Annotated in this window: 54 protein-coding genes and 1 tRNA gene (1 of these 55 cut by a window edge); 29 read left to right on the plus strand and 26 right to left on the minus strand. The window is 54.5% G+C overall.

Annotation, left to right across the window (positions count from 1 at the left end; translation table 11 throughout):
* Positions 1-54 precede the first annotated feature (54 nt).
* From ACEW72_RS04780 to ACEW72_RS04800, 5 genes are all read left to right on the plus strand, one after another.
* Positions 55-744, plus strand: a complete 690-nt coding sequence (locus ACEW72_RS04780) for a TPM domain-containing protein (protein WP_373475234.1) — start codon at positions 55-57, stop codon at positions 742-744.
* Positions 741-1,259 carry an NUDIX hydrolase gene (locus ACEW72_RS04785; protein WP_373475235.1) on the plus strand — a complete coding sequence of 173 codons (519 nt, stop codon included), beginning with the start codon at positions 741-743 and terminating at the stop codon, positions 1,257-1,259. The genes ACEW72_RS04780 and ACEW72_RS04785 overlap by 4 nt, the downstream gene beginning before the upstream one ends.
* Before the next feature lie 427 nt (positions 1,260-1,686).
* Positions 1,687-2,367: a YdcF family protein gene (locus ACEW72_RS04790; RefSeq protein WP_373475236.1), complete on the plus strand. Its 681-nt coding sequence runs from the start codon at positions 1,687-1,689 to the stop codon at positions 2,365-2,367.
* Entirely contained in the window at positions 2,364-2,918 is a 555-nt protein-coding gene (locus ACEW72_RS04795; protein ID WP_373475320.1) for a YdcF family protein, read from the plus strand. The genes ACEW72_RS04790 and ACEW72_RS04795 overlap by 4 nt, the downstream gene beginning before the upstream one ends.
* Positions 2,919-3,024: 106 nt before the next feature.
* A complete protein-coding gene (locus ACEW72_RS04800; RefSeq protein ID WP_373475237.1) occupies positions 3,025-3,498 on the plus strand; it encodes a hypothetical protein in 474 nt (157 codons plus the stop codon).
* 142 nt (positions 3,499-3,640) lie between these two features.
* Here ACEW72_RS04800 and ACEW72_RS04805 read toward each other — a convergent pair whose 3' ends face one another.
* Positions 3,641-4,237, minus strand: coding sequence for a hypothetical protein (locus tag ACEW72_RS04805; protein ID WP_373475238.1), 597 nt, complete (start codon positions 4,235-4,237; stop codon positions 3,641-3,643).
* A gap of 90 nt (positions 4,238-4,327) precedes the next feature.
* Between ACEW72_RS04805 and ACEW72_RS04810 the strand changes: the two genes are divergently transcribed.
* The 6 genes from ACEW72_RS04810 (at position 4,328) to ACEW72_RS04835 (ending at position 9,273) form a co-directional block, all read left to right on the plus strand.
* Complete coding sequence (locus ACEW72_RS04810) at positions 4,328-5,431, plus strand: transcriptional regulator (protein WP_373475239.1); 1,104 nt, start codon at positions 4,328-4,330, stop codon at positions 5,429-5,431.
* A 171-nt stretch (positions 5,432-5,602) separates the two neighbouring features.
* Positions 5,603-6,289, plus strand: a complete 687-nt coding sequence (locus tag ACEW72_RS04815; RefSeq protein WP_373475240.1) for a GH25 family lysozyme — start codon at positions 5,603-5,605, stop codon at positions 6,287-6,289.
* The gene (locus ACEW72_RS04820) at positions 6,286-6,708 is read left to right on the plus strand and encodes a cytidine deaminase (protein ID WP_373475241.1); all 423 of its coding nucleotides are present in this window, start codon (positions 6,286-6,288) and stop codon (positions 6,706-6,708) included. Before ACEW72_RS04815 ends, ACEW72_RS04820 begins: the two co-directional genes overlap by 4 nt.
* A 9-nt stretch (positions 6,709-6,717) precedes the next feature.
* Entirely contained in the window at positions 6,718-7,272 is a 555-nt protein-coding gene (dcd, locus tag ACEW72_RS04825; RefSeq protein WP_373475242.1) for a dCTP deaminase, read from the plus strand.
* Between the two features lie 33 nt (positions 7,273-7,305).
* Positions 7,306-8,466, plus strand: coding sequence for a trans-acting enoyl reductase family protein (locus ACEW72_RS04830; RefSeq protein ID WP_373475243.1), 1,161 nt, complete (start codon positions 7,306-7,308; stop codon positions 8,464-8,466).
* A 42-nt stretch (positions 8,467-8,508) separates the two neighbouring features.
* On the plus strand, positions 8,509-9,273 hold the full coding sequence (locus tag ACEW72_RS04835) for a metallophosphoesterase family protein (protein ID WP_373475244.1): 765 nt from the start codon (positions 8,509-8,511) through the stop codon (positions 9,271-9,273).
* A gap of 63 nt (positions 9,274-9,336) precedes the next feature.
* On the opposite strand, the gene ctrA is transcribed toward ACEW72_RS04835, so the two are convergent.
* Entirely contained in the window at positions 9,337-10,038 is a 702-nt protein-coding gene (ctrA, locus tag ACEW72_RS04840) for a response regulator transcription factor CtrA (RefSeq protein WP_373475245.1), read from the minus strand.
* Between the two features lie 460 nt (positions 10,039-10,498).
* Here ctrA and ACEW72_RS04845 point away from each other — a divergent pair, with 460 nt between their 5' ends.
* From ACEW72_RS04845 to ACEW72_RS04865, 5 genes are all read left to right on the plus strand, one after another.
* A complete protein-coding gene (locus tag ACEW72_RS04845; protein WP_373475321.1) occupies positions 10,499-11,287 on the plus strand; it encodes a pirin family protein in 789 nt (262 codons plus the stop codon).
* A 131-nt stretch (positions 11,288-11,418) separates the two neighbouring features.
* Entirely contained in the window at positions 11,419-13,320 is a 1,902-nt protein-coding gene (locus ACEW72_RS04850) for an alpha/beta hydrolase family protein (protein WP_373475246.1), read from the plus strand.
* Positions 13,321-13,335: 15 nt separating this feature from the next.
* Positions 13,336-13,737: an alternative ribosome rescue aminoacyl-tRNA hydrolase ArfB gene (gene arfB / locus ACEW72_RS04855; protein ID WP_373475247.1), complete on the plus strand. Its 402-nt coding sequence runs from the start codon at positions 13,336-13,338 to the stop codon at positions 13,735-13,737.
* A gap of 35 nt (positions 13,738-13,772) precedes the next feature.
* Complete coding sequence (locus ACEW72_RS04860; RefSeq protein ID WP_373475248.1) at positions 13,773-14,234, plus strand: GAF domain-containing protein; 462 nt, start codon at positions 13,773-13,775, stop codon at positions 14,232-14,234.
* A gap of 149 nt (positions 14,235-14,383) precedes the next feature.
* Positions 14,384-15,268, plus strand: a complete 885-nt coding sequence (locus ACEW72_RS04865) for a glycine zipper 2TM domain-containing protein (protein ID WP_373475249.1) — start codon at positions 14,384-14,386, stop codon at positions 15,266-15,268.
* Positions 15,269-15,552: 284 nt separating this feature from the next.
* On the opposite strand, the gene ACEW72_RS04870 is transcribed toward ACEW72_RS04865, so the two are convergent.
* Entirely contained in the window at positions 15,553-16,308 is a 756-nt protein-coding gene (locus ACEW72_RS04870) for an arginyltransferase (RefSeq protein WP_373475250.1), read from the minus strand.
* A gap of 106 nt (positions 16,309-16,414) precedes the next feature.
* Complete coding sequence (locus ACEW72_RS04875; protein WP_373475251.1) at positions 16,415-17,635, minus strand: threonine ammonia-lyase; 1,221 nt, start codon at positions 17,633-17,635, stop codon at positions 16,415-16,417.
* A gap of 56 nt (positions 17,636-17,691) precedes the next feature.
* Here ACEW72_RS04875 and ACEW72_RS04880 point away from each other — a divergent pair, with 56 nt between their 5' ends.
* The 4 genes from ACEW72_RS04880 (at position 17,692) to ACEW72_RS04895 (ending at position 24,237) form a co-directional block, all read left to right on the plus strand.
* Positions 17,692-18,561 carry an NAD(P)-dependent oxidoreductase gene (locus ACEW72_RS04880; protein WP_373475252.1) on the plus strand — a complete coding sequence of 290 codons (870 nt, stop codon included), beginning with the start codon at positions 17,692-17,694 and terminating at the stop codon, positions 18,559-18,561.
* The gene (locus tag ACEW72_RS04885; protein WP_373475253.1) at positions 18,558-20,270 is read left to right on the plus strand and encodes an amidohydrolase; all 1,713 of its coding nucleotides are present in this window, start codon (positions 18,558-18,560) and stop codon (positions 20,268-20,270) included. Before ACEW72_RS04880 ends, ACEW72_RS04885 begins: the two co-directional genes overlap by 4 nt.
* Positions 20,270-21,289 (plus strand): NADP-dependent oxidoreductase, encoded by a 1,020-nt coding sequence (locus ACEW72_RS04890; protein ID WP_373475254.1) that lies wholly within the window; start codon positions 20,270-20,272, stop codon positions 21,287-21,289. The genes ACEW72_RS04885 and ACEW72_RS04890 overlap by 1 nt, the downstream gene beginning before the upstream one ends.
* A 161-nt stretch (positions 21,290-21,450) precedes the next feature.
* A complete protein-coding gene (locus ACEW72_RS04895; RefSeq protein ID WP_373475322.1) occupies positions 21,451-24,237 on the plus strand; it encodes a TonB-dependent receptor in 2,787 nt (928 codons plus the stop codon).
* A gap of 220 nt (positions 24,238-24,457) precedes the next feature.
* Here ACEW72_RS04895 and ACEW72_RS04900 read toward each other — a convergent pair whose 3' ends face one another.
* Positions 24,458-25,801 (minus strand): DEAD/DEAH box helicase, encoded by a 1,344-nt coding sequence (locus ACEW72_RS04900; protein WP_373475323.1) that lies wholly within the window; start codon positions 25,799-25,801, stop codon positions 24,458-24,460.
* Between the two features lie 121 nt (positions 25,802-25,922).
* Positions 25,923-26,417: a hypothetical protein gene (locus ACEW72_RS04905; protein WP_373475255.1), complete on the minus strand. Its 495-nt coding sequence runs from the start codon at positions 26,415-26,417 to the stop codon at positions 25,923-25,925.
* Positions 26,418-26,535: 118 nt separating this feature from the next.
* Between ACEW72_RS04905 and ACEW72_RS04910 the strand changes: the two genes are divergently transcribed.
* Together ACEW72_RS04910 and ACEW72_RS04915 are read left to right on the plus strand one after the other, a co-directional pair.
* Positions 26,536-27,981: an FAD-binding oxidoreductase gene (locus ACEW72_RS04910; protein ID WP_373475256.1), complete on the plus strand. Its 1,446-nt coding sequence runs from the start codon at positions 26,536-26,538 to the stop codon at positions 27,979-27,981.
* 46 nt (positions 27,982-28,027) lie between these two features.
* Complete coding sequence (locus ACEW72_RS04915; RefSeq protein ID WP_373475257.1) at positions 28,028-28,807, plus strand: SapC family protein; 780 nt, start codon at positions 28,028-28,030, stop codon at positions 28,805-28,807.
* A gap of 60 nt (positions 28,808-28,867) precedes the next feature.
* Here ACEW72_RS04915 and ACEW72_RS04920 read toward each other — a convergent pair whose 3' ends face one another.
* Positions 28,868-29,275 (minus strand): hypothetical protein, encoded by a 408-nt coding sequence (locus ACEW72_RS04920; protein ID WP_373475258.1) that lies wholly within the window; start codon positions 29,273-29,275, stop codon positions 28,868-28,870.
* A 265-nt stretch (positions 29,276-29,540) separates the two neighbouring features.
* A complete protein-coding gene (locus tag ACEW72_RS04925; RefSeq protein WP_373475259.1) occupies positions 29,541-30,410 on the minus strand; it encodes an N-formylglutamate amidohydrolase in 870 nt (289 codons plus the stop codon).
* Between the two features lie 132 nt (positions 30,411-30,542).
* Here ACEW72_RS04925 and cpdR point away from each other — a divergent pair, with 132 nt between their 5' ends.
* Positions 30,543-30,920: a cell cycle two-component system response regulator CpdR gene (gene cpdR / locus ACEW72_RS04930; protein WP_373475260.1), complete on the plus strand. Its 378-nt coding sequence runs from the start codon at positions 30,543-30,545 to the stop codon at positions 30,918-30,920.
* A gap of 43 nt (positions 30,921-30,963) precedes the next feature.
* Positions 30,964-31,038: transfer RNA gene (locus tag ACEW72_RS04935), tRNA-Val, on the plus strand.
* 494 nt (positions 31,039-31,532) lie between these two features.
* Here the strand turns inward: ACEW72_RS04935 and ACEW72_RS04940 are convergent.
* Genes ACEW72_RS04940 through ACEW72_RS04960 form a run of 5 tightly spaced genes read right to left on the minus strand, consistent with a single transcriptional unit; the run spans position 31,533 to position 35,782 of the window.
* Positions 31,533-32,186, minus strand: a complete 654-nt coding sequence (locus ACEW72_RS04940) for a TetR/AcrR family transcriptional regulator (RefSeq protein ID WP_373475261.1) — start codon at positions 32,184-32,186, stop codon at positions 31,533-31,535.
* Positions 32,187-32,207: 21 nt separating this feature from the next.
* A complete protein-coding gene (locus ACEW72_RS04945; RefSeq protein ID WP_373475262.1) occupies positions 32,208-32,498 on the minus strand; it encodes a putative quinol monooxygenase in 291 nt (96 codons plus the stop codon).
* Positions 32,499-32,502: 4 nt separating this feature from the next.
* Complete coding sequence (locus ACEW72_RS04950) at positions 32,503-34,140, minus strand: class I adenylate-forming enzyme family protein (protein WP_373475263.1); 1,638 nt, start codon at positions 34,138-34,140, stop codon at positions 32,503-32,505.
* The gene (locus tag ACEW72_RS04955; protein WP_373475264.1) at positions 34,137-34,427 is read right to left on the minus strand and encodes a putative quinol monooxygenase; all 291 of its coding nucleotides are present in this window, start codon (positions 34,425-34,427) and stop codon (positions 34,137-34,139) included. The genes ACEW72_RS04950 and ACEW72_RS04955 overlap by 4 nt, the downstream gene beginning before the upstream one ends.
* A gap of 2 nt (positions 34,428-34,429) precedes the next feature.
* Entirely contained in the window at positions 34,430-35,782 is a 1,353-nt protein-coding gene (locus ACEW72_RS04960; RefSeq protein ID WP_373475265.1) for an SRPBCC family protein, read from the minus strand.
* A gap of 158 nt (positions 35,783-35,940) precedes the next feature.
* Here ACEW72_RS04960 and ACEW72_RS04965 point away from each other — a divergent pair, with 158 nt between their 5' ends.
* Positions 35,941-38,409, plus strand: coding sequence for a TonB-dependent receptor (locus tag ACEW72_RS04965; protein ID WP_373475266.1), 2,469 nt, complete (start codon positions 35,941-35,943; stop codon positions 38,407-38,409).
* Between the two features lie 20 nt (positions 38,410-38,429).
* Positions 38,430-40,325: a PQQ-binding-like beta-propeller repeat protein gene (locus ACEW72_RS04970; protein ID WP_373475267.1), complete on the plus strand. Its 1,896-nt coding sequence runs from the start codon at positions 38,430-38,432 to the stop codon at positions 40,323-40,325.
* Between the two features lie 28 nt (positions 40,326-40,353).
* On the opposite strand, the gene ACEW72_RS04975 is transcribed toward ACEW72_RS04970, so the two are convergent.
* The gene (locus tag ACEW72_RS04975; RefSeq protein WP_373475268.1) at positions 40,354-41,568 is read right to left on the minus strand and encodes an aromatic ring-hydroxylating dioxygenase subunit alpha; all 1,215 of its coding nucleotides are present in this window, start codon (positions 41,566-41,568) and stop codon (positions 40,354-40,356) included.
* A 180-nt stretch (positions 41,569-41,748) separates the two neighbouring features.
* On the opposite strand from ACEW72_RS04975, the gene ACEW72_RS04980 reads away from it, so the two are divergent.
* Complete coding sequence (locus tag ACEW72_RS04980) at positions 41,749-42,060, plus strand: Rieske (2Fe-2S) protein (RefSeq protein ID WP_373475269.1); 312 nt, start codon at positions 41,749-41,751, stop codon at positions 42,058-42,060.
* On the plus strand, positions 42,057-42,686 hold the full coding sequence (locus ACEW72_RS04985) for an FMN-dependent NADH-azoreductase (protein WP_373475270.1): 630 nt from the start codon (positions 42,057-42,059) through the stop codon (positions 42,684-42,686). The genes ACEW72_RS04980 and ACEW72_RS04985 overlap by 4 nt, the downstream gene beginning before the upstream one ends.
* 57 nt (positions 42,687-42,743) lie before the next feature.
* Here the strand turns inward: ACEW72_RS04985 and ACEW72_RS04990 are convergent, their stop codons facing one another.
* The 12 genes from ACEW72_RS04990 to ACEW72_RS05045 all read right to left on the minus strand — a co-directional run bounded on the left by ACEW72_RS04990 (position 42,744) and on the right by ACEW72_RS05045 (position 56,025).
* Positions 42,744-43,172 (minus strand): Zn-ribbon domain-containing OB-fold protein, encoded by a 429-nt coding sequence (locus tag ACEW72_RS04990; protein WP_373475271.1) that lies wholly within the window; start codon positions 43,170-43,172, stop codon positions 42,744-42,746.
* Entirely contained in the window at positions 43,172-44,341 is a 1,170-nt protein-coding gene (locus ACEW72_RS04995; RefSeq protein WP_373475272.1) for a hypothetical protein, read from the minus strand. Before ACEW72_RS04995 ends, ACEW72_RS04990 begins: the two co-directional genes overlap by 1 nt.
* An 11-nt stretch (positions 44,342-44,352) precedes the next feature.
* Positions 44,353-44,769, minus strand: coding sequence for a hypothetical protein (locus ACEW72_RS05000; protein WP_373475273.1), 417 nt, complete (start codon positions 44,767-44,769; stop codon positions 44,353-44,355).
* A gap of 5 nt (positions 44,770-44,774) precedes the next feature.
* Positions 44,775-45,281 carry a MaoC family dehydratase N-terminal domain-containing protein gene (locus tag ACEW72_RS05005; protein WP_373475274.1) on the minus strand — a complete coding sequence of 169 codons (507 nt, stop codon included), beginning with the start codon at positions 45,279-45,281 and terminating at the stop codon, positions 44,775-44,777.
* 326 nt (positions 45,282-45,607) lie between these two features.
* Positions 45,608-46,438 carry an SDR family oxidoreductase gene (locus ACEW72_RS05010; protein ID WP_373475275.1) on the minus strand — a complete coding sequence of 277 codons (831 nt, stop codon included), beginning with the start codon at positions 46,436-46,438 and terminating at the stop codon, positions 45,608-45,610.
* 91 nt (positions 46,439-46,529) lie between these two features.
* On the minus strand, positions 46,530-48,197 hold the full coding sequence (locus ACEW72_RS05015; protein WP_373475276.1) for a flavin-containing monooxygenase: 1,668 nt from the start codon (positions 48,195-48,197) through the stop codon (positions 46,530-46,532).
* Between the two features lie 60 nt (positions 48,198-48,257).
* Positions 48,258-49,415: a CaiB/BaiF CoA transferase family protein gene (locus ACEW72_RS05020; protein ID WP_373475277.1), complete on the minus strand. Its 1,158-nt coding sequence runs from the start codon at positions 49,413-49,415 to the stop codon at positions 48,258-48,260.
* A gap of 251 nt (positions 49,416-49,666) precedes the next feature.
* A complete protein-coding gene (locus ACEW72_RS05025; RefSeq protein WP_373475278.1) occupies positions 49,667-50,374 on the minus strand; it encodes a TetR/AcrR family transcriptional regulator in 708 nt (235 codons plus the stop codon).
* Positions 50,371-52,002, minus strand: coding sequence for a long-chain-fatty-acid--CoA ligase (locus tag ACEW72_RS05030; protein ID WP_373475279.1), 1,632 nt, complete (start codon positions 52,000-52,002; stop codon positions 50,371-50,373). The genes ACEW72_RS05025 and ACEW72_RS05030 overlap by 4 nt, the downstream gene beginning before the upstream one ends.
* Positions 52,002-53,033, minus strand: coding sequence for a phosphotransferase family protein (locus ACEW72_RS05035; protein WP_373475280.1), 1,032 nt, complete (start codon positions 53,031-53,033; stop codon positions 52,002-52,004). Before ACEW72_RS05035 ends, ACEW72_RS05030 begins: the two co-directional genes overlap by 1 nt.
* Entirely contained in the window at positions 53,021-53,755 is a 735-nt protein-coding gene (locus tag ACEW72_RS05040; protein ID WP_373475281.1) for an SDR family NAD(P)-dependent oxidoreductase, read from the minus strand. The genes ACEW72_RS05035 and ACEW72_RS05040 overlap by 13 nt, the downstream gene beginning before the upstream one ends.
* A gap of 11 nt (positions 53,756-53,766) precedes the next feature.
* Positions 53,767-56,025, minus strand: coding sequence for a TonB-dependent receptor (locus tag ACEW72_RS05045; protein WP_373475282.1), 2,259 nt, complete (start codon positions 56,023-56,025; stop codon positions 53,767-53,769).
* A 275-nt stretch (positions 56,026-56,300) separates the two neighbouring features.
* On the opposite strand from ACEW72_RS05045, the gene ACEW72_RS05050 reads away from it, so the two are divergent.
* Positions 56,301-56,503 carry the 5' portion of an SDR family NAD(P)-dependent oxidoreductase gene (locus tag ACEW72_RS05050; protein WP_373475283.1) on the plus strand. 550 nt of this gene lie beyond the right edge of the window, so the window shows 203 of its 753 coding nt (coding positions 1-203); the start codon lies at positions 56,301-56,303; the stop codon falls past the right edge of the window.

The raw sequence follows: 56,503 nt of genomic DNA on the forward strand, positions 1-56,503 counted from the left end.
GGCGGCGGCTTCGGCGGCGGCGGCGCATCGGGCGGCTGGTAAGGAACGGATAACATGGCCTTACACAAAATAAACCGGATAACTCAAGCCGACCATATTCGCGTGACCGAGGCGGTTGCCGCCGCGGAAGAGCATACGAGCGGCGAAATCGTCACGATCGTAACCGACCTGTCGGACCATTATGAAGATATCGGCCTGTTCTGGGCCAGTGTTGCCGCGTTCCTCGCGCTTGCCTGTTACGGGCTGTTCCCCGATTTCTATCTGGGTCTGGTCAACGGAATGTCCGGCGGCTGGGCGCATGACTATAGCACCGGCGAGATTATGGCGATGATCTTCGTCGCCATGGTCCTCAAATGGGTGGGAACCTGGTTGATCCTGAAATGGATACCGCTGCGCCTCGCCCTCACCCCCAAAGCAATCAAAATGACCCGTGTGCGCGCCCGGGCGATCAACCTGTTCAAAGTCGGCACCGAAGCTAAAACTGTGGGGCGCACAGGCGTATTGCTCTATCTGTCGATGAAGGAGCATCGGGCGGAAATCGTCGCCGATGAAGAAATCGCCAAGCTGGTCACGCCCGAAATATGGGGCGATGCCATGGTCGCGCTGATTGAGCGGGTCAAAGCGGGGCAACCAGGCGAGGGCATGGCCGAAGCCGTGCGCCAGATGGGCATTGTTCTTGCCGAACATTTCCCCAAGGGCCACGAAAACCCCAACGAACTGCCCGACAGGCTGATTGAATTATGACGATCGATGCCGAGCCTGAGGAAATCATGTGGCAGGGGCGTTTCATAACCGCCAAAACACGCGGAAAATGGGAATATGTATCGCGTGCGCGTGGCATCAAGGCGGCAGTCATATTGGCGGTCGAGGATGACCATGTGCTGCTCGTCGAGCAATATCGGGTGCCCTTGGGTGCATCTTGTATCGAATTGCCCGCTGGCCTGATCGGCGACGAGGACGCCGGCGAAGACACGCTCACCTCCGCCGCGCGCGAGTTGGAAGAAGAGACCGGCTATCGCGCCGCGAGACTGGACATCGTCGGAGAGTTTTTCTCGTCCCCCGGCATGGTCAGCGAAAGCTTCACCCTCGTCCGCGCGACCGGCCTGAATAAGGTCGGCGATGGCGGCGGTGTAGATGGTGAAAACATCCTCGTCCACCGCGTGGCGCTTGGGCAACTTCCGGCCTTTGTGGCGGACAAAAGGGCCGAGGGATGTGTGGTGGATGTTAAGTTGCTGATGCTGCCGGGGATGGTTTTTTAGGCGGGGGCTTGGGCTGAGAGGCTGTGCCCGTTTTTTTTCGCTAAAAGGAAAAAGGCAAAAAGGAAGAAGGCGTCGCGCCTCCCTCGCCCCTTTAGGGGAGATTATACGTAGCCTTGGCCGTCAGGCCTAGGCGAAGTTGGAGAGGGGGAAGTTGGCGGACAAACCTCACGGATCTCTCAAAGAAGCCCGAATAAGGTTCGCACAAAGTTGCGAAGACACGAAGAGTATTTGTCTCTCACATTACAGTCACCCTGAACGAATGGCTGGTTTTAGAGTATCCGAAAACAACCGGAAATGACCGGAATGTTGTGGAAAAGCGAATGGCTGCAAGCAAGTCAAACAAGCTAGCCTGATTAACGTTTCGAGGTTGCCAGTCGCGATAAAAAGCGGGAACAAAGGGCTAGCTTAAACTTCGAGTCCTGCTCACATGGTTCAACTTCGCGAGATACCCAAGAGGCCAAGGTGCCCCGCCCTCGATCCGGAAGATGAAGAGCAGCTTACGGAACTATGCTTTTACCTAAAATTAGTAGACGATGCCGACGTGATTTTCGTGTTTGGAAACAACATCCAGCACAATGAACAGTCCAGGTTGGTCGCCGCTATTTGTCAGAACCATCCCCGCGCGTCACTTGTGTTGACTGGTGGGAAACCGAATTACTCGGAAAACTTGGGCGACAATCGCGTTTCGTTGGCGGAGAGTGAGGCCTTGTATCAAAGCCTGGCGCAATCAGCTGACGTCGGAGATCGCAATATCTTTCTCGAGCGGAGATCGCAAAACACATTGGAGAACGTGGCCTTCGCTGCGAACCACATTCGCTCGCTTGTTCCGAAAACAATGGTTTATCTCAGCCAGTCATTCGCTCAAGGACGATCGGCGATGACGCTCAGGGCACAGTTACCGGAGATTGTCAGTGTCGGATCAATGGGAATGGACCGTACCGTTGAAGGTGAATTGCTGACCAGCTCGACGTGGACCCAAAGCGCTATTCTGCGGGACGTTATATGGGGCGAATTCCTTCGCATGGTCACCTATTCCGTGCGAGGCGACATCGATCCCGGTCCTCACTCGCTGACCATCTCACAGCTCGCATGGAAATATCTAAAATGAGTGGTCACGGGCCCCCGAGGCCTACGCTCGCATTCATTCTGGGTGCGCCAAATGACCGTGAGGGAGAGCTATCTCCTGTCTCGCTGCGGAGGATTGCGTCCGCCCTTGAGCGACAGCGAGGAGATAGAAGCCTCGTTCTTTTGGCGACGGGCGGCTTCGGGCGCCATTTCAATTCTACAGAAACTCCCCACCGCGAGCTAGTCTATCGGCACCTTGAAGCAATGGGAGCTACAATCGACCGGGCGGACGCAAGCGATCTTCTGAGCTCAAATACCGTAGAAGATATTGCCCTCATCGTGGGTATGACAAAGACGCGCGGTATTGATGCCTATTGTATCATTACGTCGCGGTTCCATGTCGCCAGATGTCGCTTTATCGTTGATTGCCTTGCTGACAAGCAGTCCGTGAACATTATTGCAGCTGACGATCCAGTAGAATTGGCAGCTGAGGCGAGTGCCCACGAAATTCGAGCGCTTCGGCAACTATCTGACCAAGGCGGCGTTATGGTCGGAGATTTTCTTTACTTGCACCCGAGATATTCAAAGGCTTAGGTCATAAGAGGCTGGTTGAAACGACCGGTTTGTTGTCGTTTCCTGACAGTCCGCTCTGGCAGAATTGTTGTGGTTAGCAGACGTCGCAACGTGTAGGTTGAACAGAATGAAAAAGGCGGTCGCATTCACATTAATTTGGTTCTGTATGGTGGCTACGCCAGCAGCCGCGTCAGTGCTTGAGGGACGAGCCACGTTTTGCGGTTATTCCCCGATTATTGATTTGCAACCCGGTGAAACAGTTACGACGCTTCAAGGTGGCATACACGGCGGTAGTTTCCGATGGGATGGTGCTTTTGGTTCGCTGGTTGTCCATGGGGTTGGCTGGGCTAGTCGTCCGAATGGCCGACTTGTGGTCGCGCCATCTGAAGTGAACCCCGGCCGTTTTGCTCAACGAAAACGAGAAGGGAAATATACCATAGCGATATGGAACGGTCGACAAGGGGCCGCCTATTTCGAATCTCCTACTCGCTTTACCGAGCAGCAACGGGGGGCAATCGAACGGGTGCGCCTATTTCAAGAGGGGGAGGATCCTTTGAATTGTGATTTGCGCACCGTGTTTGCTTGGACGATTGAGGAGTGAACGTTAGCTTAAGTTAATGTCCGCAATGTTGTCGCGTCCCGATAGTCCGCTTTCAACAAACTTTCCGGATTACCAGACATAAAAAAGCCGCCCCCCGCCCCAAAGGACGCGCAACGCCTTCTTCCTTTTTGCCTTATTCCTTCTAGCGAAAAAGACGCCCTAGGGGCTGTCCCAGCAAAGTGAAGCGGCCCCCTAATCGGCAGGCCCCCGATGCTTCGCCTCGATTGCGAACAACAGGCCGGCGATCCACCACAACGTCCTCCCCGCCCTGGACATCGCCGCCCCAAATTCCGGCAAGCAGACCGATGGCGCATTGTACGGTTCCGGCGGCGAGCATCGCGGCGGGGAGGACGTTGCGGTGGAGGATGGAGAGCCAGGCGCCGACAATCGCGATCAACAGGACAAGGCCAAACAGCACGTTAACGCTATTGCCTCTATTGCCGATCATGCCGATTCCAAGGTTTGACCAAAAGACCAGAGAGCCGGCGAGGATAGCAACAAATCCTCCTGCGCGGGAAAACAGATTAGTAGTGAGGAGGATGTTCAATTCCGCCAGGGCGCCGATGATCCCGAATATGGCAAAGGCAATGATGAAATCCGTTTCGGTCCACTGCACTTCGTGGGTAAACTGCATCGCCACCAGCGGCGTCAGAAGCAATACGACCGCGCTGCCCCAGCCCAATACCCGCCAGACAGGAATGCGTCGCGGTCCGGGTCCCCCAACGCCAATGTTGTTCATCAAATATTTGCCCCGTTTGGTGATTGTCCTAAAAGCATTGGCAGACTAGGGGCTGGGCGGCATGATGTGGGCATGAGCAATTGGTGAAAAATGGACTGGGCAATCCTATATTTCGATGATTTCCGGCTTGATCCGGAAAATCGGCTACTAACGCGTGACGGGGTGCCGGTGGAGCTGAGCGGGCGTTATCTCGACGCCTTGGCCTTGCTGGTCGGTGCGCCGGGGAAGCTGGTGTCCAAGGAGCGCTTTCTGGACGAGGTCTGGCACGGTGTGCCGGTGACCGATGAAGCACTGACCCAATGTATCATGGCACTGCGGCGGACGTTGGGGGACGATGCCAGCCGGCCACGGTTCATCGAGACTGTACCCAAATATGGATATCGCTTTATTGCCGACGTGTCGGCGGTGGAGCCGGAGGTGGCTGCGCCCGTGATAGCGCCCTTGGCCCTCACCGGGTCCGCATTTCTTGCAGCGCCGCCTTTGTATGCGTTTGACTGGGCGCGCTATTGGCTACTGGCTGGGGCGGGCGTTGTCGGCGGCGCTTTGGCGGGTGTCGTGGGCGGACTCTTCTACGGATTTATCGCTGCGGGTCAAAGCACGCAGGCCGGCAGTTCGGTGGTGATGGTGTTGACGGCGCTGACTGTTCTTTTCTCCATAATCGGATCGGCGGGGGTAAGTCTCTGCCTTGCCGCGGTCGCGCAGCACCGTACCGGTTGGGGCGGCTTTATGGCCGGTGGCGCCCTCGGCGGGATGGTCATCGGCGGATCTGTCAAGCTGCTCGGGCTGGATGCGTTCAGCCTGTTGTACGGAAGTGCGCCTGCAACCTTGACCGGCGGAATGGAAGGTGTCGTGATCGGCGCCGGAGTGGGGCTTGGCCTGTGGTTCTCGCGAGAATCGGGGCCGGTGCGGCTTTGGCCCGCGGCGCTGATCGGCGTGGTGATCGGGGCAGCGATCCCGGCGTTTGGGGGGAGGTTGCTGGGGGGCAGTCTTTTTGCGGTGGCACAGATGTTGCCACAATCGCAATTTCGACCCGACGATATTGGCGTGCTGTTTGGCGAGGATGGTTTCGGCCCGGTCAGCGCGATGGTTTCGGGCGCCCTTGAAAGCCTGCTGTTTGTCGGGGGTGTGGTCTGGGCCATGGCACTCGCGCGGCGGCAAATGGACAGGAGGGACAGGCCCCGTCCTACTTCGTAAAGAAACGAGGATAAGGTCCGCCCCCTCGCCGTTTCAATTAGGCGGCAAGTTGCCAAGTTTAGCTCCTCTCGTCTAAAGGGCGCTGCCCCCGACCTTCACGTTAAACATCGCTCGACTCCCGGCGGTGTCAGGGGCAATAGATTTATTGATTCGGGAAGGACCATTGATTGCATGGCTAGTGTTGTAGGCCGCCATTTTCGTTGGATAGTGGTTGCGGTCGTCGTGTTTTTGGGGGCCTTTGCTGTGTGGAGCCTCGTGACCGGATGGACCCCGGCGCGCGATGAATATCCGGTGCAAGGTGTCGTTGTTGCGGAGGCTAACGGCGCACCGCAATGGGCAAAGCTCGGGGCGACCGGCGTCGATTTTGCCTATATCACCGCCGTCGAAGGGGCGCGTGGCCGTGACCCGCAATTTGAAACAAATCTGGAAGGCGTAAAGCAAGCGGGCATCCGGTTCGGTGCGCTGCATCATTTCGATATATGCCGCCTGGCCTCCGATCAGGCGATGCTGTTTATCACGACCGTGCCTCGCAACCCCGCCGCTTTGCCGCCTGCAGTACAGCTCGACTTTAGCGAAAATTGCACCAGCCGCCCCAACCGCGCCCTCATATTATCCGAACTAGCGACGTTTCTGAACCTGATCGAAGCGCACAGTGGTTCGCCCGCGGTCCTTTTGCTCACCGCAGATTTCGAAAAGGAATATCAGGTGAGCAGTGCAATCGACCGCACCATATGGCTGGAGCGCGATTGGTTGTTGCCCGATTATTCGGCGCGGCCCTGGGTGATGTGGACAGCCAATAGCAGGCTGCGTATTGAAGGCATAGAAGGCCCCGTTCGTTGGGCCGTGGTGAGGAAATGACGCAAAACCTTGTAAATGCTGCAATTGCGGCTGCGGCCAATGCCTATGCGCCCTATTCCAACTTTCATGTCGGTGCGGCGCTGTTGCTGGATAATGGCGACATTGTCACAGGATCGAATTTTGAAAATGCCAGCTATGGCATGACATTATGTGCCGAAACCGTGGCGATCGCCACCGCGAACAGCGATGGTTTGCTGAAAAATATCGTCGCCATTGCGGTTGCCGGTGGGCCTGCCGATAAGGTCGCCGCTAACGCCAAAGCCATCACCCCTTGCGGACGGTGCCGTCAGATTATCAAAGAGGTTGCGGACCTGACGCAGCGCGATATTCCTGTGCATTGTGCCCATGCCAATGGTTACGACACTTATCTGCTTTCCGAACTGTTGCCGCACGGTTTCGGTCCGGCAAATCTGAAATAAAGGAAATATATGTCCATTCTTTCCGACATCTGGATACGCGAACAGGCACAAGCGACCGGCATGATCGAACCGTTTGTTGAGGCGCAACGGCGCGACGGGTGTATCAGCTATGGCCTTTCTTCTTATGGTTATGACGCCCGCGTTGCCGATGAATTCAAGATTTTCACCAATGTCGACAGCTCGATTGTCGATCCCAAGGAATTCGATCCCAGAAGCTTCGTCGACCGCAAGACCGATGTCTGCATCATTCCGCCGAACAGCTTTGCCTTGGCGCGCACGGTCGAATATTTCCGCGTTCCGCGTGATGTGTTGGTGATCTGTCTGGGCAAAAGCACCTATGCTCGGTGCGGGATTATCGTGAACGTGACCCCGCTGGAACCCGGCTGGGAAGGCCATGTCACACTGGAATTTTCCAACACCACACCGTTGCCTGCAAAAATTTACGCCAATGAAGGCGCGTGCCAGTTCCTGTTTCTAAAGGGTGAACAGCCCTGCGAGACAAGCTATGCCGATCGCGCGGGCAAATATATGGGCCAACGCGGCGTGACCTTGCCGAAATTATAACAAGACTTTGAACTGTTTGAGAGGATAAGCGAGATGAGCAAAGGCAGAGAGTTCGACATCATTGTCTATGGCGCGACCGGATATACAGGCCGGTTGGTAGCGGAGTATCTAAAGGATAAATCCGGCCTTAAATGGGCGATGGCGGGGCGCAGCGCGGACAAGCTTGCCGAAGTGCGCGACCTGATCGGTGCGCCGGCCGATACGCCACTGGTGGTGGCAGATGCGTCGGACCCCGCCTCTTTGGATACCATGGCGAAACGGACTTCGGTTATTTTGACCACCGTCGGGCCGTATCAATTGTACGGCAACGAACTGGTTACCGCGTGCGTCGCCAATGGCACCGACTATACCGATTTGTGCGGCGAACCGGCGTGGATGCGGCAGAAGATTGACGAACATGACGCGGCCGCCAAGGCGTCGGGTGCGCGTATCTGCTTTTCTGCCGGTTTCGATTCCATCCCCTTCGATCTGGGCGTCCTGATGCTGCAAAAGCATTGCATCGAAAAATTCGGCGCTCCAGCGCCTCGTATCAAAGGCCGTGTGCGCGCAATGGCGGGCAAGTTTTCCGGTGGCACGGCGGCCAGCTTGAAGGCTACCATGGCGGCGGCGGCAAAGGACCCTGCAGTTATCGGCTATCTTACCAATCCGTTCAGCCTGGCCGGCGGCTTTGAAGGACCGGCGCAGCCTGCGGGTAACAAGCCCGAATATGACGAAGCCTTGGGCAGCTGGGCGACCAGCTTTGTGATGGCGCCGATCAACACCAAGAATGTCCACCGCACCAACGCCTTGCTGGGTCACCTTTTCGGCACCGATTTTGTCTATGACGAAATGATGCTCACCGGTCCCGGCGATGCAGGACAGCAAGCGGCGGAATATGTGGCGAAGACGCCGATGATCGGTACGCCCGACGACCCTAAGCCCGGCGAAGGCCCGACCAAGGAAGAACGGGATAACGGCTTTTATGACGTGCTGTTCATCGCGGAATATCCCGATGGCCGCACCGCACGGCTGAGCGTTAAAGGCGACCGTGACCCGGGCTATGGTTCCACCTCCAAGATGATTTCGGAAACCGCGATTGGCTTGTGCAATAGCAACGGGCCGGGCGGCGTGACCACACCGGGCGCGGCCTTGGGTGAAGCGCTGGTTACGCGGTTGCAGGATCATGCAGGATTAACTTTTGCTGTCGAGGGCTAAACCCTTTCAAAGCATGGCCCGTGCGCTTATATCGCACAGGCCATGTTAGGTCGCCTCTTCAAAAAAACCGTTACATTGCGTCCGCTCGATACCGCGCGGGTGCCTGATGATATGCGCGTTTACGCCATTGGCGATGTGCATGGCCGGAACGATCTGCTGCATCAACTGCTCAAAAAGATCGAAGCGGATGACCTCGCGCGGGGGCGTAAAGAGACGCTCATCATCTTTTTGGGTGACCTTATGGATCGCGGTCCGGACAGTGCCGGTGTCATCGAAACCGCGATGGCGTTGCATAAGGCGGGGCGGAATGTCCGTTTCCTAATGGGCAATCATGAAGAAGTGTTCGTGCGCGCCTGTCGCAAGAATGATCCCAAGGTGACTCGCTTTTTCATCCGTATCGGGGGGGAGGCGACGGTGCTTTCCTATCCGATCACCCGAAGCGAATATATCGCGTTGGATATGCATCAATTGTCCGAACGGTTGGGCACGCTGGTCCCCGAAAGCCATCTGGATTTTATCGACAGCTTTGAGGACCAGATCGTCATCGGCGACTATGTTTTTGTCCACGCAGGCATTCGCCCCGGCGTCCCTTTAGCGAACCAAAAGCCAAGCGATTTACGCTGGATCCGCGAAGATTTCGTGGAGCAACGCGGCAATTTGGAGAAGGTCGTCGTTTATGGCCACACGATTTACGACGACGTGGAAGAACGCGGATCGCGTATCGGCATCGATACCGGGGCTTATGCCTCCGACAAATTAACCGCCATAGCGTTGGAAGGCGGCGAACGCTGGTATTTGCACACCTAAAAACAAAGGGCGCAGCCTTTTCAGACTACGCCCTTTTAGTTTCTTTCGGGTGAAAGCGGGTAATCAGGCAACCATGGGTTGTTCCATTTCGTCAAGGTCACGCAGCACATAGCCACGGCCCCAGACAGTTTCGATGTAATTCTCGCCACCGCAAGCCAGCGCCAGTTTCTTACGCAGCTTGCAGATGAAAACGTCGATAATCTTGAGTTCGGGTTCGTCCATGCCACCATAAAGATGGTTGAGGAACATTTCCTTGGTAAGCGTAGTCCCCTTGCGAAGCGAGAGAAGCTCCAGCATGGCATATTCTTTGCCGGTCAGATGGACGCGGCTACCGTCGACTTCGACTGTCTTGGCATCCAGATTGACAGCCAGTTTGCCAGTGCGGATGACCGATTGCGAATGCCCCTTTGAACGGCGCACAACGGCGTGAATACGGGCAACCAGCTCTTCGCGGTGGAAAGGCTTGGTCACGTAATCGTCGGCACCAAAACCGAACGAACGCACCTTTGAATCCATTTCGGAGATGCCGGATAGAATGAGAACCGGCGTCTGCACCTTGGCGACGCGCAATTTCTTGAGCACATCATAGCCGTGCATGTCGGGCAAGTTCAAATCGAGCAATATGATGTCATAATCATAGAGCTTACCCAGATCGAGGCCTTCTTCGCCCAAATCAGTGGTGTAGACATTGAAACCTTCGGTCGCGAGCATCATTTCGATGGCCTTCGCCGTGGTTGGTTCGTCTTCAATCAAAAGCACACGCATTGGGCAAACCCCTCTTTGCTTATTGCAACCCCGCAACACCACCAGACCCATCCAGCGGTGCGTTGGTCTTTATTAACCATAAGGGAAATGAACTGAAAAGGTTAATTTCATCTTAACGTAGGAAATCCGGCGAGTCGCATAGGTTTACAACCACAAAAAATGACTCGTTTACGGGGACTTGGCCGTCAGCATGGGTATCAAAATTATTTTTGCCTTCCTCATCATCTGAAGCAGTAGAAGCAAGCTAAAGCCGTGGTCAAGGGGAGACGACCGACACTGCTGGAGTTTTGAGTGATCCGGGTGGCTTTGTAAAAATAAAGTCCGAAACGATAAAGTATCAGGGCGCGGAGCAATTCGGGCCCTTTCTCTTCCCTCCGCTTGCCCCCTTGCATCTTGCCCACTTGAACACCATTTGGCTAATATTCCGGCGGTCAACTTCCCCGTCGATGCGGACATACTCATGACGCCTGCACTCCCCTTACCCCTTTCCATTGAACCACGGCCATTTGCTTCGCTTGGCAAGCGTGACCATGGGTGGCTGAAACCAAATTTCCATTTCAGCTTTGCAGATTACCACAACCCGGACCGGATGGGCTGGGGCAATATCCGCGTCTGGAATGACGACGAAATCGCCGCGCAGTCCGGCTTTCCGCCACATTCCCATGATAATATGGAAATCATCACTTATGTCCGCGAAGGCGCGATTACGCACAAGGACAGCATGGGCAATGTGGGCCGAACAGAGGCTGGCGACGTGCAGGTGATGAGCGCCGGCACCGGCGTGACGCACAGCGAATATAATCTGGAAGACGGGCTATGCCGTTTGTTCCAGATTTGGATTTTACCGCGCGAACGCAATGTCGCACCGGCATGGGACCAGCGCCAGTTTCCCAAAGGGGACCGGTCTGGAACCTTTAACGTGCTGGCCAGCGGCTTTGGCGATGAAGGCGCGCTCTCGATCAACGCCGACGCCCGCGTGCTCGGCGCGACGATTGCGGCGGGTGCGACGGTGGATTATAATCTGGGCAGCAGGTACTGCAAAGTTGCAGACCAACCTATGCAGATGTACGGCGAAGAAATTTTAATGCCGGCCCCCAGGAACTACGCCTATCTTGTCATTGCAGGCGGCCGTGTGCGGATAAACGGCACCGAATATGGCGCACGCGATGGTATCGCGATCCATGGCCAAAACATTCTGCGGATCGAAGCCATCGAAGACGCCGAATTGGTAATGGTCGACAGCGCGTAATTTTTCGGCAAACAATTCTGTCGCAATCCCGGTCTAATTGCCTTTCATCCGTTTCGTCTTGCTGGGGCCGTTCTAACCCCATATGCAGGGCCAATTGAAAAATGGTGCAGTTTATTGGGGATGACTGTTATATGCGTGTGCTGACCTTTGCTTTGTTATTAACTTCATCTGCATTCAGTCTTCCGGCAATCTGTGCCGAACGTCCGATTGAAGAATTCGCCAGCCTGCCGGTCATCGAAAACCCGTCATTGTCACCAAATGGTGAAAAGCTGGTCGCCGAGATTTTGATTGGCGGCAAACAAAGGCTGCTGATTTTGCCAGCAGGCGGAAAAGGCGAACAGACCCAGGCCGGGCTTGGTGATGTCAAACTCAATTGGGTGAGATGGGTTAACGACGAATGGCTTATTGCCAACGTTACATCAATGGAGCTGGTCGAAAGCCAGGAATGGCCAATAACACGGTTGGTGGCGTTCAAATCCGACGGGACAGGTGCAAATACGATAGCCGCGCGGAAAGCCGCGCAAAATGGCGGCGATGTGCTGTGGATCGCCAAAGATGGCAGCACAGACATACTTCTTTCCTATCAACGCTCCATTTTTCCCGACAAACTTGAATTTTACCCACAGGTCGACCGGGTTGATGTATCCACCGGAAAAATGAAAATGCACGTCGGCTCGCGGCTCGGTGTATTTGATTGGTTTGCCGATGAAAACGGCGTTGTACGGGTGGGCTTTGGCCGGGAAAAAGAGGGCTTACGCAAAAGGTTGCTTTACCGAAGTGGAGAGGGCGAAGCCTTTCGTGAAGTTGCCAATGTCGACAGCGACACAGAAGTGCTTGTCCCACTGGTGTTCACGTCGGAACCGGACACAGCGATTACGTTCAGCTCTGATGACGGGTTCGCGGCCGTTTACAAATTGGATCTAAACAAGATGCAATTGGGGGAAAAGATTTTCGGTGTAAAAGGGTATGATGTCGACAATATTTATACAGATGCCACGGGCAAAACACTTGCGGGCGTCAGTTATGAAGACAAAAAATTTCGGATAAACTGGTTCGATAAATCGAAACGAGACATCCAGAACCAACTGGATGCTTCATTACCAGGGCAGTCGCCGCAGGTCGTATCAAGTGACAGGGCGCAAAAAAAGCATATTGTCTATGCAGGCAGCGCCAGCAATCCAGGGACATATTATCTCTATTCATCCGATACCGGTGCGGCAACGATTCTTGCCTCGCGCCATTCGGTTATCAAAGGCTCCAGCCTTGGACCTGTGAAAACCATAGAATATACAGCGCGCGACGGGTTAAAAATCAGCGCAGTGCTTACCCTTCCCAAAGACAAGCCTGCAAATAACCTTCCCTTGATTGTGTTGCCCCACGGCGGACCGTCAGCCCGCGATTCCGAGAGCTGGGATTGGTGGACTCAGTTTCTCGCAGACCGTGGATATGCAGTAATCCAGCCAAATTATCGGGGGTCCACCGGCTTCGGCAGTGATTTCTATGACAAAGGCCAAGGCGAATGGGGTCTTGCCATGCAAGACGATGTCGACGACGCACGCGCATGGGCTATCGAACAGGGGATCGCCGATGCATCCCGCATCTGCGTCGTGGGCGCCTCCTATGGCGGCTATGTCGCGATGCGCGCGGCGGAAAGGAACCCTGAACTTTACAAATGCGCGATATCCTACGCCGGGGTCTCCGATCTCGCCGAGATGATGCGTAAAGACAGCTTGTTTCTCTACGGTAAAGTGCGCCGCAAATGGATGAATAATCAGGCCCCAGATTTTGCAACGGTATCGCCGATCAAGCGACCAGATAAATTTGGTATTCCAATCTTGTTAATGCACGGAAAAAAGGATCGTAGGGTCGATGTTGGCCAATCCCGCGAAATGGCAGAAAAGTTGAAGGCATCTGGGAAAAATTATGAGTATATAGAACAGCCAGAAGCCGATCATTTCTTTTCCCGCAGCGAGGATCGGCTACAGTTCTTGCAGGAAATGGAAGAATTTCTGGACAAATATAATCCGTCGTAAATTTGAATGAGTATCATGGCTTTCGACCTTCCTGAAGATCTGCTCGAAGAAACGTTCCTCGCGTCCACCGGGCCGGGTGGGCAGAATGTGAACAAGGTTGCCACTGCCTGCCAATTGCGGGTGGATGTATTTGCGTTGGGGTTGCAACCTTATGCTTTCCGGCAATTGAAAATATTGGCGGGGTCCAAAATGACGGTTGCGGGCGAACTCATCGTGACCGCCCGCAACCACCGCACCCGTGAAGCGAACCGCACAGAGGCTCGGGCGCGCGTCATCGAGCTGATTGACCGCGCGCATATCCGCAAAGCCCACCGCGTCGCGACCAAGCCAAGCAAGGCCGCCAAAGCGCGGCGCGTTGACACCAAAAAGGGCCGATCCACGGTAAAGAAAAACCGTGGCAAGGTTAGCGTCGACTGATACAGAGCCGCCTTATGTACGAATTTGCAATCAATATGTCAGCGCCCAAATCCGAACTGTACCGCGAAATTTTGCGTTCGGCGGACGCGCTGACCGCGGGCGAAACCGATGGCGTTGCCAATATGGCGAATGTCGCCGCCTTGCTGTGGGAATATCTTGCCGATGTAAACTGGACCGGATTTTACCGGATCGTCGATGGCGAACTGGTGTTGGGTCCGTTTCAAGGCAAAGCAGCCTGCATCCGCATCGCATTGGGTGATGGCGTATGCGGCACCGCGGCGGCAAGCGGCCAGACGCAATTGGTCGACGATGTCCACGCTTTCCCCGGCCACATTGCGTGCGATGCAAAAAGCGTTTCCGAATTGGTCGTGCCGGTCATTCGCAATGGTGAGGTGATTGCCGTCATCGATCTCGATAGCCCGACACTGGCCCGCTTCGATTCCTATGACACCGCCGGAATAGAAGCGCTTGCAGCGTTGCTTGCTAACCGTATCTGACAAAGATGCGTCATTTTGAAACAAGGCGTTGTTTGAACGCGTAATTTACATCCGCGTGCATCGCCATTGCCATCAAAAACTGTTAACACCCTCTTAACCAAATGCGCCGGGTCTTTTCGGCGCAGACGATGAATGGGGAGTCGTTAACTATGAAATCCGTTTTGTTATCAGGGGCTGCGGCCGCCGCTTTGCTATTGACGACGACCCCTTCTTTCGCCGGCGAATCGGCACAGGCGGTCACCAAGACGGTCGAGAAAAGCTCGACCGTTATCGTGAAGCATGAAGGCCCGGACCGCACCGGAGACTTTCGCGAGCCCGAAATCGGTCCGGAAATGCACGCCAATGCCCAAATTTATAACTGGAACGACGACGCTGTATTTGCGACGCCCGACGGGTCCAGCTACAAATATGATGGCGAATGGGAAGGCAAATATGTCGATCCGCAACGCCGCGTATTTGAAGGCGACTGGAGCGGAAAAGTGATCCGGCAAGAAGGTGTTTCAGCGCCGGGTTTCCCGATGCCCCCAGTCCAAAATGACGCGCCGGAATATGACGAAACCTATGACGAAGCCTATGACGAGGAACAATATGATGTCCCTTATGGCTATGAAAACTACGAACGTTGCCTGAAAAGCAACGGCCTGAAAGGGGCCGCTATCGGTGCCTTGCTCGGCGGCTTTTTGGGTAATCGCATTGCGGGCCGTGGCAATCGCACCGGCGGTACATTGGCCGGGGCCGGTATTGGCGGGCTGCTTGGCGTTGCCGCAGAAAAAGCGAACGACAAGTGCAAAAACGAACGTCCACGCCGCCCGCGCGGTCCGGGATATTACCCTCCGCAATATCAAAACTGGTCGCACGGATATTATTATTATCCCCAGGCACCGGTGGTAACGGTTACTGTTCAGCCCGCTGTGACGACCACGACCGTCACCGAAGAAACCTATTATGAAACAGTGTACGTCGCACCGCGCAGAAAAGCAGTGCGTAAATGGAAGGCAAAGGCAAAGGCAAAGCCACGTTGCGTTTGCGGTTGATTAGGACTTAGGGTCAGGACCAAGGGTCAGGACCTATTAAAAGCACTTGCGAGGTTTGAGGCCATTTTGCTCAGGGCAAGGAAGGAAGCCGCAGGGATATGAATATATCTCAAGGCTTTCTGACGCTGCCGTGGGCAAAATGGGTCAAATCCTTCGGACGTCAAAATGGCTTCGATCTCGGACCAAAACACGCTAGCCGATAGAATGACTATCGGCGGCGCGCATTTTGGTCCGATATCTTCGCCATTTTGACGCCTCGCGAGTGCTTTTAATAGGTCCTGACCCTAAACGACCTGCTCGGCCGGGGCAGGTTCAAACCGCTCCCATCCTTCTGGTCCAAGGCGTTGCAGCGGGGTGTACCGGATTTTATACTGCATCCGGGCCGCGCCTTCGACCCAATAGCCAAGATAGACGTAAGGCAGACCGGCCGCTTTCGCGCGCATGATATGGTCGAGGATGATGTAATTGCCAAGGCCTGGGCGGCCTTCGACTTCGGGATCGTAGAAACTGTAAATCATCGACAGGCCGTCGGCCTGCTGATCGGTCAGGCATGCACCCACCAACTCGCCCAAGCGGCCAAAGCGGCCCGGCGTACGATATTCTATGACATTGCTGCGAACCGGTGATTGTTCGACCATGTCGGCATAATCCATGTCGTCCATATTTGTCATGCCGCCAACGGGATGGCGCTGGCCAAGATAGCGTCGCAAAAGATCATATTGCTCGGATGTCGACCACGGACGACAGGCGCTGACGACCAGATCGGAATTGCGACGGATGATACGGCGCTGCGTGGCATTGGGTTGAAATTCGCTGGTCAGCACCCGAACCGATACACAAGCCTTGCAGTCTATACAGCTTGGTCGATACGCGACATTCTGACTGCGCCGGAAACCGATGCGGCCAAGCGCATCGTTCAGTTCGTCGGCATGCGGTCCGTTCAGTTCGGTAAAAACCTTACGTTCCGTTTTACCCGGCAAATAGGGGCAAGGACCGGGGTTCGTGACAAAAAATCGTGGAAACCTGACAGGTGCGCTCATCGATTAAAGGCCCTCGAGACCAAAATATATGTGGGTTGTTCACCCTATATGCACTGATGTCAGTAAAGTGAAAAGAGTGTTTACCATGAAAATTGTGGAAGCCGGTTTACTTGTTTAATTCCACCCGCTCGACAAGGTAACCAGCGGCGTTGAGCCCGTCGACAAGCCCCTGTAATTGTTCGGCATCCCGCGCTTCACATTCGATGTCGGTAATCAAGCCCTTCGCAGGCAAGGTCGTGAAGATGCGCTGGTGATAGATTTCGATAATGTTGACATTATGCTCGTTGAACAGGCGCATCACCTTGTACAAAGCGCCCGGACGGTCCTGCAAAGTGAGGCGCAGGCGCGCGAGCCGGCCCGAACGGGCGAGGTCCCGCAACAAGACATTGGCGAGCAAACGCGTATCTATATTTCCCCCGCACAGAACAACACCGACATTTTTTCCAGCGAATATTTCGGGATTGGCCATAACGGCAGCAAGCCCAGCCGCACCTGCCCCTTCGACCACGGTCTTTTCAATTTGCAACAGCAAGCTGACCGCAGTTTCCAATTGCGCCTCGCTCACCAGCACAATGTCGTCGACCAGCCCCCGGATGACTTTGCTGGTAAAGCTACCTGGTATTTTAACCGCAATCCCCTCAGCCAACGTATCGCCCTCACATGGCAATTGCTGGTTTTTAAGCAAGGCGTACATGGACGGATACAATTCCGCCTGCACACCGATCAAGCCGATATCCGGATTTAACGCCCGCGCGGCTGTGCCCATGCCTGACAGTAATCCGCCGCCGCCAATCGGTACAACCAGCATATCGAGCGATGGAATGCTTTCCAGCATTTCAAGGGCGACCGTCCCCTGCCCTGCGGCAACATTGGGGTCGTCAAACGGATGAACGAACGTCAGGCCTCTTTCAGCCTCCAGTAATCGCGCGTGCTTGTAAGCGTCGTCAAACGTCTCCCCATGCAAAACGACCAAACCGCCGACGCTTTCGGTTTGCATGACCTTCACCGTTGGGGTTGGTACCGGCATGACAATCGTCACAGGTATTCCAAGTCGCGTGCCGTGATAACTTAACCCCTGGGCATGGTTGCCAGCCGACGCCGCAATAACACCCTTGGACCTTTGTTCTTGCGTTAACAGCAGCAATGCGTTCAGCGCGCCGCGTTCTTTATACGCAGCGGTGAACTGAAGATTTTCAAACTTCAGATAAATATTGGCCCCTGTTAGTTTCGAAAGGGTCTGGCTGTGCAAGGTCGGCGTGGCCACAATCGAATCGCGGATTCGTTCATGGGCGGCGCGGATATGATCGAGAGTTAGTAAATCAGACATAACGTGCGGCCCTATCGCATCTAGCGTTGTGTGAAAACAAACATTAAGAACCCGTCATGACTAGAATTGCTTTCATCGGTTTGGGCGTCATGGGCGGCCCTATTGCGCGGCACCTGAAACAGGCGGGGCATGAATTGACGGTTTACAACCGTTCGCGTGCCAAGGCGGAGGCTTGGGTTGCGACCCACGGCGGAACGATTGCCACTTCGCCAGCCGAAGCCGCGCGCGAATCCGAAGTTGTAATTTCCTGCGTTGGCACCGACGATGATCTCGCCGGCGTTACATTGGGCCGTGACGGCGCATTCGCGGCGATGGCAAAAGGCGATTTGTATATCGACCATACGACGGTGTCGGCACGTATCGCACGACAATTGGGTGTAGAGGCGAAATCACGCGGACTTCTGGTCGTTGATGCGCCACTGACCGGCGGGCAAATCGGCGCTGAAAACGGAACATTGTCGATTATGTGCGGCGGCAGCGAAGCTTCCATGGACGCCGCCCGTCCAATCATGGAGCCCTATTCGAAGCGCATCGTCCATGTCGGCGGCCCCGGTACCGGACAGACAACCAAGATGTGCAACCAGATTGCCTTTGCAGGGGTCATCCAATCCCTATCCGAAGCTTTACGTTTCGCCCAGTCGGCGGAACTTGATGTCGGCAAGGTCTATGAAGCGATATCGGGCGGCGCAGCGCAAAGCTGGCAAATGGACAATCGCTGGGCCACAATGGCGGAAGACAAATTTGATTTCGGCTTTGCCGTGGACTGGATGCGTAAAGACCTCGGCTTGGCGTTTGAAGAGGCCCGCGCTTTAGGCGCGACGCTACCGATTACTGCGCTAATCGATCAGTTTTACGCCGATGTGCAGCAAATGGGCGGCGGTCGCCTCGATACCAGTGTCATTGTAAAAAGGTTGCCAAAAGGATGAAAAAAGCATCGGTCTGTCGGTTGATGGCCGGCAATATAAGTGCTCTGTCGCTACTTTCACTCGCGGTACCGGCCTTTGCCGATGGCCTAGTCGAAAATGTAAACGGCATCACGCTGGATGCTGACGGCAAAGTCATCCGCTTTAACGCCATTCTCATCGGCAAAGATGGCAAGGTCACCGAGCTTTTGTCCAAAAAAGACAAATTGCCACCGCAACTCGATTTTCGTCATGACGGCAAAGGGGCGACGATGTTGCCGGGGCTGATAGACGCGCATGGCCATGTCATGGGCCTCGGCTTTCAACTGCTGACGCTTGACCTGTCCGCCACCAACAGCTTGGCCGAAGCGCAAGCAGCCATACGCGACTATGCCGCCAAAAATCCGGAGCGGCGCTGGATTATCGGGCGGGGATGGAATCAGGAAAAATGGGGCTTGGGCCGTTTTCCTACTGCAGCCGATCTGGACGCTGCGGTCGGCGATCGTCCGGTTTGGCTGGAACGTGTTGATGGCCATGCAGGTTGGGCGAACAGCCGGGCGATGGAAATTGCAGGCGTAACGGCTGCGTCCAAATCTCCTCCGGGCGGACGGATCGAAATGGTGAACGGAAAACCGGGCGGTATTTTTGTCGATGCGGCGTCCGAACTGGTCGGCAAATTTGTGCCCGCGCCCAAGCCCGCAGAACGCGACATCGCACTGGGTCAGGCGCAGAACAAGCTTTTGTCGCAGGGTATTACCGCCATCGCCGACATGGGAACGTCAATAGATGATTGGCAAAGCTATCGCCGCGCTGGCGATGGCGGCTGGCTCTCTGTCCGCATTTTCGGTTACGCTGCCGGTATTGAAAACATGGTCGCCATCGCCGGACCGCGCCCTACGCCTTGGTTATATAATGACAAGCTTCGTCTTGGCGGCGTGAAATTATATCTTGATGGTGCCTTGGGCAGCCGCGGGGCCTGGCTGAAAAAACCTTATGCCGACGCACCGGATCAAACCGGCCTGCAATTTCTTGCCAGTGCCGAAATCCGCAACCTGATGGTACGTGCATCGATGGACGGGTTTCAGACCGCGATCCATGCGATAGGTGATGCCGCCAATGCAGAGGTTATCGGTGCAGTCGAAGAACTGTCCGCAGCCTATAAAGATGATCGCCGCTGGCGGATCGAGCATGTGCAGATAGTCGATCCGGCTGATCTTCAGAAATTGGGCCAATACGGCATCATTTCGTCCATGCAACCTGTCCACCAGACGTCGGACCGACTGATGGCGGAGGCACGGCTGGGGCAAGAGCGCCTAAAAGGTGCCTATGCGTGGCAGTCGATTGCGAAAGCGGGCGGGAAATTGGCATTCGGGTCGGATGTACCCGTTGAATCTGCCGATCCCTTTGCTGGCCTCGCGACGGCCATGACTCGCGAAGATGCGGCGGGGCAACCCTTTGGCGGATGGCGGCCCAATGAACGGGTGACACGCGAACAGGCGATTGCCGGCTTTACGACAGGGGCCGCTTATGCTGCGTTTGCCGAGAGCAAAGTGGGTTCCTTGACCCCTGGGCATCATGCCGATTTCATATTGATTGATGTCGACCCCTTGCTTGCAAGCCCTGCGGATTTGCGTAAAGCGGTGGTCAAAGAAACTTGGGTCGGCGGAAGACCGGCTTTTCAAAACACAGCGGTAACTGCCGCTGAAAACCAGAATGATGGAGAGAGACGATAATGGCACGCGCATGTACTTTGGCTAGCCGTCCGGCAGGACTTCCTAACGATAGCAACTTTGCTATGATCGAAACGCCCGATGCCCCATTGGGTGACGGCGAATTTCAGGTCAAAAATGGCTGGCTGTCGGTTGACCCTTATATGCGCGGCCGCATGAACGATGCGAAAAGCTATGCCGATCCGTTTGCGCTTGGCGCCCCGATGACAGGTGGCGCGGTCGGCACTGTCACGGCCAGCAATAATGCCGATTTTCCCGTAGGCGCGAAAGTGTTGCACATGGGCGGCTGGCGCGACAGCGTCGTATTGGGCGGCGGCAACACACCGCCAGCAGGAATGCCACCGGTAAAGCTGCCTGATTTGGGCGTACCTGACCAGCATTGGCTCAGCATCATGGGAATGCCTGGCGGAACTGCTTGGTTCGGGTTGCTCAAGGTTGCCGAAGCCAAGCCCGGCGAAGTTATTTTCGTATCGGCTGCGGCTGGTGCTGTCGGCTCGACCGTCACACAGGTTGCCAAAGCCAAAGGCATGAAAGTCATTGGTTCAGCAGGTGGCGCGGACAAATGCACCTGGGTCAAGGAACTCGGCGCCGATGCCGTGATCGATTACAAGGCAGGCAAAGTATTACCGCAATTGATGGCCGCGCTGAAAGACATGGGCGAAACCGGCATTGATGTGTATTTCGACAATGTCGGTGGCGAACATTTCGACGCGGCGCTTGCCACTTCGAAAGAATGGGCGCGCTTTGCCATTTGCGGGATGATTGACGTCTATAACGACTTCAAGGCGCAACCTATGCAGTATTTGCCGATGATTATCGGCAAGCGCATAACGATAAAAGGCTTCCTCTATCCCGATTTTTACGCACAGGTCCCCGAATTCAACGCCGACATGGCGGCGCTCATTACATCGGGCGCTGTCAAAGGGCGCGAAACGGTGAAGGAAGGCCTTGAAAAAACCCCCGAAGCCTTCCTCGGCCTTTTCAGCGGCGAGAACACTGGAAAGATGCTGGTTAAACTATAACCGATATAGGGGCGGCCACGTTCAAGGCCGCCCTATGTTGCAATTTTGCCGCAGTTCGTCGAATTGTCACGTTGAACCGTTGCAATCAGGTGACCTGCTTCCCCATTTGATTTAGCATATGCTCAAAGAAGCGAAACAAGCTAAACAAGCGGGAGAGTATGATGTCGAAGACCTTCACTGTAGCCAGAACTGTGCTTGCAATTTCAGCAGCCGTGGGAGCGTTGGCTTTTCCCGCGCTGGCATTTGCACAGGATGCCGAAACTGCAGACACATCCGAAGATGAAATCGTCGTAACCGCACAGGGCCGGACGCAGTTGCTTTCGGATGTTCCCGTTGCAATTTCCGCAGTAAATGCGGAAACCCTGCAAAACAGTGGTGCGAATGACATTCGCCAACTCAACCAGGTTGCGCCATCATTGCTGGTTTCCTCGACCGGATCGGAAGCGAACGGTTCGGCGCGTATTCGCGGCATCGGAACTGTCGGCGACAACCCCGGTCTGGAAAGTTCGGTTCCGGTATTCATCGACGGCGTGTACCGTTCACGTTCAGGCATCGGCCTGAATGAACTCGGTGAAATCGACCGGGTCGAAGTGCAACGCGGACCACAAGGAACGCTCGGCGGACGCAACTCTTCGGCCGGTCTGATCAGCATTTATTCGAAAAAGCCAAGCTTCACATTCGGCGGCAGCGGCGAGCTGACCTACGGTAATTTCGATTTCATGCGTGCAGCGACAAGCTTTACCGGACCGATCACCGAACAGCTCGCATTCCGTGTGGACGGCGTTTATGTAAAGCGTGACGGTTTCTACACTGACGACCAAACCGGCCGCGACGTCAACAACCGCGACCGGTATTTCCTGCGCGGGCAATTGCTGTTCGAGCCCACCGACGCGTTATCGGTCCGCTTGATTGCCGATTACACCAAGCGTTCGGAAGAATGCTGCGCTGCGACCTATGTCGATGGCACGGTCAACCAGTTCATCGGCAATCTGAACAATCCCTCGACCCCGCTGGCACCGCTTTCGACGTCGGGCAATAACATCATCAATGTACTGCGTGACCTGGGTCAGCCGCTGGCGGCGTTCAGCCAAGGCTATGGCCGCAATATCTCGGTCAGCGCCAATCGCGAGTTCTCCGGCGAAACCAAAGATTACGGCATCTCCGGCCAGATTGACTATGATTTCGGTGGAGCGACCTTAACCTCGATTACCGCTTATCGCCAGTATCGCTCGGGTCAGGCTTCCGACACCGACTATGGCGAAGTCGATATCCTCTATCGCGCGCCGAGCGACGATGCTTATCGCCAGTTCCATACCTTTACGCAGGAACTACGTCTGCAGGGCGAAGCCTTTAACGGAACGCTCGATTGGCTCGTTGGCGGTTTTTATGCCAATGAAAAGCTGACCGTTCGCGACAATCTGCGCTTCGGTAACCAATATGGCCGCTTTGCGACTTGCCGCATCATTTCAGGTGGCGGTCTGGCGGGGCTTTATTCGCCGGGCAGCCCATCGTGCGTCGTTCCAGGTGTTGGTCCGGCCACTATCGCCGGTGCATCGGGTCTCTCCGGCCCGGATGTTGTTGCCGCATTCACCCAGTTGGATAATCTCAACAATCTGGGCACGACCAACGACCGCTATTTCCAGAACGGCACCAACTGGGCGATATTCACGCATAACATCGTGCATATTACCGACACGCTCGATCTGACATTGGGTTTGCGTTACACCAAAGACAAGAAGCGTTTCAATGCAACTTTTGGCAACGACAATACCGCGTGTACCGCCGTTCAGGCCCTTGTCCTCGACGATGCCGCCAACCCGTTAACTACTGCAACGGGTCGCGCACTAGCTGGCGCGTTGATCGGTCTTAGCTGTCAGGGTAACTCGACGGCCGAGTTGAATGGCGTGTCAATCAACGACAGTCGGAGCGAAGACGAGTTCACCGGGACCGCAATTCTATCGTGGAAACCAACCGAAGATCTACTCCTCTACACCAGCTTCGCACGCGGCTACAAAGCAGGCGGTTTCAACCTCGACCGGTCGGCACTCAAATCACCCATACCAACTTTCGCATCTGTCGGTGGTGCACAAGCATTGGTCGGCAATCTGCAGTTCGATTCCGAGCTGGTTGATAGCTACGAGTTGGGCGCGAAATATTCGACCGGGCCTTTCAGCCTTAGCGTTTCGGCGTTCCGTTCGGACTTCTCCAACTTCCAGTTGAATACCTTTAACGGCACAGTGTTTTTGGTGCAGACCATCAATGGTTGTAACAATCTGATTGGCGGACCAAACGCTGACACTGATCAAAATGTTTCCGCGGCGGGCAGCAATTTCAATGCCTCACCAAATACAACGGGGACCTGCGCTCCTGGAGACGTAGGCTATGGCGTTCGCACTCAAGGTGTCGAACTTGAAGCTTCACTGGTTCCGGCTCGTAACTTTCGCGTCGCTGCCGGTCTGACCTATGCCAGTACCAAATATCAGGACGACCTGATCGGCACGAAGCTTGGCACCGCGCTCGATCAGGCTCTTCGCAAACTCCCGGGTGACAATCTGTCGAACGCGCCCGAACTGGTAGCGACCTCGAGCGTTACATGGACGCCGGAAATCGGCAGCAGCGGTCTTTCAGGTCTATTCTACGTCGACACCCGCCTGACCAGCGATTACAACACCGGTTCTGACTTGTTCCCGCAAAAGGAACAGGATGGTTTCGCCGTATTCAACGCCCGTATCGGCCTGCGCGGACCGGACGATTCATGGGGTATCGAATTGTGGGGCCAGAATATCTTCAATCAGGATTATGCCCAGGTCGCATTCAACTCGCCATTCCAAGCTGGCACGACCTCCGCTCCTTTTGTTGATCCGCAATTTCCCGGCGGTCGTCAGGTGTTATCGCAATTCCTTGCTGAACCACGGACATACGGAATCACACTGCGCGGCAAGTTCTAACTATCCCTCACGGGAAACAAAAAAGGCCCGCAGCGATGCGGGCCTTTTATTTTGCGCGTGTCCGAGGACATTGTGACGTTCCCGACGGCGGCAATTTTTAGCTAAAAGGAAGAAGCTCGCTCCGAGACAGGAGCTGAGGTCTTATTCCTTCTTCTCTTCTTCCTTCTAGCCAAAATTTGGTACGATTCGCGTTGCGTTATCACTCGCGAGCCAAAAGCATTCAGCTTCCGAAGCCAACACCTAAAAATCCGGGCATTGGCCCATTCCATCCGTTGTCGCTTGCGGTTTCCGCCGCCTTTTGCGGGGCAGCAGGCTTTTCACGGGCTGGCTTTTTGTCTGCCGGGGCACTGGTGGGTAGCGGATTTTCCGGTTCTGCCAATGGCTCCTTAGCCACCGCTTTGCGCCCCCGCTTTGCAGGTGCGCGCTCCGCCTTCACAGCTTCGGGTGCATCCACTTTACCAACCCGTTCGATCTTGTTGCCGATCAGCTTTTCGATACTCTCGATTGCTTCCTCGTCCGCCTTTGTAACGAAGGTAAAGGCTTTACCCTTTGCCCCTGCCCGTCCGGTGCGGCCGATGCGATGGACATAATCGTCGGGATGCCAAGGCGCATCGAAATTGAACACATGGCTAACGCCTTTCACATCCAGTCCGCGTGCCGCAACGTCGGACGCAACCAGAAAGTCAATGTCGCCATTTTTGAAGGCTTCCAACTGTTTCTGGCGCGATGCCTGATCGATGTCGCCGTGAATCTCGCCAGAGCGAAGCCCGTGACGTTGCAGGCTGGTGTTCAACTCGCGGACTGTTGTCTTGCGGTTGCAAAAGATAATTGCGTTCGACACCTGCTCACTGCGGATCAGATCACGCAACACATCGCGCTTTTTCATCGGCGATACGTTGACCAGAAACTGTTCGATGTTCGTATTGGCCGTCGCGGGACGTGCCACTTCGATATATTTCGGGTTGGTCAGGAACTTGTCCGCCAGTTTCTTGATAGGCGGCGGCATCGTTGCCGAGAACAGCAAGGTCTGGCGCGTGGTCGGCAATTTGGTGCAAATATGTTCGATGTCGGGAATGAAACCCATATCGAGCATTCTGTCAGCCTCGTCGATGACCAGCATCTCGCATCCGGTTAGCAAAATCTTACCGCGTTCGAACAAGTCCATCAAGCGACCGGGTGTCGCGATGAGGACATCGACACCCTTTTCCAGCGCCTTGACCTGATCACCCATCTGCACGCCGCCAATGAGCAACGCCATGGAAAGCTTGTGATATTTACCGTATTTTTCAAAATTTTCGGCGACCTGGGCGGCAAGTTCGCGGGTTGGTTCCAAAATCAGGCTGCGTGGCATCCGGGCGCGGGCCCGGCCGTTGGCAAGCACGTCGATCATGGGTAGAACAAAGCTGGCGGTTTTGCCCGTTCCGGTCTGTGCGATGGCAATAATATCGCGCATCATCTGCACTTGCGGGATTGCTGCGGCCTGAATGGGGGTTGGCTCATCATAGCCAGCCTCGGTAACAGCCTTTAATAATTCATCAGACAAGCCGATATCGGCAAAACGCATAGGATAGTTCCGGAAAAGCGACACATGCCAAACAACATCGCCGAAGCGCGTCTTGGCCTGCGCGGCCTTTGGTCTGTAAGCACGCAAATGTCAAGGAATTTGGCGGTGTCGCGTCTGCGGGTCAGCGGGGAATGAGCAACCTGAATTTGTCGACCTCGCACTTTGCGCCGGTACGGGCGTGCAGCAGGTCACGATCAATACACAATTTGCCGTCATAGGGACGCTCCATATACGCCCCTGCATAAAATTCCCGCGCAAGGCAGCCATCGCCAAGATATGCCCGGATCAACACACCGTCGCGTGTCAAAAGCTCTAGAGTGCCTTTGGGACCGGGACGGGATCCGGCCAATTTGTCGATCCACAGGCATTTGCCAATCTTCTGTTCTTTATACCTGATTTGAGCTGACTGCTTTGAACGCCCGGCTGTTGCATTCATCGGCGCAAAGGATTGGCTCGGTAACCGGACGATCACGCGTTGATCGACCCTGACCTGACTAAAGATGGTCTTTAACCGCAATATCGGGGCGAACATATTGTCCGAACGATCCACTTCGATTTGTGCGGAGGCATCGCGGGACAGCATCGTGCAGCCGATCGCGATTATTACTATGGCCAATACTGCACGCAAAGGTTGATCCGGTATGAAGTTGAAGTTCTATCGGCTTTAGTCGATAGGGTTGAACAGGGTATGAATTGGGCAACTGTTCGTCGCTGTCAATCTTTTGGAATCCAATGTGCCAAATATAAATGCTTTGTCGGAATTGAAGGAATATTTAGGCCCGAAAGGCTTTTCCGATGATCCTGATATTCTCGCCCCTTGGCTTACAGACTGGCGCGGTCGCTTTACCGGTCGTGCAGCAGCGCTTGTTTCCCCTGCAAATCGCGAAGAAGTCGCCCATGTGGTCAGCATTTGCGCGCAAAACGGCGTAGCTATCGTGCCGCAAGGCGGCAACAGCGGTATGGTTGCCGGTGCTACTCCCGACACAAGTGGCGAACAGATTATCCTGTCCCTGCGCCGGATGAACAAGATGGAAGGGATTGACCCCGACAGCGGCCTTATAAGTTGCGAAGCTGGCGTCATCCTTCAAAATTTGCATGAAGCAGCTGCGAAGCAAGGGCGCCGTTTCCCGCTGACACTCGGCGGCAAGGGGTCGGCAACAATTGGTGGCCTTGTTTCAACCAATGCGGGCGGCACGCAAGTGCTGCGTCACGGAACCATGCGTAACCTGATCGCCGGGGTTGAGGCGGTATTGCCCGACGGCAGCATATATGACGCCATGACACCGCTCAAAAAAGACAATCGCGGTTATGACCTCAAGCATCTTTTAATCGGCGGTGAAGGCACGATAGGCATCGTAACCGCCGCTGTTTTGCAGACCGTTCCTGCATTGCTGGACCGGTGCGTGATTTGGGCAGGCGTTGACAGTCCGGATCAGGCGTACCGGATGCTGGTTTTCATGCAGGCACGGGCGCGGGAACGGCTGGAAGGGTTTGAGATTCTTCCCAGCCATGCCCTTGACTCGGTAATCCGGCACATCTCCGGAACACGCGCGCCTCTGGAAACGACGCACCATTGGCATATCCTGATGGAATTGGTGCAGGATCACCCGACGCAATCATCACCTGCGGAATTGGCGGCCGAGCTGCTGGAAAGCGCGATCGGCGTCGGTTTGATTGAAAACGCGACACTGGCGAGCAGCGAGGCGCAGGCCGACGCATTCTGGAAAATCCGAGATTCCATAGCGGAGGCCGAACGCGCCGCCGGTCCTGCGCTGCAACATGATATCAGCGTCCCGGTCGATGCGATGGCAAAATTCATCGAATCAGAATCGCCGGCTATCGAAAAACGGTGGCCCGGAACCCGCACCGTCGCTTTTGGCCATTTGGGCGACGGCAATATCCATTTCCATGTCAAAGCACCGCACGGCATCGAGGTCGATCTTTGGTATGCAGGCGATGCCAAGGCAATCACCGCTTATGTGTACGACCGTGTTGTTGCGTATAAAGGATCATTGTCGGCGGAACATGGCATCGGACAGGCGAAAATTGCGGAATTTGGTCGCCTGACCGACGCCGTCCGCATGGCGTCGCTGCGTGCCATCAAAACCGCTTTTGACCCGCTGGGTATAATGAACCCGGGAAAGCTTGTTCCGCTTGCGAAAGCGGCTATCTCCGACTAAGACCCGCAAGATTTTTTTGTCGCAATAACAACATATGGAGTCTCCCATGGCCACCGCGCCCCAAGCTACCAACCTGCCACTTCTGTATCAGGATCTGGTTCCTCTCAACAGCAACGAACATGCAAAATGGAAATCGCGCATGCTCGAGAATGCCAAGTTCATGGATGGCCAGCACGCTATCCCTTTGACGATTGAGGAATTTGTTGCCGCCTCGCGCAACTACCCCATCATTTTCTCGGCCAGCGAAACCCCTGTTCCGCTGGTGTTGATGGGAATGAATGAAGGTGTAAATACATTCATGAACGAAGACGGGCAGTTTGATCGCCCGGTTTATATTCCCGCTTATATTCGCCGCTATCCCTTCATGCTCGCAAAGCTGCGGCCCGATACGGACGAATTGTCGCTTTGCTTCGACCCGACATCGGGCGCAGTTGGTGAATTTGAGGAAGGAAACGACCTTTTTGATGGCACCGATCCTAGCGACAACACCAAGTCCATCCTCAAATTCTGTGAAGATTTTGAAAATGCTGGCGCGCAAACCCATGCTTTTGTTGAAGAACTCAAAAAGCTTGATCTTTTGATGGACGGCGAAGTTTCAATTCAGCAAGAAGGCCAGGAAAAGCCATTTGTGTATCGTGGATTCAAAATGGTCGACGAAAACAAGCTGCGCGAACTGCGTGGTGATGCGGTTCGCAAATTGAACCAGAATGGAATCCTTGCATTGATCCACGCGCATCTGTTCTCGCTTCAATTGATGCGCGAAATATTCTCGTTGCAAGTTGCCCAAGGCAAAGTGCCGCAGGTAACGGAATTGCCGACCAACTAAATCAGAATCAGTTTTAGCCCCGCCAGATCATCTTTGCATAATTTGGCGGGGCTTTGACAATCAGTGTTGGATATAACCAACCGCCTTTAACGCATTCGCCCGCGCAAAAAACAAGTCAAGCGCGTCATCGGGCAACATTTCCTTTAGCAATGTTTCAAATTGCGGCCGTGTATCCACATTGGCCAGACCAATGGCTTTTACAAGCAACATCTCATCCACGCTCGCGCCGCCGCAACATGGCCTAAAAATCGCAAAAGGCTGGGGCCAAATTTGGGTTACAACCTCCATCAGCAGGTTGAATTGCAATGTGACATTTGGACACCCCAGATATCCCGATATACTCTTGTTCGGATCAAGGGCAGCCCGTCTTAAAATGCACCAGCATCGTGCTGCCAGAATGTACCGGGCGTCGGCCGATAGCATATCGGGAAGTCGGGGCTGTTCGGGCAAAAATAGATTGATGAGCATGAATACCTCCTGCCTCACAGGATTTATTGATAATCATTCTCAATAGCAAATTATTTTTTATGATTCGTCGAATTTGGACGAAAGTCGTAAATTATTCTTTCTGTGGGCTTGATTTTGCCCCCTATCGCCCCCATCCTTTGAACAGGACGGAAATATCCCCTCCCATTTTCGTCCTACCGGTGCCGTTAGGCGGCACCACCTCCCTGAACCTTGGCCACCCCGAATTTATTCGGGGTGGTTTTTTCTTGGGATTTGCGAAAACCCTCTATTCTGCGGCGATTAGCGTGGCCGATCCTAAAGCCTGATCCGACAATGCCCGTACAAGATTACCAAGCAGGATGGTAATCGACGGTAACAAAATGGATGGCTCCCGCAGCGTCGAATCGAGATATAATGAGCGGTCGACCTCCAACTGCAGGGCATGGATATTTCTCTTGGGACTTCCGTGACGCTGCAAAATATGTTCGCCCGAATAAGGATGGTTTAACGCCGCACGGTATCCGGCAAGCTGAATCTGCTGAATAAGAAGTTCGGAAAAAACCGATGAAGAACTTTGCCCAAACCGGTCACCAATCACAAAATGCGGTGGATCGCCTTGCGGGACATTCCGGATAGGCGGCATGCTATGCAGATCGAGCAGCAACGCTATCCCGAATTTTTTGTGCATCTGCTGCAAAATATCCCCAATGGTTTCGTGATATGGCTTGTGAAAGCTGGCAATCCGGCCTTGAATATCGTCAAGTTCGAACTGCCCTTTCCAGATATCACCGCCATCCGACAAGCGGCGTGGAATCAAGCCCAGCCCGCCGCGTTGTTTTGCGCCTGGGGGTGGATAGTCGGCAGCGACGGCATTTCGGACCATTTCGACGTCAATGTCACTTTCTGCACGGTTCAGGTCAATCCAAGCCCGAGCGCTATGCGCGACAATTGCAGGAAATCCAAAACCAATAATTTTCCGCAACAACAGATCGGCATATCTGTCTTCCAGCCGCACAAGCGATTCCCTTGAAAGACGTAACGAACGAAAAAGTATGTCAGGATATTCGCGCCCGGCATGAGGCACCGAAACCAACAGCGGGATCGATAGTGACGGGCATCCGTACACCGCAAATCCGCCGTTTTCGATAAACTCCATTGGTTGTTGTCCTTATGCCTTATCGATCTCTTGCCACATTTTACCGTATTTGGTGCAAAAAATTAAATCTCTGCCGTTATGGACGTCTGCAATAGAGCGAAGTAGATTCCGAGAATAAGAAAAGGACGTTTGATGACCCGTATCTTGCTTGCAGAAGACGAACAGGCAATGCGCGAATATCTGGCGCGGGCGTTGGAGCGTTCGGGCTATGAAGTCGTCTCGGTCGACCGGGGCACCGAAGCCGTGCCGCTGTTGGAAAACGAGCATTTCGACCTGCTATTGACCGATATCGTGATGCCCGAAATGGACGGCATCGAACTGGCACGGCATTGCAGCAAAGTATCACCCCAGACCGAAGTCATGTTCATTACGGGATTTTCAGGCGTCGCCCTGCGTGCAGGCGAATCGATGCCAAACGCGAAAATCTTGTCCAAGCCTTTCCATTTGAAAGACCTGGTGCTCGAAGTGGAGCGGCTGTTTGCTAAGGAAAGTTTCAGCGAACTTAAATAGGCTTGAATGATACGGCAACCCCCGCTAGAGGCTGCCGCAGCGTGGGCGTATAGCTCAGTGGTAGAGCACTGTGTTGACATCGCAGGGGTCGCAAGTTCAATCCTTGCTACGCCCACCATTTTCCTTCCAGAATCGTGATGGGCCCGGATCCACTCAGTAATTGGGCTTATTGTCCCGTGTTTTCCGCCGCTTATTAGGACGGCGCGGGCTGGCGCTTGGTCAGAGACCATTTGTAGTCGCGACATATCGCCAGATCTGGTCGATATTCTCTGTTGGATCCCCGTTCTTTTGCGTTTGGCCGTTGGCGTCGAAAGGTAACACCATGTGCAGCTCATTTCCTCGGCGGACCAGTTTGGCGGGAGTTGAAATGGTGTAGCGAGCAGCTGTACCAAGCTGACTGATGGTCGCGGGCCTTAGGCCTGCAAATTCTTCTGGTAATCATAAGCGCAGTGTTGGCTGCCGCGATCGCTATGGAAGATGCAATCCTAACTGCCTCTTTCTTGAAATCTTCCCTATGCTTGATCGCCATGATCGGTCTCATGAAGTGATGTATATAATCTCAAGTGACCGGAACCAAACCGGTAAACGTCCAGAAGGCCTACCGATAATCAACTAATCGGCAGGCGGCTTCAGTTCCTGTATCTGCCGTTCAAGATTGTTCAGCAATGGTTCCACCATCGCCTCGTCCAGCCCATGGACGAGGCGGTTAATGGCCATGCCTTCAATCGTTTGCTGCGACAATGCCAGCGCCAGATCGAAATTCGTGCGGTTCTTCTGCCATTCGGGGAAAGCCTCGATCGACAGGGCATATCGCCGCTCGCGAAATTCGGCCTGTGCGGGTTCGAGTATCTGGGCCAGCCCCTGATCGGTCCGCGCGGCAATCGACAGTTCGTGGAAGGCGGTGAAACTCGAGCTGGAAAGCTGGTGCCAATAGGCCCGCACGACTTCGTGGACACCCCGGCCGGCAATATCGCCACTGCGCCGAATCGCCCGCAGGCGCTTATCATTTAGTTCGGCGATTACGGCGCGCATCAGCGCTTCGCCGTTTTCAAAATGATGGAGCATTGCACCGCGAGACAGACCGGCCTCTGCAGCGACGCGTGAGGTGGTCGTTCTCGAATAGCCGAACTTGACGATGCAGCGAATGGCACCTTCTATCAGGCGCTTCTTAGTCTGGGCACTCTTGAGCCATTGCTGCGTTGGCGACGCAGGCGCGACATCTGCAGCGGGTCGTTCGCTTGAGGCAGCTTGATGTAATTTCCGCATGATTACCATGTTTACTGCCCGTCAGACTGCTTCATGAAAGCTGAGTTCCATTTCCTCAGCAAGACACTCAAGAATTGGGGGGACCAGTCGATCATGAAAATCGATACTCATGTGATGGTCAAACGCCGCCTCTGATTTGAACGTCGCCACGCAAAAATATGTGTTTGGCATATCGGCTGATTTGAACAGCTCATAGATTTCACAATCAGGTTCGTGAACATGAACAAGGTCGCGCAACTCTATTTGAAGCGCTTCCAGATCGGCTGCCTTTTCTGGCTTAGCAACGAGCTTGGCGATGAATGACTTTCTCATGGAATCAGGCCTCTTGTAGTTCAGTGATAAGGGTGTCGCGAAGGCGGAATTTTTGAATCTTCGACGTCGACATTGGCCATTCGCTGACAAAGCGGACGTGCCTTGGAAGCTTAAAGCTAGCTAGCTTTCCGGTGCAATGGGCGATGAGCTCGGCTTCGCTCGCGCTCTTACCTTCATTAAGTTCGACAAATGCAGCCGGCACTTCAACATAGCGTTGATGCGGAATGCCTGTAACCTGCGCAAGCTTAACGGCCGGGTGAGTTTGCAGCGCCGCTTCAATCTCTGCTGCGGCCACATTCTCTCCGCCGACTTTTAGCATGTCTTTGGTTCGGCCATGAAACATGATCTGCCCTTGCGCGTCGAACGAACCAATGTCGCCCGTGTGGAACCAACCATCTGCGTCAATCACCTCGGCGGTTTTTTCTGGGGCGTTGTAGTATCCCGCCAACATATTTGGCCCGCGAGCGATGATCTCACCCTTCTCATCACAGCCGCAAACATCGCCCGTTTCGATGTCTACGATCTGAACTTCCCATTCTTCGAGAGGAACTCCCAGCCGCCAGCCGCGTGCTTCCCAAGGGTCTGTCGTCCTGCTTGTGCAAATTGTGCCGGAGCCTTCTGTCAGGCCATAGGTTCCAACCATGATCGTGTGCGGCATGGCTTTGACCATCGCATCTCTGATCCAGTCTGGCTGTACACCCAAATTAGCATTCATCAGCCGAACGCTCGACAGATCTGTTTCAGTAAATTTTGGATGTTCAATCAGATCCTGCATGATGGTTACAAAGCATGGATAAGCATGCGTGGCTTTTTCGGTTTCCAGCATGGAAAGCGCGACGCCGGCATCGAAGTTGGGGATTGTCAGGTAGGCGCCGCCAATGTCCAGAATTGACACAAGAGGCAAAATTCCAGCGATGTGGAAAATGGGCAGAGGTGACCAGAATCTGTCACCCGGCTGCATTTCGTAGCGCCGACCCAGATTGCGACTATTCCCGACAATCCCGCGGTGGCGAATGAGGCAGCCTTTCGGATTGGCGGTTGTCCCGGATGTATAGAGGATCATAGCTGTACTTTGAGGGTCAACAGCGTCGATCCGAGCATCAATCTGGGTTGAGATCTGAGCAGTCAAGGGTGCGGCCGGCAGCGCAGTTCCCGCCGACACCAGGCCGGCCGGGCAAGGCTCGTCCAAGCAGATAATCGATCGAAGCTTCGCCGCTTCTGTAAGTGACAAGTTTTCGGGGTCTACCGCTGCCGCGAGCGTCGGGAGCGCTTCCATCAGTCGCTCGCTGAAATCGAGTGAATCAGCCACGCGACCTGTGGTGATCAGGCAAACCAAGTCTGCATCTCTGACAAGAAATGCAAGCTCTCCGGGTTGGTAACGCGCATTCACGGGTACAGCGACAGCCCCGGCCATCGCAATGCCGAACAGCGCTTCCACAAATTCAGGGCGCGTTGTCAACAAGAGGCCTACATGATCGCCAGGCTGAACGCCGCGCGCGATGAGCGCGGCCGCCCAGAGACGTGCCCGGTCATTCAAATCAGCGTAGCTCGTGCGCTTGTCGGGAAAGATAAGGGCCATCTCTTGAGAGTGGAGAGCGGCCCCGTTCCGCAAAAGCTCTCCCAGAGTGTAAATGAGTGTCATCCTTCTATGTGCCTCAGATATTCTCTGGTGTACGTACCGTCTATACACTCTATCATTTTTTCTATGATGCCTGTGCTCGCGGGGTTGGCCTGGTGGGCATTGTCAGCAGCTTCATCAACAAAGCTTTCAAAAACCGCGAAGGCATGTGGCGCATCAAGGCGATAAAATTTATATGCCAAAGTTCCGATTTCCTCGGCGGCGTTCATTTCCATTTGTGGGATCAGCGTCAAGAATTCTGCTTCTCGGTCTGCCTTGATGTTAAAGCGTGAAAGGAAGGTCCAGCTCATTTTCAAATCTCTCCATCAATATAGCGGTCGAGCTCGGCATGGAAGTGGCGCAGCCTTGCTTCCTGTTCGCTCCAAATCGGTCCGCGGAAGCCCCGCGAACGTGACCCTTTTTGAACAATCGGTAATAGTTCGGAATCTTGATCCAAGACCTGTCCAAGATTGGGCGGCTCGCCAAGCGGGACGCGTTCGATTTCAGGGCGCGTCATCCCCGTTGTGTCGGTCCCGTCGGCCAACCCCATCCAAGCAGGTGGGCCATAGCCCGGTGCATCGACATGTGCGAAAAGAATGCAAGTGTCATAGGTGAACCGATTGGGATCATCTGGATGCGGCAGGAAGCGATGGATGAATACTGCTTCAGGGTGACAACCGATCTGCACATTAGGAAAGATGCCATAGATGGTTGAGTCGCTAAGTTGGGTATCGCTAAACTTGTCATAATCGAGACCAAATCGCTCGGCGCGTTGGCGCTTTGAAACTTGGATTGCGGCGCGGCTGTCTTGTGCGGTGCCTTCAAACGCGTCTGGATCAATACCGGCATCGCGCAGCATCATTTTAATGCCGTCATTCACGCTGATTTGATCAGGAAACCGAGGTGAAGGTTGCCCAAATGGGACGAACTGACGGCTCATTCCGTTGGGATAGAGGTCGATTTGCGTGCGGTCATCCATTACGCCTTGCGTTTCAGGATGAACAGCGTGGAGGTGGTAGATTTCATAAAAGGCATCCACGCCGCCTTTCCAGTTCGCTGCCCATTCAGTTTGCTTATGCTGAATGACGTTCATCGCGCCAATATCATAGGACGCCAGCTGGTCTGCGACCGGCCCGAGCCATTCGCGTAATGGCGGCACATCATTTGAAAGAGATATAAAGACAAGGCCCGCTACATCTTCGCATCGTACTGGCGTGAGATTGCGGTCATGGCAAAGAGCTTCAGGATGAAAGGAGAATTCGTCCGTCACTTTTATATTGGTACCGTCAAGTGCAAATTGCCAGCTGTGAAAGGGGCAAGTAAAGTTCCCGACCGAACCAAAATCGGCGAGGATCAGCTGGCTCCCTCTATGGGGGCACACATTGTAATGCGCCTTTAAACTGCCATCCTCTTGTCGCACCACAATGAAGCTCTCGTCCGCGATGTCGAACCGGACAAAATCTCCATCTTCACGAAGGTCACTTGTAGGGCCCGCGAGCAGCCAGGTTTGCGTCCACATCCGGTTCCATTCAGCGTCCTTATAGTCCGGACCATGATAGCGTTTCGGGTCAGGTCGCCCAGTTCCGTTGTCTATTCTGGGCGCCCGATCATTGAAAGGGTGATGCACACCTGTGTGAATATCCCAGAGCCGAAAATCGAAACTCATTGAATGTACTCCTCTTACCTTTGGGGCCTACAATTACATGAATTCGAAAAAAAACAAACATGATTGATTGTTATTTTAATATGTGGCAAGCCATGGGTTCTAGGTGGCACGAAAGCAAAAAAACGGCTGCTTGAAGAAAATCTTATGGGGAGGATCTAATGGGCAGTAAAATTTTGACTCGTGGTATTGGCGCAGGCTTAGTTCTGGCGCTCGCAACACCCGCTTTTGCGCAGACAACTGACGAAACTTCAGACGATACTGGCCTGTCGGACATCATTGTCACGGCAACGCGACGCGACTCCAATCTCCAGACGACTGCGATCGCAATTACCGCAGTGGACCAAACAATCATCCAGCAAGCAAGCCCTGACAATATCGGCGATCTTGCTTCCTTTGTTCCCAATTTCTCCGCTGCAAAAATCACCGGCTTCAATGCAGCCTCCTTCGCCATGCGTGGTGTTGGCCAGAATAACATTATCGTTTATTATGAGCCGTCTGTGCTCGTAACCGTTGACGATTTTGTGATGCCCAGCGTTCAAACCCAGTTGCTGGATACGTTTGACGTGCAGCAAGTTGAAGTGTTGCGCGGGCCGCAAGGTACATTGTTCGGCAAGAACGCAGACGGCGGCGCCGTGACTGTCAAGACGAAGCGGCCAGATCTTGCAAATTTTGGAGCTGAACTTCGTCTTACGGCGGGTAGCTTCAAGTCTTACAGCGGAAATGCGTCAGTCAATATTCCAATCATCAAGGATAAGCTCGCATTGCGCCTTGTAGGCGGATACGAGTATTCGGACGGTTTCATGCGCAATGGCGCTTGCTACGGCCCAGTTGGAACCTTTCTAACGACGCCACCGGCGCTGCCCGCAACCACGGCGAAATTTGTTGGCCAGTCGGGTTGTGGTGATGGTCGCCGGGTGGGCGGCACAGATGTCTTCAACTTGCGTGCCAAATTGCTTTGGGAGCCATCGGATAATTTTGATGCGTTGCTGCAATATGAAATGATCCGGGATAGTTCGGAAACTCCCGCGACGGTTAATGAAACGCCGGTCAACGGCGGCGGCCGTTTCTTCTTGTTCGATGCCCTGAATGTTGGATCGCGCGGCAACCCAAACAGCGACCCCATTAAAAACGGAGGCGTGTCGAACCGTCAGGATGGTCTGATGCGGATGCAGGATGGCCATGTCGTCAATGTCGATGGCGTCTACCTCAATATGAATGTTGATGTCGGCATGGGTACGTTCACGTCAATCACTGGCTGGCGTAGCCAGCGCTCGCGTTTGCCAAGCACGTATACCGGTCAGGCTCCAGTGGCGGCAGACGGTTCGGTTCTGTCTCTGTTCGATGCCACGCGCGACGACGATCGCAAGACCTGGCAGCAAGAATTGCGCTTTGCCTCAGATTTGGGAGGTGCGTTCGATTTTGTTGCAGGCGGTTTCTACCAAAGGGACAATGTCGACTTCTGTGTGAACCAGTTACTCGGCTTCCTTGATCTTACGGGCGGCCCCCTGCCCTTCGGCGCCTGGAACGATTCCCCTTACCTGTTGTGCAATGCGCAAAAGGCAAAATCGACAGCTGTGTTTGCCGAGGGCACCTTTAAGGTGAATGACAAGATCTCCCTTACAGCAGGCGGTCGCTACACCTGGGAACGCAAGACCTGGCGCGGTCGCCAACAAGTATTCATACCGCAATTGGGCGGGGGATTTGATCCAAGCATCACAATCAACCGGCCGCTTGATGCCAGTGTCTATAAATACACAGCCGGCGTCGTCACTGTGCGGGCAAGTGATAATGAGCCGACCTACCGGTTTTCCGCGTCGTATAAGGCCAGTGATGATACGTTCCTGTATGCGACCTATTCGCATGGTTTCAAGGGCGGCGGTTTCAACGACCAGATTGGTGGCTTTGGACCATTTGGAGCTGACTTGGCGGCATTTGCCAATGCAGCGGCGGCAACCAAGCCCGAGAAGGCAGACAGCTATGAGGCTGGTATAAAGACGCAGTTCCTCGACAACCGCGCGCGGCTCAACGTGACCGGCTTCTGGGTGGATTACAGCGATCTCCAAAAGCAGATTGTTGTGCCCATCACTGTTAATGGCCAGCCTAATCAGGTCACACGTTTCTTCAATGCAGCCAGTGCCCGGGTAAAGGGCCTTGAGGTAGAGGCAACACTTATTCCAACCGACGGGTTAACCCTTCGCGGTGTACTTGGTTATCAGGACGCTAAGTACCTTAAATATGAAACGCCGATACCCGCAGGCTATGATTTGTCGACAGCGCCGTTGGACCGTGCACCTAAATGGCAATGGTCCGTTGACGGGACCTATTCAACACCTATCAGTGGCAACCTGAAGGTGGCGTTTAATGCGAATGTTAGCTACGTCGGTCGAAACCTGTTTACGCAGTCGATTGCGGATGCACGGGATAATACCTTCCTCCGTGCTCGGACGCTGCTTAACGCGTCGATAACCCTTGCCGATCTCGACGATAAATATTCGCTGCGTCTCGTTGGAAAGAACCTGACCGACGAGCGTTATGAAACGGCGAGCCAGGTCGTCGGTGGTTTGTGGACATTCACGCTGTACGGACCGCCACGCTATTTTGGCGTTGAAGCTGGTGCAAAGTTCTAAATAGAAGCGAGGATAAGGTTATGCGACGCAGTTGGATCGGACTGGTTTTAGCTGCGTCGCTTGCCTTTTCTGGGTGCAGTCAGCCTTCGGCTGACAAGGTCGGCGGAGAACGAGTAACATCGACCGACGAATTCCAGTCGCGAGACGGCCCGACCATTGATATCGAGAAACACCCCGGAAAGGGCCTGTTTCAAGAAAATTGCGCGGGCTGCCATAATGGTGGCGTACCAAAAGCGCCACAGCAGGTATGGCTTGAGATGATGGCCCCGGACGCCCTTTTGGCGTCGATGAATGGCGGAATAATGAGCCAGCAGGCCGCCAAACTTTCTTTATTGCAACGCCAGCAGATCGCAGAATATCTGACCCGCACACCGCTGGCAGATTACAAGGCACCCGCACCGCCTGCTTCATGCGCTTCTCGGCTTGCGCGATTTGACAAAGGATCACCTCCGGCCCGGACGGGTTGGGGTCACAACAACAATCGATATGTGTCGGCCCAGCAAGCAGGTTTGACGAAGGAACAGGTCCCGCAGCTAAAACTCAAATGGGCGTTCGCCTATCCGAAAGCTCAAAGGGCCAGGTCTCAGCCTTCCATCGGCTGGGGTGCGGTGTTTGTCGGAAGCCAAGACGGCACAGTTTACGCGCTCGATCTCGAAACGGGCTGTATGCGTTGGTCTTTCCGGGCATCCGCTGAAGTGCGCACTGCTGTCGTTTTAGATCCGGCGACGGAGCGGCTTTATTTCGGGGATGTGTTGGCTCGCATATATGCTCTTGATGCCATGACGGGTAAGCTCGTTTGGAAGTCAAAAGTTGATGATCATTCAAATGCAACTATCACAGGATCCCCCACGATTGGAGGAGGGCAGCTCTTCGTTCCTGTCTCATCGCTTGAGGTGACAGCGGCCGCCGATCCAAACTATGCATGTTGCACTTTCAGGGGATCGGTTGTTGCGCTTGATGCCAAGTCCGGTTCCGTAAATTGGCGGCATTACAGCGTCACAACTCCGGGAGTTCAGCAAGGCAAGACCAAAGCTGGAACCAATATCATCGGACCCTCGGGCGCTCCAATTTGGAACAGCCCCACTTTTGATGCGGCAACGAATAAGGTCTATTTCGGGTCAGGAGAGAATTACTCTTCTCCCGCTGATGGGAATAGCGATGCCGTGTTTGCCGTAAATGCAAAAACGGGCAAGCGGATTTGGGTGTCCCAGCTGACCAAAGGCGATGCCTGGAATGTTGGTTGCATGTTGGGTAATGACAATTGCCCCAAGGAAAACGGCCCTGATCTTGATGTGGCGGCTTCTGTACTTGTCGTGCCAATTGGTGCCGGCAAATCTATGATCGTTGCAGGACAGAAATCGGCAGCTGTGTACGGACTTGATCCGGACACTGGGAAGCCTGTCTGGAAAACTACCCTTGGGCATGGGGGAACGCAGGGCGGCGTCCATTTCGGGATGGCAGCTCAAGGGAGTCTTGTTTACGTTCCAATCAACGACATGAAAGATACGCGCGACGGCCGCGTTTATAATGCAAAGTTGCGCGGGGCTGGTCTTCACGCCATCGATGGCGCAACTGGTCGGGTGTTCTGGAACTCACTAGCAGATAATGTTTGCGGCAAGAGAGAAAACTGTGATCCCGGCATTTCCTCGGCAGTCACAGCGCTAACAGGATTTGTCTTCGCAGGGCATCTTGATGGTCGCTTTAGGGCCTATGACAGCCGCACTGGCAAACCGATATGGACAGTTGACACAACACTACCCGTAAAGACGATCTCAGGCTTAGAGGCGAGAGGCGGGGGCATGAGTGGCCCGGGTGCGGCAGTGGCCAATGGCCATGTCGTCGTTAACTCGGGCTATGGTCTTTATTATCATATGCCCGGTAACCTGCTGATGGTCTTCGCGCCTGCGAAAAAATGATCGCGGCAGCGCTGGGGCCCTGTTCAGGTCAGGACTTGTCAATCCAGTCGCCAAGCATTTGTTCGACGCGCATTTCAGCCGGCACGCGTTCGGGACCTATCCGGCGATCTGCTTCCTCGTTCCAGTGGTAGATGCGGCGTTCCTGATAGTTGAGGGGGATGCCCAAGAAACCGGGACCTTCGATCGATTCCTGAATTTTTGCCGCGAACTTTAGATCTTCGAACAGGATCGTTTCAAAATTCCTGATCCGGGTGTCCCAGAGCGAACTGAGATCTTCTTTTAATATTTTAGGGCCGAACCAATGGCATTCAATCCGCATCGAGTTCCTCGTTTGCGGCCAGAAAACAAGCATGGGAATGCCCGTTGCTGTCGGCGGCATCACGATGTTGGGAAAGATGTTGTAGCTGACGTTGTTGATGCGTGGAATCTCGGAGACGGAGGCGATTTCAGGCATCCCCCGCGTGCCGGGATCGATCCAATCCGGGCGACGATTGGGCGTGATCATCCTTGAATGGCCATGCGGCCACAGGGTAGCAGTCATGCTGCGGTGATCGAGAAATCGATCAGCCGTGTTCTGGTGGATCGATTTCAGATGATACACTTCGAGGAATACATCCAACAGCACTTTGACGTTGCAGGGTACGTCATAGCCGCGCGAATGGACGAGCATGAGATTGTCGAGATCGAATTGCCGAAGTTCGCTCTCCAATGGCCCCAAGCTTTCCAGCAGCCCCAACGCATCGGGATCTTCGTTGATAAAAATCCAGCCGCCAAGCGTTTCACAGCGAACCGGTAGCAGCGACCGACACCCAAAGTCGAGATCGACGAAATCGCGCTTGTCGCGTACCGATTTCAACTGACCGTCGAGCGCATAGCTCCAGCCGTGATAGCTGCAGACAAAGCCTCGGCCAAGACCGGCCTCTTGCGTGACAAGCGGGCCGCCGCGATGGCGGCAGGTGTTGTAGAAGGCACGCAATCCACCTTGCAAATCGCACACGATCAGAATTGGCGTCCCGGTATTGCGTGTTAGGAACCAGCTGCCCGGTTCAGCGACTTGGCTGGTGTGGCCGGCATAAAGCCAGCTGCGCTTCCAAAGGCCCTGCTTTTCCAGTTCAAGAAATTGCGGATCGATGTAGCGGGCCGCTGGTATGTCGGGCAGCCGTGGAAATCCCGCCGGGGGCTCGGTGCGTGCGGCTTCGAATGCGATGCTGTCTTTGATCCGCCGCGTCGTGTTCGCGTCCATAGCCCATGACCTTTTTAGAGTGCTCGTTTCTCGTATAGAGCGCTAACATGAAACGACAATCATGTTTGCTTTTTCAAGGTACTTCAGGCACCTTTTGGGACAGCGTGGACGGACTTGCCGAAGGGATTTACATGAATTTTCGACTGACCGGACACTATCTTGATCAAGGACGTTGAAACCGTGAAAATCGCCGTCGCTCCGCTTGCCGACATTCCCGAAAAAGGCACCCGTACGTTCGCACTGCATGGAAAGTCTGTGCTTGTCGCCCGTACCCCGGCAGGCGTGTTCGCCATCGAGAACAGGTGTAGCCATGCCTTGCAGGCCCTCGAAGGCGGCAAACTGAGGGGGTTTCATATCTTCTGTCCGGCGCATGGTGTTCGCTTCGACATGCGTGATGGTTCCGCCATGGGGACATTAACAAAATTGCCGATAAAAGTCTGGGAGGTCGAAATAATCGACGGTGTCATCTACATCGGCATGGACGTCGCATGAACAGGCTGCTTCATATCTGTGCCAGTCCGCGCAAGGATCGGTCGCGATCGGCCATGGTTGCCGATCATTTCCTGGCGCGCCTTAAGGAGCGATATCCGGCATTGGTCGTCGAGCGGCTTGACTTGTTCGACGTAGACTTACCCTCGTTCGATCAAGATGCTGTTGAAGGTCGCTATCATTTGCTCGCCGGCGACGCGGTTGATCCAGCGCAGACAGCCGCATGGCAGGACCTGAAGAAATGGAGCGATCAATTCCTGTCATTTGATAGCTGTTTGATTGCCACGCCGATGTGGAATTTCGGCATCCCGTATCGGCTGAAGCAGTATATTGACATATTGACACAGCCGGGCCTGACATTCCGCAATGACAGCAACGGCAATGTCGAAGGGCTGGCCCAGGGGCGGCGGGTGATCATCATAGCAGCCAGCGCCATGCCCTTTGGCAGCCTACCCGAAATCGACGGGCTGGATTTCCAGCTCGCATATTTGAAGGCCTGGCTCGGATTCATCGGCGTGACGGACATCGGCGCGGTGCGCGTGGCAGGAACCTTCGGCCCTGAAGATGTTGTCGCTGCGGCCATGGCGCGGGCTTTTGCCGACGCGGACCGGCTTGCCGACACGATCTGACCGCACGGCGGGCTAGGTTGTTCTATTTCGGCGGGTATGTGGGCCCCGCGTCCAAGCTTAGCTTGCTGGCTGATCCGCGACAGGCCGGAATTTCTGCATGGTGATTTCATCCGACCACCGCTCGAAAACCACTTCGACGGCGACGCCACATTTGACGCTTTCGACGTCGCAGCCGATGACATTACTCATCATGCGAGGCCCCTCCTCGAGCGTGATTAGGGCGATGACGTAAGGGACATCGGCGGCATAGGCGTCCGATACGGCGCGCGTGACGATAGTATAGGTTTCCACAGTGCCGCGCCCGCTGGCTTCACGCCATTCAAGCTGTTCGGACATGCAGTTCGCACAGATCACACGCGGGTAGAATTGATGTTTGCCGCAGGCCGTGCAGTATTGGAGCAACAGTTTGTGATCGCGGCAGCCCTGCCAGAAAGGGGCGGATTCTGGGGTCGGGCGGGGGAGAAATTTGTCCATCTGGCCATTCATCAGTGGCGCTCCCTAGCCAGGATCACCGTGGCATGGCTTGACATGATGCCTCCCTGGCCATGCACAATCGCGACCTTGGCATCCTTGACCTGACGCGCGCCCGCCGTGCCGCGAAGCTGGATGACGGTTTCGGTGAGCGCAAACATCGACCCCGGGTTACCCGGATGGCAATGGGACAAAAGCCCGCCATGGGTGTTGACTGGCAACATGCCGCCAAGCTCGATATTGCCATTTTCTACGAACGCTCCGCCTTCACCCTTTTTGCAAAAGCCTAGGTCTTCAAGCTCCACCAGCACCGTGGGCGTGAAGCAATCGTACAACTGTGCGAAGTCCATGTCAGACGGCCTAAGGCCCGCCATGGCATAGGCCCTCTGGCCCGATTCCACGGCGAAGGACGTGGTTAGGCTTTGTGCCTGACTGATATGTTCATGGCCATGCCCTTCGCCGAAACCCAGAATATAGATGGGGTCGTGAGGGAAATCCGCGGCTCTATCAGCCGAGGTCATGATGATCGCTGATCCACCGTCCGAAACCAGCGAACAATCGAGCAGGTGCAAAGGATCGGCAATCATACGCGAATTCATGACGTCGTCGACGGTGATAGGGGTGCGCATTTCGGCCGTCGGGTTGAGGCAGGCATGTTTGCGGCAGGCTACGGCGATGGCGGCAAACTGTTCGGCGGTCGTGCCATATTTGTCCATATGGGCCCGAGCGATGAGGGCATAGAAGGCAGGGACCGTGGGGCCGAAGGGAATTTCAAACTGAGAATGGCCGGCGGACGACTGCATTTTCATGGCTTGGTCTCGTGTCAGGCCGCTGCGTAAACTGTCCCCCATCGTGATAAGGACGGTTGTGCACATGCCGCTGACGATCGCAGCGGCGGCATGATGCAGGATCGAAAAGGTCGTGCTGCCGCCAGCGCTTACGCTCATGCAATAGCGCGGGAATATCTGCAGATACTCGGCCATTGCCTCGGCGTGATACATATAGGGTTCGGCCATCGAATTACAGGTGATAAGCCCGTCGATCTGATCCTTCGTTATATTGGCATCTGCCATCGCGCGGCGTGCCGCATCAATGCACAAGCCGGTGGGGCTGAATTGGGGAAGCTTTCCCACCTGGGTATCCGCAGCCCCAACAATGGCTACTTTGCCCCGCAAGTTGTCCATTGTCGTTCCGATCAGGCCTTGTCGAAAGCAACGACGGCAGTGCCGGGTACGATCACGTCGCCGGCTTCGTTCTTGATGAAGATTTCAAGTTTGGCGGAACAGTTGTCATGATCCACCGAGAGCACACGGCCGCCAGAAGTGACGGTCTCGCCGATATAGGCGGCTTTGCGGTTCGAATATTCAAGGTGCGTCATCCGGCCCTTACCATCCAGCCATTCTATGACACATTGGGTCAGCCAGTCGCCGAGCATCGGCCCCGACATCACAATGCCGGGATATCCCTCGACTTCAGTGGCGTAAGGCATGTCGAAATGGATCCGATGGGCATTCCAAAGAGCAGCGCTGTACATGAAATTCTGGACGTTATCTGGACAATAGGCGCGGCCAGGTAAGGCGTCGTCCGGCTTTAGGTTCGTTATTTTCGACATGTTCATTATCGCAAGAGCCGTGTTGTTTTTTCGATGAGGACAAGTTCGCCGGCGGCCGTTTCCACGCGCATAACAACTTCATAGAAAATGATTGGCCCCTGCGAGCCAGATTTTTCATAGATATTGGTCAGGGTGCGGGTGGCCACCAGAATGTCCCCTGCCATGATAGGCCTAAAATAATCGATGCTGAGGCCACCGGCCATTGCTTTTTCGAGCGGAAATTTCGGGAGCAACCCATCGATTGAAACGCCGTCGGGGGTCAGCTTGTCAAGCTCCACCATGTCCCAGAACAGAGCGAGATGAAATAAGGGTGGCGCTTCATCGCCATCAAGATATTCTTTTTTCTTCCAGCCCGTCGCAATTGAATATTTGCGTATTTCGCGGCGCGAGACAATTTCGGTCCGGGGTGTCGACGTTCGACCTATGCAGGAAAGTAATTCATCACCCAACAGTCCACTTGCGTTATCCCTGTCTGTCTCAGGCGCGTGTAACTGTTGTTGTGCTTCACTCATACTTAACTACTTTTCAAAAAGGTTAAAAACAAACGGTTCTTGATCGCTTATCTGAGAGTCATGATTAAATCCAGACTAGATATTTGACCGACGGAGGCCAAGCTTTTGGCTTTTATGTCGTTCAGGTTTGCCTAAGGAGAGCGCCTAATGTTGCGTGCAGCTTTCGAAAGAAGCCACCCCGGGTTGCTGGGCAGTCGCAATCACAGCTTACGCTTACGCTGTTCCCGGAACGTCTGAATGGACGGCCGGGGAGATGCTGCGTACTTAGCCAACATCCATTGAAGCAGCACAAGGCGTCGAGTACTCCGACGCCCACGCGGCAGCTGTCAGCTAGACTTCATCACCGCCTCGCCGATCATCGGCTGATACTCGCTAAAGTTCGGCTTTGCAGACGTCGCGCCAATGGTCGCCCCGGCATCCGTTGTCAGCGTATGGCCAGTCGTGTAACCTGACTCATCGCTTGCCAGCCATAGAGCCGCATTGGCCACGTCTTCGGCTAGACCTGCCCGCCCGTGCAGAGGCGAGACTTCAGCGAGGATGCGCTTGGCTTCCTCAATATTTCCCGGGTCGCCTGTCAGGACATTCGCAACCATGGGTGTCGCCATGCTCGCCGCAGCAATTGCATTGACGCGAATGCCAACATGGCAGAGCTCGGCAGCGACGTTTTTGGTCATCCCAACGACAGCGTGCTTTGCCGCTGCATAGGCGTGCGGCCCAAGTCCGCCCATTAAGCCGGCGGTGCTGGCCATGCTGATTATGCTGCCGCGTTCCGCGGGCTTCATGACGCGGGCCGCATGCTTCATGCCAAAAAACACGCCATTGATTAGCACCGCAAGCGAACGGGTCCATTCATCTGCCGGGGTTGTATCGATCGGCCCCACAGCGCCAATAATGCCGGCATTATTGAACATGATATCCAGCTTGCCGAACCGGCTGATGGCAAGATCCACAAGCGCCGCCACATGGTCTTCCTGCGTCACGTCGCAAACTGCAAAGGCAGCCTGGTCGCCAAACTGTGCTGTAAAAGCTTCGCCCGGGCCGCGTTGTATATCGCCTATGACAACCTTGCAGCCTTCTCGAATAAACCGGCTCGCTGTTGCTGCACCGATACCCATTGCTCCGCCGGTGATCACCGCTACTTTATTTTCCAGCCGCATTTACCAATATCCTTGTTGCCATCCCCGACCTCTTTAAGACGTGTGAATGTAGTTTAACTAGTGTCATGTCGAATGCCCGCAGCGAAGCCGCCTATGACAGTTTTTTGAATCTCAGTTGCGGAAAACCTTCGTCGGCTGACTGGTCCAAAGCATCATAATAGGCATTGGCACCGCCGAAGTAAATTAGAACGCGCGCACCTTTATCGTCTCGATTGGCGCCCATCATCCAGGAATTGACCTTGTCGCCTTCTGCCATAAGGGTTTGCTCGTGAATATTACTGGTGGCAGCAGTCCATTCACGTTCCGCGTCTTCTTGTGGCTCAAACACGTCTAATCCCTCGCGTTCCATCTTATTGATGCAACGGGAAATCCAAATGGCGTTCTGCTCGATCGACGTTGGCAGGTTAGCAAAGGGCGCTTGTGGCCCTGTCACCACGAACATATTCGGGAAACCAGCGACGCACACTCCCATGATGCTGCTCGATTGGGCCTGCCACTTTTCACTTAAGGTGTGGCCGCCATCACCGCGGATCGGAAATGCCTCCAGCGCGCCAGTATAAGCTTTAAAGCCCGTTGCCAGCACAATGATGTCGAATTCATAATCGTTTCGAGTGGTGCGCACTCCAGTTTCGGTTATCTCGACCAACGGTTCCTGTTCTTTGATATCGATAAGGTGAACATTATCCCGATTGAACGCTTCGAGATATCCATGGTCGAGCGGCGGCCGTTTTGCAAAAAGAGGATAATCATCGAAGCTCGGTGTCAACAAGTCGGCGATCTTTGGGTCTTTGACCCGCTCCCTCATTTTTGCGGCAATGAAGTCGCCTGCCATCCGGTTGGCGTCTGGGCTGGCGAGCAAATCGTCGAAGGTTTCGAAAACCCAGCGGAAGCTACCCGTCCAGTTTTCTTCGAATATGCGCTGACGTTCTTCAGCCGGCGTATCCATAGCGTTTCGACCCACTGGGCTATCGAAGGCCATGCCGAAAACGTGGTTGCGGCATTTGGCCACGATCGCATCATAATTGTTTTTGATTTCCGCTTCCCACTCGGGCGTCATCGGTTTTTGCATTGCAGGCAGTATATAATTTGGTGTGCGCTGAAAGACCGTTACGCTTTCCGCGGTTTCCGCGACAACGGGAACCATTTGTACTGCAGTTGCACCCGCACCAATAATTCCGACCCGTTTGCCCGCATATTCTAACCCTTGCTGAGGCCAGCGGGATGAATGAAAGATCGGTCCCTTGAACCGATCCATACCAGCAATCTTCGGTATCATCGGTTCCGAGATCATTCCCATTCCGCTGATAAAATACTTGCAGGTAAAGACGTCGCCATCTCCCGTCGTAACTTGCCAGCACCCGCGTGATTCCAGATATTTCGCTTCCACTATCTCCGTGTTGAGCTGAATGTGCGGCCACATGTCGCATTTGTCAGCGACGAACTTCATATAGCTTTGGGTCTCTTCACGGCCAGGATAACGTTTCGACCAAGACCATTCCTGCAAAAGTTCGGGAGAGAAGGTGAGACAGTAATAATAGCTTTCGCTATCTGTGGCCGCGCCAGGGTAGTGGTTCCATGCCCAGGTACCGCCAACATCCGATGCCCGGTCGAACACTCGGACATTGAGATCCAGTTTGCGGAGATAATGGATCAGGGCCAATCCGGCGAAACCAGCACCTATGACGATCGCGTCATAGTCTAAGGTCGGCAGGAGTTCGCTGCTTGCTTCGGCTACATTTGTGTCGGCGTTCATTGTCATCACTCTCTCCAATAATTTAACAGTACCTTGACTGGTGCCCGTTATTTTTCCTCAAATTCCTTAGTCTGCAACCACCCGATGAGGATCGTCGGCCCCGATTTCGGCAAGTATCTGGGTCCGATCAGAATCGCGCTGCCACATCTTTGGAAGAACAACGCTGGTATTCTCAAAGCGCGGCGCTGGATGCGGCTGCAGCCAACCTTCAGCTTTCAAATAGCTGTCTCGTGCTCGGTTGTGATCGTATGTTGGTGCTTCGTCCATCGTCAGGACTTCGGTGTAACAGCAATCGTGATGCTGCAGTCTTGCAGTCCAAATTCCGCGCGGTGCTGAAGCAAATATCTCGGTCAGGCGCACCTTCATAGCAGGCCAATTGGTCTGGTCATGCTGCGCTGCGAACAGTGGGTCGCTTGCAAGGCCCAGCAATTCGAGGAGCCTTGCGTAGAACTGTGCTTCTATTGCTCCGATCGCGATTAAACGGCCGTCTGCGCAAGCATAACAGGAATAAAAAGGCGCGCCACCATCCAGCAGGTTCTGACCGCGGCCTTGTTCCCACATCTCGTTGTTCTTGAGTGACCACATGCCTGCCATCAAAACCGCTGACCCTTCGGCCATGCTACAATCAATGACGCGTCCTAAACCGCTCTGCCTTGCAGCCAGAAGCGCTGAAACGAATCCAAATGCCAGCATCATGCCGCCGCCGCCATAATCGCCGATCAGGTTAAGTGGCGGCAATGGCGGTTCGCCTTCTTTACCTAGCGCACCAAGGCATCCATTAATCGATATGTAGTTTAGATCATGCCCCGCGTTCTTGGACATTGGACCATGCTGTCCCCAACCGGTCATCCGGCCATATACCAATTTAGGGTTGCGCTGCATCAGCACGTCGGGTCCTAACCCCAAGCGCTCGGCCACTCCGGGCCTGAAACCCTCAATAATGCCATCAGCGGTTTCGGCGAGGCTACAAACGATATCGATCGCTTCAGGCTGCTTCAGGTCTAGCGTGATAGATCGTCTGGAGCGCAGCAAGATATCACGCCGCTGGTCCTGCAACAGCGGGTCGCTGCCTCCGGGTCTATCGATGCGGATTACCTCGGCACCATGATCTGCAAGCATCATTCCGCAAAAAGGCGCCGGACCGATCCCTGCCAGTTCGATCACGCGCACGCCATCCAGCACTGGACGCATCAAGCCGCTTTCGAAGCAATCCGACTTTTTCATTTGAAATGCTTTCCATCGATACGGCTTTTGGGCACACTCAGGATTGCGGCTTTTGATCCCGTTGTATCCGCCGATTGACCCAACGGCAGCGAATCGACAGACTTTGCCAAGCCAACTCTCCCACAATTTTGGGTGCCTCTATAGGCATCTCTTTCATTTATTTGCTAGCGTCTAGCAAATGAAAAATCAAGCTCAAAAGGTTAAGTCTAAAGTACTGTTATTTATATATTATACAGAGAAAACTGAACGACTCAGTAATCGATCCCAAACGTTTTCGCGGTGGAGTGACGAAAGGCTTCGAATTGCTTTGGCAGGTCGACGCTGTCGGGTGCAACCAGCCACTGATAAATAGTTCCGAAGATGAAACTGCAGAAACCAAAAGCATAGCATTCGGCATCTACTAATTCGTCGATCTCGCCGTTGGCGATGCCTTCTTCGACCCAGTGTGCGACGTCGGCGCGATAAATCTTGTGATATGCTGCAAGATGATCGCGTACATCGTTGGGCGTGCTGATCGACTCAAACCACAGGATGTACATGGCCTGCATGTATCTCGAGTGGCTCGAGAGAAATTCTTCGACGGCGCGCAAAGCGGCTAGACACGCTTGTACGCCACCACGTGTACCGACCTGGTTAGCTAGTTCCTGGGTCCAGCTCGTATTGAAGTGTAGAACAAGCTGGCCGAAAAGCGCGTCCTTCGAACCGAAGCGGCTAGATGCCAGGCCCCGAGAATAGCCGGCGCGCTCGCCGACAGCCTTCAGCGTTGTTGCATGTGTACCTTGCTCGACTATCAATTGCATGGCTGCATCGAACATCCGGGCATCAGACAGGGCCGTTCGTTCCGCTTGCGTGCGTCGACTGACGCGCGGTCTGGCGCGTGCCTTATGCAGAGCAGTTTGTGGGACCTCCTTTACCTCGCGAAGAGAAGCCTTGCCCTTCATCGTGGGTAGTACATTCATGGATTGTTCTCAATCTTTTCAAACTTGGTCTTGCCAGTCGCAATTGCCTCCCGAAGGGCCTGTTTGTCAATCTTGCCAACACTTGTCAGCGGTAGAGTATCAACATGTGCCCAGTATTCTGGTATCCAGAAGCGCGCAACTCGAACCTGCAAGGCGTGTCGCAGTTCTGGAAAATCGGGCCGTTCGCCATCTCGTGTCGTAACAATCGCTAATGGCCGCTCTTCCCAACGCGGGTCGGCCACCGCGATTACTGCGGCCAAGTCAACACCGTGCAAGCTCGATATATGATTTTCGAGTTCCGCAGAGGGAATCCACTCACCGCCTGATTTTATCAAATCCTTTAGCCGGTCTGTCACCTGCACATATCCGCGCGCATCAATCGTCCCTGCATCGCCGGTGTCGAGCCATCCGTCCTCGGTTAACTCACTACCTGAAGCAACGCCGTGATAGCCCCGCGCAATCCATGGGCCACGCAGTTGTAAGCGCCCGATGGTTTTGCCATCTTCGCTGAGCTGCCTGCCCTCGTCGTCGACCAACCGCGCGCGAACTCCGGCGACAGGACGTCCGCTTTTCGCTCGCAAGCGACGCCCTTCTGCGTCCGATGCGTCGGCAGCGGGATGAGACAGAACGCAAAGTGGGCTAGTTTCCGTCATTCCCCAACCTTGGATAAGCGGCACATTCCAGCTTCGCTCGACCTCAGCGATTAGACCTTCGGAAACTGCCGATCCACCCACCACGATAATGCGAAAGCTTCCCATATCGATCGGATCTTTGGCATCTATGCGGAGCAGGTCGTTTAAGATGGTTGGCACGGTGGCGGTAAATGTAGGCGCTGTTCCGCGGATCATCCGGCGGATCGCTTCGGGCTGCAGGTTAGGACCTGGAAGCACGAAATCTGCGCCCGCGAGCCAGCCCGAATAAGGCAATCCCCAAGCATTGGCATGGAACATAGGCGGCAGCAGCAAAATTTTATCGCTGTTGCTTAGGGCAAAGGCGTTTGCGGCCATCGATGCCAGACTATGCAGGTATATCGTGCGATGCGAATATACGACACCTTTCGGATTACCCGTTGTTCCGGACGTGTAACAGGTAGCGGCGGCTGCGGTCTCTTCAGTATCGGGGAATTCGACAATCGGCTCACAGTCGGCGATAAATTCCTCGTAGAGCGTCCATGGCTTTTCAAGTCCCGTAAGCCCGACGGCATTGCCGGTAACGATGATGTGTTTAAGTTCTTCGAGCGAATTGATCTGTGGCAAGAGGCCGGAAAGCAGCTCGCCGTCGGCAATCAGAAAAGCGTCACCGGCATCGGCCATGATGTAGCGGAGCTGATCGGGATGTAGCCGCAGGTTGAGCGTATGAAGCACAGCGCCCATCGCCGGCACGGCAAGATACGCTTCGAAATGGGCAAAATCATTCCAGCTTAACGTCGCAACACGCGTATTCTTATCCACGCCCGCCAAACGCAACGCTGTTGCAAGGCGGCGCGCGCGATTGGCCGTCTCGGCATAGCTGCGCCAAGTCATCTGATCCCCGTCGAACAGGCCGATGCGGCTCGAAGCATGAATGCGTTCGCCGTGGGCAAAAATTGCCGCGGTACCGAGCGGTTCGTGCATCATCGTGGCGTCCATCAAGCCATGCCCTTTACCTGCGCAATGCGCTGGGCTGCATCGAGTAATGCCGGCACATCGTGCTCAAGGCCGCGTTCATAAGGTCCGTCTACTTGATCATTGCGAAACAATACGTAGGCGCCCTCGACGATCACGGCGAGACGCCATAGCGCAAAAGCTTGAAAGTAAAAAAGATGTTCGATTGAAAGCCCTGTTGAATTTGCCCAGCGCTGCGCCAATTCACCGCTCCCGATCACTCCATCAACATTCGAAACGCGCTGCACAAAAGCGAAGCCAAGGGGCAGCCTTTCATCGCGATTCCACATTGCGGTGACGAGCCCGACGTCGACAAGTGGATCGGCCAGCGTTGCCATTTCCCAATCTAGTATTGCCCTGACTTTTGGCTCGTTGGGGTCCATTAACACATTGTCGAGGTGATAGTCGCAGTGGACGATCCGCACGGTCTCGGGCTCTGGAACGTTTTCAGCGAGCCAAGATCCGAGCACTTCGATAAGCGGCAGATCGCGAACCTTGGTAGCTATTCGCACCGCACGCCATCGTTCTATCTGGCGGGCTACAAAATTCCGCGCCTTCGTTACATCCCCCAGCCCTTCAGGAACGGGCGTAATCGCATGTACTTTGGCGAGGGCATCTATCAGTGCAATACCGACAGCATCAATAGTTGCGATACTGTTAGAATAAGCGGGCGGCAGAGTGTCAGTAATTGCCGTTCCCGGCACGAAGCGCGTGAGAGAAAATGGGGCGCCAAGTACATCCACATCGTCGCAATACAATATGGGTTCGGCAACCGGCGCATTGCCTGCAATAGCCGAGATGAAACGAAATTCGCGCGCGATACCGGCACCGGCAAGGTCAGATACCGTATTTGTGGGCGGATGGCGAAGCACCAGCGGACCGCTCGCGGTTTCGACAAGGCTGGTAACATTGGCGTTACCCCCCGTAAGCCTGCGAGCGATTCGCGCTTCAGTAAATCCCGCATTCCCTTCCAACCAGCGGCAGAACCGCTCGGCCGGATCGTTTACAGTCGGCACAGCAACCCACCATCGTTGGAGATTGTTGAACCAGTCATATATGGCGATCCTGCCACCCACCAGACGACATTGGCCAGTTCGTCGGCCGTACCTTCGCGACCAAGTGGAATACTTTCTACGAGTTTCGCTTTGGCACGCGCCGATATTCCCGCCGTCATTTCGGTCGAAACCATGCCAGGGATTACGAGATTAACGCGGACGCCGCGACGCGCAAGTTCAACGGCCAATACCTGTGTGAGTCCAGCCAGTCCGGCTTTTGACGCGCCATAAGCAGCATCGCCGGCAAAGCCGCGAAGGCCGACGACGGCACCGATATTAACGATCGATCCTCCTTCACTCATATATGGCAAGGTGGCCCGTACGCAGTTGAGAGGGCCGGAAAGGTTGGTATCGATAACGGCTTGCCAATCATCCTGGGGGAGAGAACCAATTAGCCCGCCGCGATGCAGGCCCGCATTGTTGACAAGGACATCAATGCCGCCCCAACGCTCGGCAACCTGCTCACAGGCTTCCGCTAAGGACGACGGATCGGTTACATCGGCGATCAAGCCTATAGCATTATCACCAATTATCTGGGCTTCATTCAAAACATTCTCACCGCGCGCAAAGAGGGCAACTCGATCCCCATTGCTCGCGGCGAGCCTGGCGATCGCTAAGCCAAGGCCTCGCGATGCGCCAGTTACTACCCATCTCCGCGTCTCAAGCATTGACTGCTTCGTCATTACAGTCCTGCTCAGAACGATTGAGTTACGGCGACGCCCCATGTCCGACTTGGACGGGGTGCAGCATAGCTCCAGATACCCTGCACGTCGTAGCCGATCGTCCAGCCCTTTTCGTTAGCCAGATTCTTGCCGAACAAGCTAATTGTTGTCTTGTTAAATCGTGCGTTGATAGATGCGTCGACCAGGAACTGCCCGCCGTTGCGCAGGTTGGGATTGTTGAGGAAGGTGATTTCGTGCCCGCCTATGTAATGGACGTCACCTGAAATCCAAGCCGATGCATCGTTACCGATGCTGGCCTCATATGTCCCACCGAGGCTCCCCGTCCATTTCGGCGCGCGACGGATCTTCAGGAACGAGGCATCCACAGGAGTACCTGTACTGAAGATGTCACCAAAAAAGTCCTTATATTTAGCATCGAGATAGCCAAGATTTCCATTAAGCGTGAGACCATCAGATAGCTTTGCGGTCAAATCAAGTTCAAAACCCTTGAACTCCGCCGAAGCTGCATTGATTGTGCGGTTTTCGCGGCCCGTTGACGTGCCTGGTGCTGGTACATCAAGATCCTGCTGCATGTCTTTATATTTCATTATAAAAGCCGCGCCGTTCAGTCGAACCCGGCTGTCTGCGAATTCAGCTTTGAAACCGACTTCGTAATTGTCGAGCGTTTCCGGATCATATGGAATCGTGGCAGCACCAATTGTTGCAGGACGCCCGTTAAACCCACCTCCACGATAGCCACGTGACCACAAGCCATAGACCATCGCGTCATCGGAAAGTTCGTACCGGAGCGAAACTCGAGGCGTGAACTTCTTCCAGCTTGCCTTGACCGGATTTGCCATCACGATATTTCCGGGAAGCGTGGCAACTGGGCTTGCTTCGACCAAAGTCCCATAAATGAAGACTGGCAAGTCATTGACGATACTGGACTTCTTATCCTTCGTGTAGCGTGCACCAAGCGTTAGTATAAGCTTATCAGTGAGTTCATAGTCGCCTTCACCGTAGATCGCCCATGACTTGTTGGTCTGGGTGACATCTTGTGCACTGGTAAGCAGAGGTGGTCCTGCGAAGCCGATATAGTTCTTTAGATTGATCGTATACTGCGAATCCCACAAATAAGCGCCCAGAACAAAGGTCACTGGACCGGATCCACCCTTAGTCAGGCGCAACTCGTTGGTGGTCTGCCGCCAGCGTGCCGGCCGGTCAGTGTGATATAACGTAAATGGCGAGGCGTCGAAGTCCTGCGTGATTGTTTCGTCCGTTTTTAGCCAGCCAAGAATATAATCTAGCTGCATATCGGATCCGACGTCATAGGTCGCTTTGGCGATCGCCATGTCGAGCTTAAAAGTAGCATTTTTCTCGAGCCGTCCGTCGGAGACGCTCGTGTAGCGATCACCCGATGTCGGTACGCCCGGAGAGGGCGAGCACTGTGCGTAAGCGACGCAGAAAAGATCAGTCGGTCGATTTACCGCAAGTAGTTGTGGCGGATCCTGTTTGGTCTTCTGATGATCGTAGCTAATCTGGATGTCGAGGTTGTCGGTTGGCTCGAATAACAATGCGCCGGCAACTGCGTAAAATTCGGACCGTTGCCCGGGCTGATTGTAGAAACTGTTAAAAATATACCCGTCGGACTTCTCATAAGCCCCGCTGACTTTGACCGCCACGTTTTCGGAAATTCCGGTGCTCGCAACGCCTTCGATTTTCAAGGTATCGAACCGGCTGTAGGTCGCGCGCGCCTTTCCAGTAAAGTCATAAGTCGGTCGCGAGCGAGCGAGGTTGATGACGCCGCCGGTGGCATTGCGTCCGAATAGCGTTCCTTGCGGTCCGCGCAACACCTCGACGCGATCGATGTCGATCGCTTTAAGCAAGCTGCCGGAGCTTTGTCCGATGTAAACATCGTCAAACACCACGCCAACTGCCGGATCGACTGATTTCTCGACATCCGCGACGCCGATGCCGCGGATATAAATTGCGGCAACTCCGCCTGGCCCTTGTTGTGTATCGTCGATAACGATGTTGGGCGACGAGTCCGCAAAGTCACGCACATCAGAGTCGAAACGCCTATCTAGTTCGCCTGCCGATAACGCGCTTATTGATGCAGGCACATCCTGAATGTTTTCGTCGCGCTTGCGGGCGGTTACAATAATCTCTTCAAGACCCCCCGATTCCGCCTCCGGCGCCATGCTTGATTCTTGCGCACTGGCTTCCGACGCGGGATATATTATCATCGCAGCGGTCGTCAGCATTAGGGCGATTTTTACACGATTTGTCATGAACATTCCTCCTCCCAAAGTCGGCGTATGTTTTGCTCGCTATACCCTATGCGGATGTCGCGGTTTACGCTCCAATTTCAGAATGCCTCACTTGCTTGCTATCGACAAGCAAATTTTATTAGTGGCCGCATTTTTGTGTCCGGAATACTTACTATCACTCTGTATTTTAATATAAATATTACATCCATTTTAGGACGCCTACATTCTTGCTTGTTCTCATCTAGTAACTATGCAACAAGAATAACCAAAGAAATTGGCCAATGGGAGAGAGCAAAATGGCAGATCGACTGGCCGGTAAAACGGCACTGATCTCGGGTGGCGCGAGCGGACTAGGCGAAGCGCAGGCAATCCTTTACGCCCGCGAAGGCGCATCGGTTTTGGTGGGTGACGTGCAGCAGGAAAAAGGCAACGCTGTCGTGGCCGCGATCAAAAGCGAAGGCGGGCAAGCCGCATTTATCTCCCTTGATGTGACCGACGC

The sequence above is a fragment of the Sphingorhabdus sp. genome (assembly GCF_041737645.1).
Classification (GTDB): domain Bacteria; phylum Pseudomonadota; class Alphaproteobacteria; order Sphingomonadales; family Sphingomonadaceae; genus Sphingorhabdus_B.

What these genes read in the sequence shown, in the direction of transcription:
- ACEW72_RS04780 (WP_373475234.1), top strand. Translation starts at nt 55, where the DNA reads ATGGCCTTACACAAAATAAACCGGATAACTCAAGCCGACCATATTCGC.
- ACEW72_RS04785 (WP_373475235.1), top strand. Translation starts at nt 741, where the DNA reads ATGACGATCGATGCCGAGCCTGAGGAAATCATGTGGCAGGGGCGTTTC.
- ACEW72_RS04790 (WP_373475236.1), top strand. Translation starts at nt 1,687, where the DNA reads ATGGTTCAACTTCGCGAGATACCCAAGAGGCCAAGGTGCCCCGCCCTC.
- ACEW72_RS04795 (WP_373475320.1), top strand. Translation starts at nt 2,364, where the DNA reads ATGAGTGGTCACGGGCCCCCGAGGCCTACGCTCGCATTCATTCTGGGT.
- ACEW72_RS04800 (WP_373475237.1), top strand. Translation starts at nt 3,025, where the DNA reads ATGAAAAAGGCGGTCGCATTCACATTAATTTGGTTCTGTATGGTGGCT.
- ACEW72_RS04805 (WP_373475238.1), bottom strand. Translation starts at nt 4,237, where the DNA reads ATGAACAACATTGGCGTTGGGGGACCCGGACCGCGACGCATTCCTGTC.
- ACEW72_RS04810 (WP_373475239.1), top strand. Translation starts at nt 4,328, where the DNA reads ATGGACTGGGCAATCCTATATTTCGATGATTTCCGGCTTGATCCGGAA.
- ACEW72_RS04815 (WP_373475240.1), top strand. Translation starts at nt 5,603, where the DNA reads ATGGCTAGTGTTGTAGGCCGCCATTTTCGTTGGATAGTGGTTGCGGTC.
- ACEW72_RS04820 (WP_373475241.1), top strand. Translation starts at nt 6,286, where the DNA reads ATGACGCAAAACCTTGTAAATGCTGCAATTGCGGCTGCGGCCAATGCC.
- dcd (WP_373475242.1), top strand. Translation starts at nt 6,718, where the DNA reads ATGTCCATTCTTTCCGACATCTGGATACGCGAACAGGCACAAGCGACC.
- ACEW72_RS04830 (WP_373475243.1), top strand. Translation starts at nt 7,306, where the DNA reads ATGAGCAAAGGCAGAGAGTTCGACATCATTGTCTATGGCGCGACCGGA.
- ACEW72_RS04835 (WP_373475244.1), top strand. Translation starts at nt 8,509, where the DNA reads ATGTTAGGTCGCCTCTTCAAAAAAACCGTTACATTGCGTCCGCTCGAT.
- ctrA (WP_373475245.1), bottom strand. Translation starts at nt 10,038, where the DNA reads ATGCGTGTGCTTTTGATTGAAGACGAACCAACCACGGCGAAGGCCATC.
- ACEW72_RS04845 (WP_373475321.1), top strand. Translation starts at nt 10,499, where the DNA reads ATGACGCCTGCACTCCCCTTACCCCTTTCCATTGAACCACGGCCATTT.
- ACEW72_RS04850 (WP_373475246.1), top strand. Translation starts at nt 11,419, where the DNA reads ATGCGTGTGCTGACCTTTGCTTTGTTATTAACTTCATCTGCATTCAGT.
- arfB (WP_373475247.1), top strand. Translation starts at nt 13,336, where the DNA reads ATGGCTTTCGACCTTCCTGAAGATCTGCTCGAAGAAACGTTCCTCGCG.
- ACEW72_RS04860 (WP_373475248.1), top strand. Translation starts at nt 13,773, where the DNA reads ATGTCAGCGCCCAAATCCGAACTGTACCGCGAAATTTTGCGTTCGGCG.
- ACEW72_RS04865 (WP_373475249.1), top strand. Translation starts at nt 14,384, where the DNA reads ATGAAATCCGTTTTGTTATCAGGGGCTGCGGCCGCCGCTTTGCTATTG.
- ACEW72_RS04870 (WP_373475250.1), bottom strand. Translation starts at nt 16,308, where the DNA reads ATGAGCGCACCTGTCAGGTTTCCACGATTTTTTGTCACGAACCCCGGT.
- ACEW72_RS04875 (WP_373475251.1), bottom strand. Translation starts at nt 17,635, where the DNA reads ATGTCTGATTTACTAACTCTCGATCATATCCGCGCCGCCCATGAACGA.
- ACEW72_RS04880 (WP_373475252.1), top strand. Translation starts at nt 17,692, where the DNA reads ATGACTAGAATTGCTTTCATCGGTTTGGGCGTCATGGGCGGCCCTATT.
- ACEW72_RS04885 (WP_373475253.1), top strand. Translation starts at nt 18,558, where the DNA reads ATGAAAAAAGCATCGGTCTGTCGGTTGATGGCCGGCAATATAAGTGCT.
- ACEW72_RS04890 (WP_373475254.1), top strand. Translation starts at nt 20,270, where the DNA reads ATGGCACGCGCATGTACTTTGGCTAGCCGTCCGGCAGGACTTCCTAAC.
- ACEW72_RS04895 (WP_373475322.1), top strand. Translation starts at nt 21,451, where the DNA reads ATGTCGAAGACCTTCACTGTAGCCAGAACTGTGCTTGCAATTTCAGCA.
- ACEW72_RS04900 (WP_373475323.1), bottom strand. Translation starts at nt 25,801, where the DNA reads ATGCGTTTTGCCGATATCGGCTTGTCTGATGAATTATTAAAGGCTGTT.
- ACEW72_RS04915 (WP_373475257.1), top strand. Translation starts at nt 28,028, where the DNA reads ATGGCCACCGCGCCCCAAGCTACCAACCTGCCACTTCTGTATCAGGAT.
- ACEW72_RS04920 (WP_373475258.1), bottom strand. Translation starts at nt 29,275, where the DNA reads ATGCTCATCAATCTATTTTTGCCCGAACAGCCCCGACTTCCCGATATG.
- ACEW72_RS04925 (WP_373475259.1), bottom strand. Translation starts at nt 30,410, where the DNA reads ATGGAGTTTATCGAAAACGGCGGATTTGCGGTGTACGGATGCCCGTCA.
- cpdR (WP_373475260.1), top strand. Translation starts at nt 30,543, where the DNA reads ATGACCCGTATCTTGCTTGCAGAAGACGAACAGGCAATGCGCGAATAT.
- ACEW72_RS04940 (WP_373475261.1), bottom strand. Translation starts at nt 32,186, where the DNA reads ATGCGGAAATTACATCAAGCTGCCTCAAGCGAACGACCCGCTGCAGAT.
- ACEW72_RS04945 (WP_373475262.1), bottom strand. Translation starts at nt 32,498, where the DNA reads ATGAGAAAGTCATTCATCGCCAAGCTCGTTGCTAAGCCAGAAAAGGCA.
- ACEW72_RS04950 (WP_373475263.1), bottom strand. Translation starts at nt 34,140, where the DNA reads ATGACACTCATTTACACTCTGGGAGAGCTTTTGCGGAACGGGGCCGCT.
- ACEW72_RS04955 (WP_373475264.1), bottom strand. Translation starts at nt 34,427, where the DNA reads ATGAGCTGGACCTTCCTTTCACGCTTTAACATCAAGGCAGACCGAGAA.
- ACEW72_RS04960 (WP_373475265.1), bottom strand. Translation starts at nt 35,782, where the DNA reads ATGAGTTTCGATTTTCGGCTCTGGGATATTCACACAGGTGTGCATCAC.
- ACEW72_RS04965 (WP_373475266.1), top strand. Translation starts at nt 35,941, where the DNA reads ATGGGCAGTAAAATTTTGACTCGTGGTATTGGCGCAGGCTTAGTTCTG.
- ACEW72_RS04970 (WP_373475267.1), top strand. Translation starts at nt 38,430, where the DNA reads ATGCGACGCAGTTGGATCGGACTGGTTTTAGCTGCGTCGCTTGCCTTT.
- ACEW72_RS04975 (WP_373475268.1), bottom strand. Translation starts at nt 41,568, where the DNA reads ATGGACGCGAACACGACGCGGCGGATCAAAGACAGCATCGCATTCGAA.
- ACEW72_RS04985 (WP_373475270.1), top strand. Translation starts at nt 42,057, where the DNA reads ATGAACAGGCTGCTTCATATCTGTGCCAGTCCGCGCAAGGATCGGTCG.
- ACEW72_RS04990 (WP_373475271.1), bottom strand. Translation starts at nt 43,172, where the DNA reads ATGAATGGCCAGATGGACAAATTTCTCCCCCGCCCGACCCCAGAATCC.
- ACEW72_RS04995 (WP_373475272.1), bottom strand. Translation starts at nt 44,341, where the DNA reads ATGGACAACTTGCGGGGCAAAGTAGCCATTGTTGGGGCTGCGGATACC.
- ACEW72_RS05000 (WP_373475273.1), bottom strand. Translation starts at nt 44,769, where the DNA reads ATGTCGAAAATAACGAACCTAAAGCCGGACGACGCCTTACCTGGCCGC.
- ACEW72_RS05005 (WP_373475274.1), bottom strand. Translation starts at nt 45,281, where the DNA reads ATGAGTGAAGCACAACAACAGTTACACGCGCCTGAGACAGACAGGGAT.
- ACEW72_RS05010 (WP_373475275.1), bottom strand. Translation starts at nt 46,438, where the DNA reads ATGCGGCTGGAAAATAAAGTAGCGGTGATCACCGGCGGAGCAATGGGT.
- ACEW72_RS05015 (WP_373475276.1), bottom strand. Translation starts at nt 48,197, where the DNA reads ATGACAATGAACGCCGACACAAATGTAGCCGAAGCAAGCAGCGAACTC.
- ACEW72_RS05020 (WP_373475277.1), bottom strand. Translation starts at nt 49,415, where the DNA reads ATGAAAAAGTCGGATTGCTTCGAAAGCGGCTTGATGCGTCCAGTGCTG.
- ACEW72_RS05025 (WP_373475278.1), bottom strand. Translation starts at nt 50,374, where the DNA reads ATGAATGTACTACCCACGATGAAGGGCAAGGCTTCTCTTCGCGAGGTA.
- ACEW72_RS05030 (WP_373475279.1), bottom strand. Translation starts at nt 52,002, where the DNA reads ATGGACGCCACGATGATGCACGAACCGCTCGGTACCGCGGCAATTTTT.
- ACEW72_RS05040 (WP_373475281.1), bottom strand. Translation starts at nt 53,755, where the DNA reads ATGACGAAGCAGTCAATGCTTGAGACGCGGAGATGGGTAGTAACTGGC.
- ACEW72_RS05045 (WP_373475282.1), bottom strand. Translation starts at nt 56,025, where the DNA reads ATGACAAATCGTGTAAAAATCGCCCTAATGCTGACGACCGCTGCGATG.